The following is a 57,671-nucleotide window of genomic DNA, read 5'->3' on the forward strand; positions in this document are numbered from 1 at the left end:
ATACAAACCTCATTAAAGATGAAATTTACAACCTTGCACAGAAAGGAACCACCATCATCTTCAGTACACACCGAATGGAACAGGTGGAAGAAATCTGCGATCATATTGTACTGGTGAACAGGGGCAGCAAAATTCTTGACGGAACAGTGAAAGATATCAAGCAGCAGTTTAAACAAAATATTTTTACTGCGGAAGTGGATCATTTACCTGCCGTATTGCAACATGCTTCTTTCTCCATTGTAAAACAGAAGGCGAATAACCTTACTGTAAAAATTAATGAAGGTTACAAATCAAATGATGTGCTGATGCATTTCATTAACCAGCAAAGCGGCATCATTGCCTATCATGAAATACTTCCTTCACTCAATGAAATTTTCATAAGACTGGTGGAAGGAACACCCACTGCAAGACAATTTGAACACATTACTGCTTAATACCTCATTTACATGAATAAGATACTCATCATCATCAAAAGAGAATATGTTACAAGAGTCCGTAACAAAACATTTCTGCTTTCTACTTTCTTGTTTCCACTGCTCATGTTTGCACTCATTTTTGGCGGTGCATTCATTGGCGCCAATGGAACCGAACAACGCAAGATTGCCGTGAATGATCAAAGCGGAATGTATAAGAACAATTTCAAAACCGGTTCAGCTGTTGACTTTGGTTACCCTGACGGAGTTGACAGAAGCAATTATAAAGAAAAAGGCTTTGAAGGGGTATTGATTATTTATTCTGCTGATAAACAAAAAGCCGATTCAGTAAGATTGTATACTGAAAAGCAGCTGGGTCTTGGTACTGACGAATCAATCAAAAACCAGATACAGAAGATCAATGAAAACAAGATGCTGATGGAACGTGGCGTAACAAGAACCACACTTGATTCCATTCGCCAGCAAAGTGAAAGCAAAGAATCGCTCAACTACCGTTCTTACCAGGTAAAGGGAACTGAAATAAAGGAAGACAACAAGATGCTTGCACTGGCCATTGGTTATATCAGCGGTTTCATCATCTATATTGTTCTGTTTATTTATGGTGCAGCAGTAATGCGTGGTGTAATGGAAGAAAAAACAAATCGTATTGCAGAAGTAATGGTGAGCAGTGTAAAACCATTTCAACTGATGCTGGGTAAGATCATTGGTATTGCAGCTGTAGGATTAACACAGTTGTTTTTATGGATCATTCTCATTTTTGCACTGTCCTTCCTCAGTAGTTTGTTTATTTCACCAGAGATCCTGGAACAGGCAAAACATATGAACGAAGGAATGTCACCAATGTCCCAAGGCAGTTCCATTCAATTCATGATAGCAAATGTAACAACAACGTTATCAACTCCAAACTGGAGTTTAATTATTCCCTGCTTTATTTTCTATTTCTTATTTGGATATTTATTTTATGCAGCCTTATTTGCAGCAGTAGGAAGTGTAGTAAATGAAGATCCGCAGGAAGCACAGTCATTGATGATGCCGATTATGCTGCCAATTATCCTGGCCATTTTTATTATGATGAATGCTGTTCAAAATCCCGGTGGTTCACTTGCATTTTGGGGAAGTGTTATACCATTTACATCACCCATTGTTATGATGGCGAGAATTCCATTTGGAGTTCCGTGGTGGCAACTGGGTTTATCAATGATTTCACTCATTGGTGGGTTCCTGTGTACCACATGGCTGAGTGCAAAAATTTACAGAACCGGAATTTTATTGTACGGTAAAAAAGTAACCATGAAAGAAATGGCCAAATGGGCTTTCAAAAAATCATAAACGGAAACAACCGGAAACAAAAATGCCTCAGCAATTGCTGAGGCATTTTTTTATTTGATAATTACCTAAAAAGAATGAATCGTAATGGGTGCAATAAAAGGCTGATGTATTTCTTCTTCTGCTTCAATTACTTCAAAGTCAACTTTTAAAACTATTCCTTCCTTTATAATAATCCCGTCTTTCCTGGAAGCCTTATATCCTACTTTGTCAATTATAATTGATTGCTCACCTACGGGAACATTACTGATCTTAAAGTTTCCGTTGGCATCTGTCATAATCTCCTTCTGGAAAGATGCCTTTTTAATTGTTGCTGTAAAAGTTACATTGGCAACAGGCTTTTTGGTTTCTGCATCAAAGATGGTACCCTGAACAGAGCCTGTTTCATTTCTGTCGTCAACACCTGCACGACTAACAACTGAAAAGCCGGTCATTAAAACGGCAGCGAGAAGTATTTTCTTCATAACAATTGTTTTACGATGATAAGAGGTTTAAAGTTACAGAACTTAAAACATTTTTTTCGTCTTTTTATGACACATGAACCTGTTAAATTGTTCTGAAAGTATTGGAATTGTTAATCAACCTATTGGATTTGCCAATGCTTCCCGGAATTCACGCCAGATACTTTCCGTAATTACCGCAGCAGGTAAAATAGTATCGAGTAACGTACTTACCTGGCCAATCTCCAGTTCACCTTCTGCAAGATTGCCTTCAAACATTCCTTTCTTAGCCCTTGCCCTTCCCAGTAATTGTATCAGGTCCTGTTGAGTTGCGCCTTTTTGCTCAGCATCCTGTACTAATTTATAAAAATCGTTTTTTATCAACCGTACCGGCGTCAGTTGTTTTAATGTAAGTATTGTATCTCCTTCATTGCTGTTGATCACTGCCTGTTTAAAATTCAAATGGCTGCTTGCTTCTTCGCTGGCAACATACCTGCTTCCTATTTGAACGCCTTCTGCACCAAATACCATCGCTGCCAGCATTTGTCTTCCGGTAGCAATACCTCCTGCAGCAATCAATGGAATATCAATGGCTTTTTTCACTGCCGGAATCAATACCATACTGGTTGTTTCCTCTCTCCCGTTATGTCCACCTGCTTCAAAACCTTCTGCCACCACTGCATCACAACCTGCTTCCTGTGCTTTGAGTGCAAACTTGCTGCTGCTGATTACATGCACAACAGTAATTCCTTTTTCTTTTAAGATCGATGTCCATGTTTTTGGGTTACCGGCACTGGTAAAAACAATCTTTACTCCTTCTTCAATGATTATGGAAATATGTTTATCAATATCAGGATAAAGCAATGGAACATTTACTGCAAAAGGTTTTGAAGTTGCGGCTTTGCATTTTTGAATATGTTCTCTCAACACTTCGGGGTACATGCTTCCGCTGCCGATAATTCCTAAACCACCTGCATTGCTTACTGCACTTGCCAACCGCCATCCGCTGGCCCAGATCATTCCTGCCTGGATGATGGGTTTTTCAATACCAAAAAGTTGAGTGATTCTGTTACTGAACATGAAGGAGAGTTATAAGCCGTAAGTAATAAGTTTTAAGTAAAAGAAAGCAATAAACTACAAACTATAAACCACAAAATTCTGCTTATCCCAAATCAATCTCGGTGTTATCACCAATATTCAAACTTCGTGTTTCACCTTTTACTTCTGTATCGCTGCCAATGAGTGAATCTTCCAGCACAATATCAAACAGATCGGCATAGGAGCCAATGATGGAATCTTTAACAATGGAATAGTTGATGGTTGTATTATCACCTACAGCCACATTGGGACCGATGATGGAGTTTTTAATTTCACAGTTCTTGCCGATGCTTACCGGCTCAACTACAATTACATTTTCAAAACGGTGATCGGGTGAGATAGATGTGCCGAATTTCTTCAGCAATGTTGAATTTGATTCAAGCAGGGATTCTTTATTACCGCAATCGAACCAGTTTAAAACTTTGAACGATTTAAAATTCGAGCCCTTTTCAATCATACACTGCAATGCATCAGTCAAGCTGTATTCATCACGGTTCTTTACCCCATCCCTGTAATTCAGTTCCAGGCAATCGTACAACATATGTGTATCCCTGATTTTATAAATACCTACCAAAGCAAGATTGCTTTTTGGAATTTGCGGCTTTTCCACCACTTTTAAAATCTTTCCGTCTTCATCCACTTCAGCCACACCAAAACTTCTTGGGTCATCCACTTTCTTTACAGCCAGCATTGACTGCTCACTCTGCAGCACTTCTTTTACATCATATTCGCAAATCGTATCACCAAGTACAATGATGGCTTCGTCACCTGCAACATGTTCTTTCGACAGCATAATTGCATGCCCCAGCCCCTGCCGTTCATTCTGTGTAACAAATGTGCTGTGAATATGAGGAAAGGTTTCCTTAATGTAATCATGAATTTTATCGCCCAAATAGCCAACGATAAATACAAATTCATGAACACCGGCTTCATGCAGTTGATCTACAATGATGCTCAGCACCGTTTTTCCCGCAATGGGAATGAGGGCCTTGGGTTGTGTATATGTATGTGGCCGCAGTTTTGTTCCTGCACCTGCCACCGGAATTATTGCTTTCATTAATATAAGCTTCGTGTAATCGAAGCGGCAATGTAGGACTTTTTGAATAAACGGAGCGACCCATGTAAGAAGCTTGTTTATAAAAAAATGGCCATATTAACAGATCACTAAACCGCACGGCTTATTTTTGCGGCTCGAAAGCAGAAACAGGGGGATTTTGATAAACGGATCGAAAATCCAGCTTCTTTATAACCAAGCAACAAATAAACTCATCAATACTCATGCAAAGAGACACAGCCATCTTCAACCTCATTAACCAGGAATTAGAACGTCAGCGCCACGGAATTGAATTGATTGCCTCTGAAAACTTCACATCGTTACAGGTGATTCAGGCAATGGGCAGTGTGTTAACCAATAAATACGCTGAAGGCTACCCCGGCCGTCGTTATTATGGCGGTTGCGAAATTGTGGATCAAACTGAACAATTAGCCATCGATCGCTTAAAAGAGATTTTTGGTTGCGAATATGCCAATGTGCAGCCACATAGCGGCGCCCAGGCCAATGCAGCAGTAATGAGTGCCATTATTCAGCCGGGAGATGATATTCTTGGACTGGATCTGAGCATGGGCGGTCATTTAACACATGGATCAGCAGTTAACTTCAGCGGCAAATTATACAAACCGCATTTTTATGGGGTGGTAAAAGAAACCGGTCTTATTGATTATGAAATGCTGGAAACCAAAGCAAGGGAAGTAAAACCAAAGCTCATCATTTGTGGAGCCAGTGCTTACAGCCGTGACTGGGATTATGTACGCATTCGTAAAGTAGCTGATGAAATTGGCGCTTTTGTATGGTGCGATATGGCTCACCCTGCCGGATTGATTGCAAAAGGTTTATTGGGCTCTCCGTTTGAACATTGTCATTTCGTTACTTCAACAACACATAAAACTTTACGTGGGCCAAGAGGCGGCATTATTTTAATGCATAAAGATTTCGAAAATCCATTTGGATTGAAAGATGTAAAAGGCAATACAAGAATGATGAGCAACCTCATGGATATGGCCGTTTTCCCCGGACAGCAGGGAGGTCCTTTGGAACATGTAATTGCGGCCAAAGCAGTATCGTTTGGCGAAATTCTTACCGATGAATTTACAGCTTATGCCAAACAGGTTCAGCTCAATGCACAGGCAATGGCCAAAGCATTTGTAAGCAGGGAATACAAACTCATTTCTGATGGAACAGATAATCATTTAATGCTGATTGATCTCCGCAATAAAAACATCAGTGGAAAAAAAGCAGAACAGGTGTTGGGTAAAGCTGATGTTACCACCAATAAAAACATGGTTCCGTTTGATGATAAAAGTGCATTCGTAACAAGTGGCATCCGTACCGGTGTTGCAGCTATCACTACAAGAGGCATGAAAGAAGATCATATGGATTATGTGGTTGATGTAATTGACCGCAGCCTGATGAATGCAGACGACGAAATAATTTTAACAGCAATCAGAAAAGAAGTGAATGCTTTCATGGAACAGTTTCCATTGTATCCTGAATTGTGATGAAGTTTCATTGAATGACTATTAACTTAAAACATATTACCTGATACTTATAACTTATCAATGATACAACGCATACAATCTATCTGGCTTTTATTGGCAGGAGCCGGTTCACTGGCTACCTTAAAACTGTCGTTTTACAGTGGCAATAAAGACAACAATTTATTTGAAGAATTAAATGGCACATCACATTTTCTTTTGCTGATACTGGCTGTTGCTGTTGCATTGGCAGCATTTGCAGCTCTTTTCCTGTTTAAGAACCGTAAAGTGCAGACACAACTTTCTTTACTTGGATTATTATTACAGGTTGGAGCATTGGTTCTTTATTTTCTGCAAACCCAAAAATTTGTAGCAGGAAATTTCACTTTAACCTCTGCTGTTTCATTTGCTATTCCTGTTTTTTTTATTCTTGCAATCATTGGTATACGAAAAGATGAAAAGCTTATCAAAAGCATGGACCGGTTGAGATAATATCTAAAGCAGTCTCTCTAAAAGATTATTTCTTGGATATCTGCCGGTAAGACGGTAAGTAAAAAGGTTTGCTTTATTGGAAATTTTGTCACTGAATTATTGCTTAATGAATGTTTGTGAATAATTATCTCTGCCTTCAGTAAACCTGAGTACATAAGCTCCATTGTTAAGTGTGGTGGTATTGATTGATGAAATAACTGCATGCTTGCTCACAACTCCCTGCATCATAATTCTTCCCGATAAATCCACAATAGAATACTGTGCATTCACCGCTTCCGGATGACGGAAATTCAATTGATGCTGAACTGGGTTTTGCAGCAATACAATCTTTGTATCTTTCTTTCCACCAATTGAAACAACATGACTGTAGCTGACATTTCTCTGCCTGTCAGTTAATTTCAAACGATAGTATTTAGTTGCAGTAAACGATCCTGCATCAAGATATGAATAGCGTGAGGCTGAACCCGGTGCAACAGATGATTTATAGGTAAAGTCAATTCCATTTGTACTTTCTTGCAGGTCAAAAAATTGAAACTGATCTGCATTCTCCACTTCCCAGGTTAATTGGTTTCCACTGTTTGCTTTACTTGCTGAAAAAGATTTTAATGCAGATGGTAAAACCGAAACGTTTCCAACCAAATAAGGATAACCTGTTCCTGCTGTACCAAATGAACTCATAGCTGTTGATGCTGTTGCTGCATAATTGGCCGAGTTATCAATTGAGAGAACTGTTGGCGAAGGAATCAGCAACCAGTTCGATCCTGTATATCTCCAGACTCCGATTGCTGAATTTGCAAGACTGGTAAAAGTAGCGCCTTCAATGCTGTTTGTTGCCCAATCGAGCCTTATATGAGCATTGGAACTGCCACTGGCTCTGTCGATTTGCCAAATTGCATCAGCCTGGTGTGCTCTGCTGCCAAAAGCAGTCCCGGCTGGATCGCCATTGATTGTTGTGCCTCTGAATACAGAAATAGAAAAGTCAGACCCGGAACTGGATGGAGTTACCGTTGCAGGTAAATAGTTTGAAGCAGTGCCGATTGGAAATACTCTTGCAGATGCTGCTAAGTTGTTTTGACGAAGACGGCCATTCGTTACTGATGTTGGCGCAGTAACAATATACCGGCTTGCATTTGCTCCGGTAATACTTCCTCCCGATCCTATCGTAAGATTATTTGCTCCAATAGAAATCTTTCCATTAGAAGAAGAGGAAAGAGAAAGTGTATTACTGACTGTAACATCACGGCTTAAGGAAAGCCCCGCAGCATTTGTATTGCTGTTGGTTAAATTATAAAAGCTTGTATTTGCCGACCCCCCAATAGATTGAGCCTGTGTTGTACTGTTAAAGGTTACCGTTGCAGTACCCGGTAAAAAGCTGCCGTTATTGATCCAGTTACGGTTGATTGTAATATTTACATTGTTGGTGGCAGCATCTAATACACCTCCAATGGTAAGATCGTTCAAATAAGTGGTTGCCGTAAATAAAAGCAGCGATGGGTTATTGACTGAATTAACCTGCAGATTATAAAAGGCAGGTGTACTGCTCATATAAAAAAATGAACTGGCAGGAGTTGATGCATTTCCAAACTGAACAGTTCCGCCGGTTACGGAAGAAGTGGTTGCATTATTGATATAATCATCAAAGCTGGTTGCTGCATATTGAACAATAATCGAGCCTCCGCTCATAGTAAAATTTGAGCCAGCAGCCTGTAACCCGAATGAAGGAACACTGTAAGTATTTTCAACTGTGCAAACAGTTACTGTTCCATTAGATTGGCTGTAGGTAACCGTTGATGAAGTGCTGCTGCCAAACAATGCACCAGTTACATTTAATGCGCCACCATCTATTGTAATTATTGCTCCTGAATTGTAATTAAGCCACCAATCTGCAGATACACCCACATTATAAGTACCGGCTGAAATTCTTAAGAGACCTGATAATTGAGTATCTCCGTTTTGTCCGGTTACAGTAACATTCGGATTATTCAACCAGATCCCTTCATCAGAATTAATAGTTGGCCCGGCTGTTGAAAAGAATGTATTTGAAAAAGTATAAGTGCCGGACATCTTAATGATACCCCTTGTAAGTGTAAGAAATCCTGCTGCAGCCGTTAAGTTTGAAGGCATCAGTTCAATAATATTATTAGCTGCGGCTCCGGTATTATTGATAGTAATGTCATTGAAATCAGTTGTTGAACCGGTTCCGCTTACTGTTTGGTTCGATGATCCGTTAAACGTAACATCGGTTGTTGCTGCTCCAATCCGCAGATCAAATGTTCCATTATTGATAAGGTTTCCTGCAATATTCAAAGTATTTCCGCCATTGCCGGCCGAAATCAGAGTACCATTGTTGCTTACAGTTACATTACCGGTAACTCTTAAACTCCGGTTAGTATTATTATTTCCAATGGTTAATGAACCCGAAGTTCCGCCGCCGATTATGAGGGATCCGATATTTTGTGCCGGTGATACATTCAATGCAACTGAATGCCCATTCAGAATAGTAACTGTGCCTGTACCTGTATTTTGTCCCGGATAACCCTGTGATGGATTTGTAACCCATGTTGACCCATTCCATCTTTGCCAGTTAGAAGCAGCATTCCAGTTTAAACTCACTGCATTGGTTCTGTAATCTCCGGTTGACTGCCCAAACACTATGTAAGGAAAAAGAGAAATAAGAAGTAAAATAAACCCAATACAGGCAAGTGGCAGAATACGATTTATCTTAATCGCTTGAAAAAAAGATGAGTTGTTGCTGTAAAATGAGGGGAAACAGCCCAAAGGCGTTACACCATTACTGGTGATCGAAAAAGAGTTTTCGGTTCTCATTGGGTTTGGTTTCAAAAGGTATCGATTAGTAGTACGTAGACAAAGATATGGGGAAACACTTAGTTTTTGAAAAATAAATGAAAATCTGCTTTACTCCTTCCGTTTATACCTATATGACAATCAGTGATAATGTGTTTTTTGATAAAAAATGAGAGAGCCAATGCCCAAATTCCACAATCAGTTCATAATTGCTCTTTTTCATTCATTCACAGGAATACTTGAGGTGACTGCATAAAAAAGCGGGTTCATTAAATGAACCCGCTTTTATTTTATAAGGATGTAAGTTTTACTGTACGAATAGGCTTGTTACTGACTTTGTTCCTGCATTTTCAATCCTCAGCATATACATGCCGGGTTTAACACTGGAAGGCAATTCAATGCTCTGACTTACAGAACCAGCCTGGAAATTCATTGTTTTAGCAAATACCTGCTGTCCGTTTGAATTAACAATTGTTACAGAATATGCACCCGCAGCAATATTGTTTGCCTGCAATGTAACCACTTTATTCTGTACAGGGTTAGGGTAAACCACGAATGCATTTGCTGTTCTTTCACTGCTTACTTTAAGAATTACACTGCTTCTTGTGCTGTTACCAAACTCAACCGCTTTTACACGATAGTAGTTCGTACGGGCAGGGTTAGCATCAGTAAAGCTGTAATCCCATTTACCATAGTCATTTCCTTTTGGCTGAACTTTTCCAATTGCAGTAAAGTTTCTGCCGTCGGTGCTGCGTTCTACTTCATAGAAATTAACATCGCTTTCAGTTAAGTTGCTCCAGTTTACCAATACGCTGCCATTGGTTTCTTTAGCGTTAACATTCGAAAATGTTACCGGCAAACCTGTAGCTCCAATTGTTGAAACACCAATAGCAAAAAAAGTCATCGTAATTTGAAACAGCATTCCAGGTTACAGTCCCCGCTGTTGGGCCTCCTGTAAAAGCGCTTCTGGTTTGAGAGTTCCATTTACTTGCTGCAGTAGAATGTAATGCAACAGTTGAGTTTGCACCGTAAGGTAATAAGGAAGCATCATAGCTTGTTGGAGTCCAGTTAAGAGTAACATTAACATCCGAAGTTCCTGCAGGACGATCGAGCCTCCAGTAGTCAACTGTACTAAGTTGAGTTAAAGCTGAAATACGGTTAGCATGATCGGGAGGAAGACCACGGAAATATTCTGCAGTAAAGCCATCACCAGCTAAAGCAGGTGCTGAAATAGAAAGAGCTGCATAGATTCCTGAATTACCAACAGGGAAGGTATAAGCAGTATTTCCATTTTTTCTGATTGGACCCTGTACAAAAGAAGCGTTTGAAGCTCCGGGTGTAGTAGCACCAGCAGAAATTGTTAAAAGAGTACCTGTAGCTGTATAAAGATATCCATCAGTAAATGTGAGTGTGTTAGCGATTGTATAAGCTGTTGCAAGTGTAACACCTGTAGCACTTGTATTATTGATCCTGTAATTGATAGTATTACTTACAGTACCACCACCAGTAAGTGTCTGTGCTGCTGCTCCATCAAATACAGTTAATCCACTTCCTGTGCTTGATTCTGTAATCGTACCAGATGCATGTGAAAAGTTACCTGCTACATTCAATGTACCAATAAGACTGTTTCCACTCATAAAAAAAGTACCGGTTGTAATAGTGACATTACCGTTTACATCCAAAGTTGATGAACCAGTAGATGCACTTGTACCCATTACATAAAATTCTCCAGCGGATTGAACAAAATTGCCTGCAACATTTGTTACTAAAGCTGCTCCACCGGGACCGTTTACCAAACGAATACTTCCAGTACCTGTGCTGCTGACAGTAAAGTTGCCGTTAACAGTGGTTAATGCTCCTGCAAAGCTTTCATCGCCAGTTTGAGAAATTGAGTTCCATGTAAAGTTTCCAAATGCCTGTGTTAAACCGCCTGGTGCATTGGTTGTAATTCCAGTAATATTACAAGTAGATGCTGCATTCCATGTTGCAGTTGGTATAGTCCCTCCATCTATTGCATGGTTATAAGTGCCGCCAGATAAGAAATTCAAATTGGCTGCAGTTGAAGTTATTGTACCAATGGTCGCATCTTGTTTAATTAAACTGCCAGAAACGGTTGTTAAGCTATTTGTTGCATTATAAATTGCTCCATCACCAGTAGCATCTTCCAGTATTAAGGTACCTGCAATAGACATAGTTCGAGCAGCTCCTGTAAAAGCAATCCCCATTGATCTCGTTCCCATTCCAGCTGACCCCTGAATTGTTAAAGTACTGCCACTTCCAATTGAACTTGCTGTGTTGTCAATAGTTATTGTTCTTGACGCACCGTTAGAAGTAAAAGAAACAATTGCTGATCCGCTGATTGTTAAGCTATTGATAGTTGCGCTTGCATCAACCTGGATAGCTGCATTAATATTAATGACAACATCATGCGCATTAGTAGGTACAATACCTAATGACCAGTTAGCTCCAGTATTCCAGTTGTTACTGGATGAACCATCCCATGTGTTTGTTTGAGCAAAAGATACTGTAACCAGCATCAGCATAGTTAAAACAGAGAGTAAAGATTTTTTCATTGTTTTCGAGGTTTTTTTTATGAATCAATTGGATTCATAGAAAAATTGGAGGAGGCACATCAGAGGGAATTGGAAATACTATTCTAAAAGAGGTTAGTTAACCTGCAATTACTTGTTTCTTAAAAAAATGTGTTATTGCGTACGGATTTCAGGGGATAATGAGATAGGTATAAATACTTAGGACAAATGTATAGTACACTTATGAAACAACCAAGCTTTTCACTTAAAATCAGTAAAAATACGCAGGAACAAGCTAACAAAACAACCTGGTTCAGCTAAAAATCAGTTCGTTTTCGCCATCATATTTGTTTCCAAGATATTCATTATCAATGAACTATTTTTCACTTTATCAGTTTATAATATCCTTAAATCAGGCAGCATGCTGAACTATAAATGACATAAAAAAATTTGCATTACTAAAGGATAACTATATATTTGCTCTTAAGTGTAAATACGGAATTATGTTTTGTTAAACACTTACCTCTGACTGAATCCATCCTCCTCTCGAAAATTTCCACGACTATCTCTCTTATCCTTTTTGTTTTGAAAACCGTACCCAAGTCCAACATCTTATTTATTTATTTCAAAACATTAAACATTTTCAAAATGAAAAAGATTTTTACACTTTTCACAGCATTGCTTTCTTTTGCATTCAGCTTTTCTCAGTCAACTTATTATTTTCGTGGTAATGGCAATGCCACCCAGACAATTGGAAACACCTTCTTTACTGCAAGTAACTGGAGAGAAGAAGTGGCAGGTGTCATTTCAAACACTGCTCCGGCATCTTTAACTCCCGGTTCTTTTCTAAAAGTAGTTGGACTTCAATTAACCATTACCAGTACTACAACTACAACTACCAATTTTGTTGTAATGATATCTGGTGGAAGAAGACCGGGTTCTACAACCAATTTAAATGGTGAATTGATTTTAGATGATGTTGATTTCAATTTTAATTCATGTTCTCCTGTATCCCAAATGATACTACGCTCAAATAATATTGGCGGCACATTATACACAGGCAGAGTTACTTTAGTTGATGATGCAGATATATTTTTCAGAAGCTTAAGAGATGCTGCAATTTGGGCAGCAAACACAGCTATTGCAGATAATAGCTATGTTGTTAATGCAGGCAGGTTATACCAGGCGACAAATCCTATTGCTAACTCCGGAGTAACTCCCCCAACTCATACAAGCGGAACTGTTTCTAATCTTTCATATCAGGGATTATATGACTGTACAGATAACGACGCATATATTTCAGTTGCAAAAGCAAGAGGCACGGGCAGTGCATTTGGAACTAATTTCACATTTTCAAGTGCTGGTGGTACACTTGCAGCATCAACAGGAACTTCTAACTTCACAAATACTTTCGGAACAAGCACTGGTTTTATTTTAAATGGTCAGGCGACCCTTCCTCTTCAACTCGGTTCTTTCAGTGCACAAAAAGGTGCTGGTAAAGTTTCATTAAACTGGAGCACAGTACTGGAAGTAAACACTTCACATTTTGAAGTTGAACAAAGTAACAATGGAAGCAGCTGGAAAACAATTTCTATTGTTGCAGCAAAAGGAAATTCAAATTCTGCACAGAAATATACTGCAGATGATATTGCCAATTACAGCACTAAGGTTTACTATCGCCTGAAAATGGTGGATATTGATGGTAAATTTGAATACTCACCAATTGCAGTTGTAACATTCGGTGGTAAAGGCAAACTGTATACCTGTTGAAAATTAACCAGGGTGCTGAACTACTTGAAGTAATTAAAATTCAGAAAAACTGATTGGCTTTTTAAAAAGTGTATCAAATCTGATTTCAGGTTATAAGAAAAGGGAGCTGAAAAGCTCCCTTTTTATTTTACACTTATTTCCTCTTTATAAATATTTACTTGTTCTGCTGGCTGCACATTTCGCCAACCCGGCAGGAGTACCTGCAAATACAAGTGTACCGCCACCATCACCTGCTTCGGGACCAAGATCTATTACCCAATCAGCCCGTTTAATTACATCTGTATTGTGCTCAATCACCAATACAGAATGTCCTTTTTCAATCAACGCATGAAAGCTCTTGAGCAATTTGTTGATATCATTAAAATGCAGCCCGGTAGTTGGTTCATCAAAGATGAACAGGATATTTCCCTGTCCGTTTCCCCTACCGAGAAAAGAAGCCAGTTTAACACGCTGTGCTTCGCCACCACTTAAAGTATCACTGCTCTGGCCAAGTTTAATATAACCCAAACCAACATCAGCAAGCGGAGATAATTTTTTCACCAGGTCCTTCTCAAACCGAAAAAAATCAAGTGCTTCATCTACACTCATCTCCAGAATATCATAAATACTTTTGTCATTATACTTTACATCCAGCACTTCTTCTTTAAACCGTTTACCACCGCATACTTCGCAGGTTAAATGCACATCAGCAAGAAACTGCATTTCCACTACCTGTTCGCCTTCACCTTTACATGCATCACATCTGCCTCCATCAACATTAAACGAAAAATGCTTTGGCATAAAGCCCCTGATCTTACTCAATGGTTGCTGCGAAAACACATCCCTGATTTCATCATAGGCTTTGATGTATGTAACAGGATTACTCCGGCTGCTCTTTCCAATCGGATTCTGATCAACCATTTCTATCTGCCCAATCGATTCAATATCGCCGCTGAGTTGTTTGTGCATCCCTGCCCTGTCGCCGAATTCACCTTTCAGTTTATTCAACGCAGGATATAAAATATTTCTCACCAATGTTGTTTTACCACTGCCGCTAACACCGCTTACCACACACAATACATTCAATGGAAATTCAACCGTAATGTTTTTTAAATTATGCTGTCTTGCACCTTCCACTTTTATACTGCGGTTCCATTTGCGTGGCTTGCCAAAATCTTCAATGGTTAAAACACCGCTCAAATATTTACCTGTTAAACTTTTTTTATTGCTGATGATGGCATCATAATTTCCTTCAGCCACAACCTCACCTCCCAAATGACTGGCGAATGGACCCATATCAATAATATGATCTGCTTCACGCATCATCATTTCATCATGTTCCACTACCACAACTGTATTTCCGAGATTACGTAATTCTTTTAATACTGTTATCAAATTTGCAGTATCTCTCGGATGCAATCCAATAGAAGGTTCATCTAAAATATATAATGAATCGGTGAGATTACTTCCCAATGAACGTGTAAGCTGTATACGCTGGCTTTCACCGCCACTTAATGTATTGGCCAAACGGTTCAGTGTTAAATATCCCAAGCCAACATGCAGCAATGTTTGAATGCGGTTATTGATCTCAAGTAAAATACGTTTACCCACTTCCAGCTGATAAGCACTCAGCTTTAACTCATCAAACCAAACTTTTAATTCTTTTACCGGCATTTCACAAAGCTCACCAATATGTTTATCTGCAACTTTAATATACAGTGCTTCCTTGCGTAAGCGGTAACCACGACATTCGGTGCAACTTGTTCTTCCACGGTAACGGCTTAATAAAACACGATACTGTACTTTATATAAATTCTGTTCTACTTCTTTAAAAAAATCATCAATTCCCGATGCTGCTCCAACACCTTTCCAGAGCTGATCGTACTGCTCAGCAGTTAAATCAATGATTGCTTTGTGTACAGGAAAATTTGCTTTACCTGCAGCTTTTACAAAATGATCACGCCACAAACCCAGCTTCTCTCCTTTCCATGGAGCAACAGCACCTTCATATACACTTAAACTTTTATCAGGAATTACGAGGTCTTCATCAATACCCAGTATCTGGCTGAAGCCTTCACAAACGGGGCATGCACCATAAGGATTGTTAAAGGAGAATAAATTGGGAACAGGTTCTTCAAACTTAATTCCGTCCAATTCAAACCGATTGGAGAAATGAATCAGTTTACTTTCATCTACTTCAACAAATACTTCACCCTCACCTTCATAAAAAGCGGTACCTGTACTATCGCTGATGCGGTGCAGATCATCTTCATCAAATTGCTTTACCACCAAACGGTCAATCAGAACATATGTTTTAAGCTGCGGGTCCTTAGCTGTGAGTTTTGAACTTAATTCTTTATCGCTTAATTCTAATAAATCTTCGATATGTAATAATTCACCCGGTTCATTCACTTTCAATTTTCCTTTGGCCGCTTTTGGTTTTTCATTTGCAATTTCCAGCTTCGTATAAACTCTTGTAAAACCTTTCTGCAGTAAAATATTCAGTTCTTCTTTTACATTGCGTTTAGCATGGAAGGGGAACTTAACTAATAATAAAATTTTTTCGCCTTCTTTGCATTGCTGAATTGCTTTCACCACATCAGCCACATCATCTTTTTTCACTTCCCGTCCGCTTACCGGCGAAATTGTTTTACCTACTCTTGCAAACAGTAAACGCATGTAATCATAGATCTCCGTCATACTTCCAACTGTGCTGCGTGGAGTCCTGGTAATTACTTTTTGTTCAATGGCAATAGCCGGGCATAACCCTTTGATATAATCCACATCAGGTTTATTCATCCTGTTTAAGAACTGCCTTGCATAAGCACTTAAACTTTCAGCATAACGCCGCTGACCTTCAGCATATAATGTATCAATCGTAAGAGATGATTTACCGCTGCCGGAAACACCCGTTACAACAATCAGCTTGTTTCGTGGTATACGAACAGAAACATCCCTGAGGTTATGAACCCTTGCTCCTTTAATGAAGATGTCGTCCTTTTTTATTGCTGCTGAAAGATCGATCTGCTGATTTTTAACTGCTGTAGCCATAGAAAAACAAATGTAATTGATAAACAGATTGCTCACATTCGGGGTTGTGGGATTCTGCGTGCCAACGGCATAAATGTTCAACAACCCTTACTCAGCCTTCGGAAATTACCATTAGCGATTTAAGGGGTAATACGTTAAATTATTCAGAATGTTTGAGGTTTGAAATATTTCTGTTATTTTTATTCTGAAATTCATTATCCAAACAACAGAAATCTAAATTTACTTCAGCCTATAGCATCAACTTCTACACAGTAATTTCGAACATTTTTTGCTGAATCCATTTTTGAAAAACCATCAACTGTAGAAGTGTATGCGCCAGTATCAACAATTTACCGATCAACAACTCATTCATCTGTTTAAAGATGGAACTGCTGAAGCTATGGAAACATTAGTGTTGCGTCATAAAGACAAGCTCTATACTTCCATCTTCCTCCTTGTTAAAGACAAATACCTGGCAGAAGATCTGTTCCAGGATATGTTTATCAAGGTAATTGATACCTTCCGTAACAACCGTTACACAGAGGAAGGAAAGTTTTTACCCTGGGCAATGCGTATTGCTCACAATTTATGTGTGGATCATTTCCGCCGGGTAAAACGTACACCCACTATTAAAACAAGTGACAACCACGATATTTTTGAAGTACTGAATTTCAGCAATGAAAATGCTGAGGAAAAGATGATGAAAAACCAGAGTTACGACCGCATTCGCCGAATGCTGGACTTGCTGCCTGAAGAGCAGCGTGAAGTGATCGTTCTTCGTCATTACGCCGATTTGAGTTTTAAAGAAATTGCTACGCTTACCAATTGCAGCATTAATACTGCTTTGGGACGTATGCGCTACGGACTCATTAATATGCGTAAAATGATGATGGAAAAACAAATCGCTCTGTAAAATCATTCCTATAAGAGAACCTGACAAAACCCAACACCCTCCGCCTTTACCTGCGGGGGGATTTTTTGTAGAAATATCAGCCCCAAATTCACACGAAGAAGAAATTTGATGTTACCGGCAATTGATTTTCATCGCAGCATTTGTTGCGTCGCACCAGTTGAGAGTTGATTCTTTATTGAGCTTTTTTGGCAAAGGTTTCCAATCCGCATTCCAGCCATAATTTAAACTCAGCTGCAGTTGGAGTATATCCCTTCGTTTTTGTCAATGCTTTTTCATCTAACCCTATGATTGCATATTGAGGCTGTGCAACTGCATTGAAGTTTTCGCTTTGAAATGTTGCCCACTTATCGCCTACAGTTATAATTTGCTTTTCAACTCCTGTTTTTGTTTTGAAAGTTTGCTGCTGAGCTGCTGGCAATACTTTCCGTTCATCTACATACAATGAAACAACAACAAACTTATTCTTCATGAGATCAAGCACTTCAGGATTGGTCCATACATTCTCCTCCATACGTCGGCAATTGACACAGGCCCAGCCAGTAAAGTCGATCAGTAAAGGTTTGTTTTCTTTTTTAGCCAAAGCCAATGCTTCTTCATAGTCTCTTAATGGCTCTAAGGAAGTTTCGCAGTTAACAGGATGTTTATAGACACTGTAACAAAGCGGTGGTGGAAAGCCACTGATCAATTTCAGGTTGGCCCATTTTGTATTCGTTACACCCGGAGCAAGATAAATTGTAAATGCTGCGAATAAAGCAATAAAGGTCCAGCGGATGCGACCAATTTTTACTTTCTTATCATCATGCGGAAAACGAATGAAGCCCAGCAGATACATCACCAGTAAAATACCAATCAGCACCCAGATACCTAAGAAGATTTCTCTTGGTAAGAGATGCCATTGTTTTACGAGATCGGCATTGCTGATAAATTTCACCGCCATTGCCAGTTCCAGGAATCCAAGAACAACTTTTACTGTATTCAACCATCCTCCACTCTTTGGCAATGACTGCAGCCAGTTGGGGAACATCGCAAACAAAGCAAAAGGCAATGCCAATCCCAAACCAAATCCACCCATACCAAAGCTTAGCTGCATGGCACCGCCATCTTTGGTTAATGCACCTGCGAGTAATGAGCCAAGTATCGGACCCGTACAGGAGAAGGAAACAATGGCCAGCGTCAAAGCCATGAAAAAGATTCCCAGGAAACTTCCAACACTTGCTTTTGAATCAGCACGGTTGGCAATACCACCCGGCAATGTAATTTCAAAATATCCAAAGAAGGAAATGGCAAATACAACGAAGATGACAAAGAATGCAATGTTCAACCATACATTGGTTGAAATATTGTTGAGTATCTCAGGATCAGTTTGATCTAACAAATGAAACGGCAGACTCAGCAATATATAAATCAGGAAAATAAAAAAGCCATACAGTGTTGCATTACGAATTCCCTTACCCCTGCTTCAACTACGCTTTGTAAAGAAAGAAACCGTTAACGGAATCAACGGAAACACACAGGGAGTAAGTAATGCAATAAAACCGCCAACCAAACCTAACAGAAAAATACCCCACAAGCTTTTACCCTCTGTACCCTCGTCACCACAATTATTTACAGGATTATTAATATCAATTGAATCGATTTTGATTCTTGCAGTTTGTGCCACGCCTCCTTCCATTTCCACATCAAATGCTGCTTCCTGCGCCGGAAGAAATTCTTCTTTAGCTCCTGTTGCAAACACAATTGTTCCTTTCAACTTTGCAGGAACAGTTCCATTAATTTGTATTTGCTGAACAAGTTTTACTTCATCATCAGCAATTACAACCGATTTGTTTTCAAAAGTTGGATCGGTAAAAGACTTGCTGCCCATCTTAACCTGTATGGAGCCATCCTTTACAATGGCGCTATCAGTAAAATTGACTGTAATTGAATCAAGTCCTTCTGCATCCTTACTGAAGAGGTATAAAAATTTTCCTTTTTTTATTTTTCCGCTGAACTGCAGTTCGTATGTATTGCTGCTGACTTTATTGCTGCTTACCTTCCATTGAACAAGCGATGAATCCTGCGCAACAGATGAAACAGAAACACCTAACCCACCTATAAATAATAATGCAGACAGTAAAAATAATCTCATTCCAAATTGATTTTAAAAAATCCCGTCTTTTGAATGACGGGATTTAACTTCTTATCCTTCTAACTTAACGGAGAATTTTGTTTTATCAGGAGGCAAACATTGGCGGTCGTCGCACACCATAAATTCCACATCACCCACAATGGATGTTTTAATATTATTTTTTAACGTAACAATCTGCACAAACTCTACTTTATTTGAGTAGAAACGTGACCGGGATTGAGTGGCTTTATCAAATGCATCTGTTACCTTACCAACTTCTTTTGCTGAACCGCTTACTGTAATTAATGGATTCTTAGCGAAAGATATTTTCGTAGGCAGGGCAATTGCATCAGCACTTTGTGTCTGGCTGTATAAATGCCATCCCGGCTGAATGGTTGCAATCATCCGCACTTCATACTTTTTATCGCTGATCTTTTTTACAGAATAATCCCATTTTACCTTCGTACCGCTTTGCGCAAAAGAAAGTAGAGAAACAAGAAGAAATGTAACTGATGCTAAAAGTTGTTTCATTCGTTTGATTTATTTGAACTCTACTGCAAAGTTGCCTCCAAATTCCTTACAAAAATGTCAGTTTGGTCACAAAGGAAAACTTTACCAATTCATTTACGAATCTGCGGGAAGATCAGATTGTTACGGCTGCATTAATCAGCAATGTATTGAGAATTTTACGGCCATCGGTATTGCCTAAAATAGAAGCTGTTGCCCTTTCCGGATGTGGCATCATGCCAAAAACATTTCCGGCTGCATTACAGATACCTGCAATATTCCGGATAGCACCGTTGGGGTTTGCCTCGGCTGTTTCGTTTCCATTTTCATCGCAATAGCGGTAAAGCACCTGGCCATTAGTCTCTAATGCATCCAATGTTTTCTCATCCGCAAAATATCTTCCCTCGCCATGGGCAATTGGAATTTTCAGGGCAGTTCCGCCCGGACCATTCATATAAATATTTTTACAGATGAATTTCTGGTTGGCATTCCGCAGTAAAGCTCCCGGAAGAAGATGACTTTCGCACAAAATCTGGAACCCGTTACAAACTCCCAGCACTCTGCCACCTTTATTGGCAAATTCAATTACACTTTCCATCATGGGGCTAAAACGGGCAATGGCACCGCAACGGAGATAATCGCCATAAGAAAAACCGCCGGGCAAAACGATGCAATCTTCAGTTAAAAACATGCTCAGATCCTTATCCTTATGCCAGAGCATGGTTACATCCTGGTTCAAATCATTTTGCAGGGCATCCTGCATGTCTCTGTCGCAATTACTGCCGGGGAAAACAACGATTCCAAATTTCATAGTAAAAAGGGAAAGTGCAAATGTAAGGATTGATGCCGATTAGCTATTCAGGACGGCATAATTTGCTACGATCCAGAGAAGGCTCAGCCAGAAAATAAGCTCAGGAAAGGTCTTCTTTTTGGGATAAAAATAAAAAGCAGCAAAGAATAAGCTCATGGGTACAACCGCAAGCACCCAGTGTGTAAGACCTGCAAAACTGTTGATAAATGGAATAAACAGGGCAATGATGAGATAGAACACCATAAAATTCCAGCTGGTTCGGATTTGTACAAGCATCCTGGCAGAGTACCGGGCGCTCATTATTAATCCAATGGTTAAGGGGAACGTAATAAGGCCGAATTCAACCCAGAATTTCCAGTCAAAGGTTACTGCTGGCAGTCGAAGAATCTGTTTGGGAACAACCCGTGCAATCATTTCCCAATGATCCCATACAAAAAAGTAAACAAGCAAAAAGTAGAATGGAGTAAGAATACCTAATACTGCCACCAACCATTCAGTTAAGCGGAATGGGCGAAATAAAACGAGGGCTACAATCAATAACAGTAACAGATAAGCAGAAGGAAAATAGAAGAAAGACGTAATTCCAAAGCCAAATCCGATATTAAATAAAACGGTTTTTGGTTTTGGGTGATTGTACAATCCTACCATTCTTGGCCATGTCCATACTAAAATAGTGTTGATAATTAAAACCGGCGAAAGCACATTCCATTCAGGAACAATACTGGTTATAAGCAGGTATGATAAAGCCAGTAAGTAATTGGATGATGGGAACAGTTTCTGATCATTGATCAATCCATTGAACGTTATTGCCTGTGTAAACAGAAGTATGAATGCAAGTATGGGATACAGAACAGGAAAGGCTGCTCCTGTAACCTTCAATGCTTTCAGCAATTCAATATAAAGAAAACTATCAGTTGAAGCAGGCACCGGAATAACAGGCGTAATGAAATTAGGCAACTTAATGAGGATGCCTATAAAGAACAGAATAATTACATTAAGCGGATTGTTACCTGAAAAAAAACGAATCACAGTTATAATTGATTTCGGGCACAAACATTCCGAAAGAAATTCATTTAACCAAATAAATTACCCAACAATGTGATTTAAAATTCAATCCGTGCAAAACTGAAATCATTTCTGTACAGACAGGGTACTATCATTTCCCTTGCACTTACCTGTTTTCCAAAACGGATCAGGAACTCAAACCCTTTGTCAAGGCTTTTTAATGGTGGCTGTTTATTCACTCTTCCCCCTGATTCAAGAGATTGAGCATTCAGCATTGGTGTACGTTTGTTCCACTCATTGTACAGGAATAATAATTCGCTGCCGCTGTTCATGATCTGGTAACTGAGCATATTATCTGTGTTATCATCAAACTGTGATTTGGCAATAATGTTATCCCACTGCAGGTTGCCATCTTTATCCAGCGATAAAATCATTACGTTATCAGTATAGTAGCGTGTCTGCTGATTGTTATTCCAGTTATAGGGCGAACCCCATCCATACATACCCATTCCTCTCATTCCCCAGTTGTTCCATGAGTTCCAGCCATAATAACTGCCGGGGCCATATGTATTACCCCACATCCACGGATTATCCCAGCGGTTATAAGTAGAGCCTCTGCTGTTTCCGTAAGTGCATTCGCCTGTAATCAAAATACCACCATCTTTTTTAACAATAAGGTGCTTGAGAAAATAATCATTGAACGCCATTTTTGTTGAATTATCTCCTTTCGCCAATGCACGGAAATCATCATTAAATTCAACTGTCTTTTCAATATCAGTACCTGTCATGCTTTTGTTCACAATTGCTGTAAATAGTCCGTCAATATTTCCTCTTTTTGATTTAGAGTAAAGGGAAGTTAACACATATCGTCCGTTAAGATTATCTACTTTGATCCTTAATTCATCCAGGAATACTTTGTCCAGTGTAAGATCGAAAACTTTGATGCTGTCTGCATACACAGGCAATACTACGAGTTTTGCATGCTGAATGTATTCCCGCTGTCCCGGCCTTACTACATGACTGAACAGAAAGTTTCCTTCATTATCAAGATAAAAATCTGCTATGGATTCTTTTGTATTCTCCAGTGTATAATTAAATCCTGATTTACGTATCGGTATCAGGTTATTACTTAACAGAAGAGTCTGAATACTGAAATTATCACGCTCTTTATTTTTCATTTTAAAGATCATCAGCTTCTGCTTATCATCGCTGATGATGGTGCTGTAAATTTTATTATCACTGAAAATACTCAGTTGAGTAGTATCGAGTTGAAGTGGCTCTCCAATTTTTTTTCCGTTTCCATCAATCTTTACGCCCATGCAGTACACAATACTTTTTTTCTGGTACTGATAAATTACCATGGAGTGCTCAGGAGTGGAAAAAAGATCAACATTAATTGCACGGTCGGGAATAAAATCGAGTTCAACTTTATCTTTTTGCTTCATTTCAGCATCATACACTGCAATAACGTGACGGCTGCGGTTGTTTTTATAAACGAGATAATTATTGTTGTACTTACCCAGTATTTCAAAATTCAGCTGCCGGATATCGTCCCGATCGGGTTCTGAATAATAAATACGCTGTGCTTTTACGGTTACAGCAGAGGCAAGCAACAGAAGCAAACATCCAAAAGCTTTGATCGTCTTCATATTTCGTTGATTATTCTTTCTTAAAATTACGTTGAAAGCAGACATTTCGTATGAAAGATGCCGTTAAAAATTATATTGCACACGAATTATAAAAATAAACCCATTATTAATGGCAACTATTTGCATTACAGGCGGAACAGGTTTAATTGGAACAGCTCTTTCACAATATCTTTCTGCCAAAGGTCATGCCATTATCATTCTTTCCCGAACTGCAAAGCCGTCTTCAACAAAAGGGATCAGCTATGCAGCCTGGAATGTGGAAGCAGGAACAATCGACAGGGAAGCTATTGCTTCAAGCGATTATATCATTCATCTTGCCGGTGCCGGGGTTGCCGACAAGCGCTGGACAAAAAAAAGAAAAGCAGAAATTACCAACAGCCGGGTGCAGGGTGGTCAACTTTTGGTAAAAGCATTAACTGAAATTCCCAACAATGTAAAAGCTGTCATCTGTTCTTCAGCTATTGGCTGGTACGGACCAGATAACGGCAAACCGTTTGTTGAAACCGATCCTGTTAATACTGATTTTTTGGGTGAGACATGCAGAGTATGGGAAGAAGCAACTGAGGCAGTTAAAACACTTGGTAAACGCCTGGTGAAACTGAGAACAGGAATTGTATTGAGTAATGATGGCGGTGCATTAAAAGAATTTAAAAACACATTGCGTTTTGGCCTGGCAACAATTCTTGGCAGTGGTAAACAAATGATCAGCTGGATACATGTTGATGACCTTTGCCGCATGTACGAAGAGGCAATTCAAAATGAGCAACTGAATGGAATTTATAATGCAGTAGCTCCAAATCCTGTTTCAAATAAAGACCTCATTATTGCACTTGCAAAAAAGATGAGGGGCAATACGTTTATTACAGTGCCGGTTCCTTCCTTCGTTTTAAAAATTGTGCTGGGCGAACTGAGTATTGAAGTACTGAAGAGTGCAACAGTAAGTTCATCAAAAATACAGAATGCCGGGTTTCCATTTCTTTATCCAACTATTGATGCAGCATTCAATGAACTGATCAGTTAGTTTTCTTTGTCTCCGCCTGAATGATCTTTGCTTGTTTCATGGGAGGTATCACCAGTTCCGGACTCAGCTCAGGTAATTTTGCTTTTGTTTCTTTATTCCTGTACATCACTGCATCAACAAAATACCATTTCTTACCATCGTTCGATAAGCCAATCAAAGTTGTTTCTGTTTCCATTGATCCCATAAATGCTTCTATCGTCATGGTTTGCGGCAATGTACATTGCTGAACACCTTTATAGGTTACAACTGCAGAAGGGTTTCCCAGCAAAACAGATTTTACTTTTACCCCAAATTGTTCACGGTACTTTTGAATTGAATCAACTCCCTGTTTTATTTTTTCTTTGCCATCTTTATCAGTTACCAGGGTTGGATAAGTATATGTTGCATACGTTTCCAGGTCAAGAGCTGCTAAAGCCTTCGCCATTTTTAATGCTTCTGTTTTAATTACAGTTGCCTGGTTTTGTGCAAATGCAGTATGTGCCGTAAAAAAGAAAATTAAAACAACAGGGATGATATTATTTTTCTTCATTTCTTTAAAAATTAAAGGTCACGCTTTTTATAGATCCAGAAAACCAATCCCCAAAAAACAAACAGATACCCAATTGTGATAAACACCTGTTGATTGATGAGACTGAGAGCATGATCATATACTTTCGGATCAAGCCTGCCAAGAAATGCAGGTACAGGTGTCAACAGATCAGATGATTCTGTGGGCAAAAACCGACCTGTATCAGCGTGTACATATCTGTTCAGCAATTGGGCCCCGATATTTTCAACAATAACTTTATAAAAGATAAATACCCCCAGGGCAATGAACGCTCTTTTAATAACGAGGCCAAGGAGGAATGCAAATGATAATTGAGCAAATACCTGAAGACTATAAAGTGCAGTATAATGTGCCAGCTGGAATTTATCTTTACATCAGGCCCGGTTGTGCTGAAACCAATTGAAAGCGTTACAATGACATAAAGTGCAATTACAATCATTGAAATAATTACTACGTTCAAAAACTTGGCAATCAAAAATTCATTCCTGCTCCAGCCATCGATTACATTTTGGCGGTTTGTTTTGTAGGTATATTCATTGGTAATGAGCATAATCACAAGAATGGCAGGTATTAATACAAACAGGGAAGAAGCAAACGCTGTTGTTCGGAATACTTCCGGAAATTCAAACGGATTCCCAAGAAGCATCTTCAGCATTTGTGCTGCGTTTTTGTATTAGCTGTATTTTCTTTGTAAATGAAATAAAACATGCCGTTGATACCGGGATACGATAAAACTGTAATTCCCATGATCCACCAAAAGCCGGGATATTTTTTTATTTTAAGCCACTCTGTTCTGAATAAATTAAGCATAGATATAATAATTGATGGACAAGTTTAATTATTGGTCAGTTCAAAAAATCTTTCTTCCAACCTTTTTTTCTTAATGGAGAGATACTGCAATGCAATACCATGATTAAAACAATAACGATTCACCTCTTCTGCACTGGCTGTGCCTTTTGGAAAATGCAGCTGCATTGTTTGTGCGTTAATGGTGGTTGATGTTTTGCCGGGGTAGTTGCTGAGTGCTGCTTTCAATTGCTCCATATCTGCAGCACCTAATTCCACTACATCCTCATCCACTAATACATCATCAACAGATCCGGAAGTAACTAATGTTCCTGTTTTTAAAATGGCCACATGTGTGCAAACTTTTTCCACTTCATCGAGCAGGTGACTGGCCATAATAATTGTGTGGCCTTTCTTACTCAACTCAATGATCAGTTCACGTATTTCCATAATACCTACCGGGTCAAGGCCATTGGTTGGTTCATCCAGTACCAGTATCTGCGGATCGCCCAGCAAAGCAGCTGCAATAGCAAGGCGTTGTTTCATTCCTAAACTATAAGAACTGAACTTGCTGTTACGACGCTCATACAATTTTACTTTCTGCAATACCGCATCAATGGCAGCTCTGTCGCCACGGCCGCTGATGCTGTTGGTGATTTTTAGATTATTTACTGCTGATAAATAATGATAGAAGTTGGGTGTTTCAAGTAAAGAACCAATCTGTTTACGCAGATCCGGTGAAGCCGGTTGTCCAAACCAGGAATAGTTGCCACTGTCAGCATTCAACACATCAAGGATAATACTGAGCATGGTTGTCTTACCGCTGCCATTTGGACCTAATACGCCGAATACAGAACCTTTCGGCACATTGAAAGAAATACCATTCAGTGCCTGGATTTTTCCGTATCGCTTCTTTAAATCATGTACTTCTAAAATACTCATAGTAATAATTGTGAACTTATGAAAGCTAAATTTAATGGTTTATTCTTCGGGAAGGTAATGCGAATGATAAATGCTTGTAAAATCTCCAAGAGCGGCAAAACCCTTTTCATCAAAACGGAGTTTATGCAAATTCAACGCTTCAATATCGCCGATGAGCACTTTGCGATGCTGCGGATCAAGTGTTCCTCCTGTCTCTCCGGGAGCAGCGGCAGAATCATATTGGTAATGCGGATCACAGATCGTTCCTCTTGGATACATGATGCCGGGAGTTCCCTGCCCTCTTATATCCAATTCATCGGGATGATGAAGCCCGAGCATATGCCCGTACTCATGTGCTGCAGTTGTTGAAGTTTGCAACAAATTCGCCAACTTAAAATAACCGGTATTGCAGCCCAACCCATCAACAAAAGAAACATGCATGGGTGAATATTCCTCAATACGGAAGTAAAACATTTTGGGATCGGTATTATACCAAACTGTTTCCGGTTCCAATTGCGGTTCATAGAATCCTTTGATATCAAATACCACATCGTACCTCTTGCCTTTCAGCTGAATACTTGCTTTGGGCTCATTCCAGTGCTGATCAATATCAGTCGCAATTTGTTTAGCAAGCTCTTCGCTTGCTGCATCACCATAAAAATAAAAATGGGAATGAATGATGAGTTGATTGGAGGTGTGGACAAGTTGAGCAAGCGCCATAGAAAAAAGTGAATTAAACAAAAAGGAATTTGTGAAAGAACGCTACACATTAAATAAAGGAACTTTATTCAACAATCTCTATTTTCCAATTAGTAGTAAAATCCTTCACCATTAATATATTTATATCCATATATTTTTTAGTTCCTTTTACGACAAAATACAGATCTGCCTGACCTGCATCTCCTTCTGAAGAAGAAGACATTGCCATTGAACCTTGTTGCTGGAGAAATATACTTTTTACCTGACCCACTTTTGAAATTGTCTTTTCATCCGCTTTTATAAATTCTACTGCTGCTTGATAAGCAGATGTGCGGGGAATAACAGTCAACAAGATTATTTTAAGCAACATAACGAACAATGAAAATCCTATAAAGATTTTCTCCACCACAGCTTTTTTATTTGCTTGTTTTTTAAAGAGCATTAAATCCCTTAATAATGCAACTATAAAAGCAAAAAACAGAAACCATCCGATTGATTTACTTTCCCAAAAAAATAAATGCTGGCAATCCTGCACAGATAGCCATAAATGAGTAAGCCTACGGTAATCCAGAATAAGGATTTAGTAACTACTGATATTTGATTGAGGTAATTTTTCATGCAAAAAATATTTATTAATCAGAGTAGAATACCCTGCATACGGGTCTTCCACTTTGATTTAATTCCTCACCGGCTTACCACCCTTCAACACACTCTGTATTCTTTCAAGTGATTTCTTTTCTCCGCAAAGTGATAAGAATGCTTCACGTTCCAGATCAAGTAAATATTGTTCAGTTACAAAAGTTGGCTCACTTAAATCACCACCGCACATTACATAGGCCAGTTTGGTTGCAACCACACTGTCATGTTCAGTTGCATAACCTGCTGTTTTCATTCCGTTGATACCGGCAAGCAAAGCGCCCAGTGCAGAACGGCCCAATACTTTTACATCGCTTCGTTGTGTTGGTGCTACATATCCACTCTCGTAAATTTCAATCACTGATTTTTTTGCTTCTGCAATTCTGCGGCCCTGGTTCATCACCACTTCATCCAATCCTTTCCTGAATACACCCATTTCAAAACCTTCCCTTGCTGATGTTGCAACCTTTGCAGTTGCAATGGAAAGGAATCGGTTTTTTAACGTGATAGTCTCCGGTTCATCTTCATGCATTTCATCGGAGGCGCGCAATACAAATTCTTTGGTGCCCCCGCCACCGGGAATTAAACCAACACCTAATTCAACCAAACCAATATATGTTTCTGCCGCTGCACAAACTTTATCGCTATGCAAACTCAATTCACATGCACCACCTAAGGTTAATCCATGTGGCGCAACAACAACAGGGATTGATGAATAACGTGCACGCATCATGGTATTCTGGAACATTCGGATGGCCATATCGAGTTCATCATATTCCTGTTCAATGGCCAGCATAAAGATCATACCCACATTCGCTCCTGCACTGAACTGTGCTGCATCATTTGCAATCACCAATCCTTTATACTTGTCTTCTGCTAATGAAATTGATTTCTGAATTCCTTCCAGTACTTCACCACCAATGCTGCCCATCTTCGTATACCATTCCAATCCCAATACGTCATCACCTAAATGATAGGTACGGCAGGCTGCATTTTTCCAAACCGTCTGGTTCTCGAAATTCTTCATCACAATAAATGCATCACCACCGGGAATTACTTTGTACGATTTACTTGCAGGATCGTAACAAACCCGTTTATTGTTTTCAACTTTATAAAAACTGGTAAAGCCGCCTGCAATCATTTCATCAATCCATGGAGCTAATTTGTATCCGGCAGCTTTCATCGCTTCGGTTGTCTTTACAACACCCAACACATCCCAGCTTTCAAATGCACCAATTTCCCAGCCAAAGCCGGCCATCATTGCATCATCTACACGATATACTTCATCGCTGATTTCAGGAATACGATGAGAAATATAAGAAAACAAACTGTAATGAAACTGTTTGTAAAACTCTCCTGCTTTATCACTGCCGCTGCACAACATCTTCAATCTTGTTTTCAGATCGTCAATAGGTTTCGCTGCTTCTACAGTTCCAAATTTTGGTTTTACTCTTGCACCATACTCCATCGTCTGGAGATTAAGTGTAAGAATTTCTTTTTCACCACCTGCTCCTTTACTTTTCTTAAAGAAACCCTGACCGGTTTTATCGCCCAGCCAGTTGTTCTCAATCATTTTATTTAACCAGGATGGAATCGCAAATATTTCTTTCGCTTCATCATTAGGACAATTCTCAGCAACACCTTTAGCTACTTTCACCAATGTATCTAAACCGACTACATCACCCGTACGGAAAGTTGCTGATTTTGGACGACCAATGATCGGACCGGTCAATGCATCAATTTCATCAACAGTCAACTTCATCTTATCCATTGCATTCATAATAGCCATCATCCCAAACACACCAACACGGTTGGCAATAAATGCAGGTGTGTCTTTACATAACACCGTTGTTTTGCCAAGATAGAGATCACCATAGTTCATTAAAAAATCAACTATATCCGGATCAGTATATTTTGTTGGAATAATTTCAAGCAACCGCAGATACCGTGGCGGATTAAAAAAGTGTGTACCGCAGAAATGCTTTTTAAAATCATCGCTTCTTCCTTCTGCCATCATGCTGATGGGAATACCGGAAGTATTGGATGTAATGAGTGTTCCGGGCTTACGCAATTTTTCTACCTGTTCAAAAATGAGTTGCTTGATATCTAAACGTTCCACCACTACTTCTATCACCCAATCGCAGGAAGCAATGTCTTTCATATTATCGGTGAAGTTGCCAGTTGTAATTTTTTTCACCACATCTTTCGTGTACACAGGCGAAGGATTGCTTTTAATGGCGGCAGTTAATGCATCGTTCACCAATTTATTACGTTCAGCAGGTTTGGTACTTTCTTCTGATCCTTTTGGAACCATATCCAGCAGCAACGTCTGCAAACCGATTCCTCCAAAATGACAGGCAATGCGTGAACCCATTACACCGCTTCCCAGAACGGCCACTTTTTTGATTGTACGTTTCATAATAACAAGCGTTTTAAAAATAGTTAGCTATGCAACTATTTAAATCGAAGATAGCATTATTTGAGATTTGACAAAAACTCCCGGCAGAAATTAACAGCAAAATTTATTGCGAACAGGAAGGATCAACTCACTTTACCCAATACCATCATCTGGCCTTCAGGAGTTGGATTGCCACCTTCCTTTTCAAGTGTAATGGCAAAAGCCTGTGCGCCTTTACATTCTTTCATTTTCTGAATGAATGCTGCATCAGTTTGACTGATCATTCCTGCATCAACAGGTTTTCCATCCAAAATAAACCAAAGCTGGTACTGTTTACCTGCAGGAGTTGCAGGCAGTAATGATGGATCAATAAATAATTCTCCGGTTGTTTTATTCCAGAATACTTCAGCCTGTTGTTTTACACCTTCTTTTACAGTAGCAAGCGCAACAGTTGTAACAGATGCATCGGTTTTTAAACGTCGGTATGTTTCGTAAGAAGAAAGTTTTTTATTCAATACAATCATCTGTTCTTCATAACCGGCTGTATTCTTCTGCAGATTGACAACATCGGTTTTCAGTTGATTGTTATTGCTGAACAGGTAAATGGATAATGCACCTAACAGAATCAACAGTCCCCATGAAGCAGCTATTGCTACTTTGCCGAATGATGATTTTGATTCTGCAGCAGGCTTCATTGACACAACCTTTGCAGAAGTTTCGTTAACAGTTGTTTGATTTTTTGAAGGAAGCGAAGACATCATTCTTTCTTTCACAGAAGATGATGGAGTTACAGCCATTTGCATTGCACCAGCCTCAAATGTTGCAGCTATTGCATCCAGCTCCTGCTGAATTTCCGGAAACAATTGAGCAAGCACTTCCACTTTGCCTGCCTCTTCGGGAGGAAGCATACCCATCACATAAAGTTCAAGGTCGCCGGATTGTATGATACAACTAAGATCCACGTCAGGTTACATTCAGTTTTTTTCTTAATAAAATCAGGCTGTTCCTGATTTTTGTTTTTACAGTTCCCAAAGGCATATTTAACTCTTTGCTGATTTCCTCCTGCGTATACCCCATGAAATAGGCCAACCTCATCAGTTGTCTGTTTTCTTCGGGCAGGTGTAATAACCAGTTCTTTACATCCATTGTATCGGCACTGGCACCGGCAGCGGGAATTGACTCGTTCAGATATACGGAATCTTCGACAGAAGAGTTTTTTGATTGCTGTTTAAATCCTTTCGACCTCGTTTTATCAATTGACTGGTTACGGGCAATATTGATCATCCATGTAAACAGTCTTCCTTTTGCCGAATCGAAACTACCAATATTGTTCCAGATCTTAATCATGGTTTCCTGCAATACATCTTCTGCTGTAGCCTGGTCGGTAATCACTTTCATGATGATACCCAGTAATGCAGCCGAGAATCTATCGTACAGTTCAGACATCGCCTGCTGATCGCCGCTATTTAAACGGGACACCAATTCAGTTTCATTATATGTTGCAGCTGTGTACAAGTAGTAGCTTAATGAACAAATATAGACAAAGAGTTGAGAAAAAATAAGCTTAAACAAAAAGCGGTTAACAGCAGTTTAACACCTATACAGTTGTGGTTCATTAAACCTCAATCTGATGAAAAGGTCATAGCTGTAAATAAATTATTTATACCCTAAAATTAAAAGTTATGAAAACGAAACTGGTTAAAAAATCGCTCAACATTATTTATGTACTGGCAGCTGCATCTTTATTTCATGCAACTATCTGGGTCATCAATTACATTGTGTACAACCATCAATTTTAAGCAGATGAAAATCCGATTATCCAATCAATTCACCGGGGCCCCGGGATTGACAGCATCGTTCGGATTAACAAAATGAAGTTTTCCTGTATTATCTTCTGCCATTAAGATCATACCATTGCTTTCAATACCACGCATTTTTCGTGGAGCTAAATTGGCAACAACCACAACCTGTTTTCCAATAATATCTTCGGGCTTAAAATGTAAAGCGATGCCGCTTACAATAGTTCTTGTTTCAAAACCAAGATCAATTGAAAGCTTCAGCAGTTTATCTGCTTTCTCTACTTTTTCAGCAGTAAGTATCGTTCCTACTTTGAGATCAATTTTTGCAAAATCATCAAATACAATTTCAGGTTTCAGGTTAACCGTTTCCTGTTGCTTGTCAGCAACTGCAGATTGTTCTTTTCCTGTAACTGGTAGCTGGGAACCAGTGCCCTCTTGCAGTCCTGCTTTTAGTTTCTCCACTTGTAATTTAATTTCATCGTCCTCAATTTTTCTGAACAGCAATTCAGGTGCACGCATTGCATAACCAACACTCAGTAATTTCAATTTACCTGCGTTTTCCCAATCAAGTATTTTCTCAACCACCTTCATCATACCAATCATCTTCTTAGCAGTGTTAGGCAAAAATGGATTGATGAGGATCGCAAGATTGGCAGATAACTGCAAACACAAATGCATGGTATTATCAATGCTCTTTTGCGCTTCGGGATTTTCAGCCAACTGTTTTGCAACAATCCACGGCTCTTTCTTCTGCATGTATTGATTCCCCTTGCGGCTGAGATCAATCACTTCATACAATGCCTCACGGAATTTATATTCTTCCAGTAAACTTTCAACTTTTTGTTTGGAACTTTCAATATCGTTGATCACTTTCCTGTCGTCGTCATCCAGTATATCAATATGCAGTTTGGGAACTTTGCCTCCGCATAATTTGTGCATCAGCACCCATGTACGGTTAATGAAGTTGCCGAAGATGCTTACCAGTTCACTGTTCACTGCATCCTGGAACCCTTTCCATGTAAACTCACTGTCTTTTTGTTTCAGGTGCTATCTGTGTTAAATAATAACGAAGCATATCCACGCACTGTCCGCCACCATTTTCTTTCTTCACAAAATCAGTGATAAAATCTCTCATCTCTAATTTCCAGTTGCGGCTGGTGCTCATCTTATCACCCTCGAGATTTAAAAATTCATTGGCCGGAACATTCGTTGGTAAAATATTTCCATGCAGTTTTAACATGATCGGAAAGATGATGCAATGAAAAACAATATTATCCTTACCAATAAAATGAACAAGCTTTGTATCCTTATCGTACCAGTAAGGTTCCCAATCTTTTTTATTATCAATCGCCCATTGTTTGGTTGCACTTACATAGCCAATCGGAGCATCAAACCAAACATAAAGCACTTTACCATCTGCACCTTTCACCGGAACTTTAATCCCCCACTCCAGATCTCTTGTTACAGCTCTTGACTGCAAGCCACCTTCAATCCAGCTTTTACATTGACCAACAACTGTTGCACGCCAATCATCTTTATGCTCTTTCATAATCCATTCACGCAAAAATTCTTCATGCTTGCCCAATGGCAAATACCAATGTGTTGTTTTTTTCTTGATGGGGGTTTTACCGCTGAGAGTACTAACAGGGTTGATCAGCTCATCGGGGCTTAATGTACGTCCGCAATTTTCACACTGATCTCCAAATGCTCTGTCGCTGCCGCAATTCGGACAGGTTCCTTTTATATAACGGTCGGCCAGGAACGAATTGGCTTCTTCATCAAAATACTGTTCGGTTTCTTTTGTTTCCAGTTCACCCCTGTCGTTCAGGTACGTAAAAAATTCCTGCGCTGTTTCATGATGCAATTGAGAACTGGTTCGGTGATAAATATCAAAGCTGATATTGAGGTCATCAAAATCTTCCTTCATTGCCTGGTGATACTTATCAATAATCGCCTGTGCTGTTGTTCCTTCCTTTGTTGCCTGTATAGGAATGGCCGTCCCATGCTCATCACTGCCACATACAAACACCACATCTCTTTTCTGTAAACGGAGGTAACGCACATAAATATCAGCCGGAATATATGCACCTGCCAAATGCCCCACATGTTTCAAACCATTGGCATAAGGAAGAGCAGATGTAATCAGGTATCTTTTTGGTAAACTCATTTTGTTATCGTCTTTAGTAGTTCTGTTCATCGCCTGTTGCGTCGCACTCTTGTGCGTTCTTTAATTCTATTGTACAGCTCCGGGCGAATGAGTGTGCAAAAGTACCATAAACAGCTCCATTACCCAAACCCGCAAAAAAATGCCAGCCTTTGATTGGCTGGCATCCTTTATTCAGACAAATTTGGCTTTATTTTTTTCGTTTCTGTGAAAACATCCAGCTCAAGTAAGTCGGTTCTGCAAAAGCATTATCCCAACTGTTATGGTTTACGCCGGGATATTCAGAATAAGCAACTTTTACTTTTAATGTTTTCAACTTCTCTACCATTATTCTGGAAAGGTTCACATCAACTACGGCATCAACAGCACCATGAAACACCCAGAAGGTTGTATTCTTCACCCTTTGATCATATAGATCGGTATTGCCTCCGCCACAAATGGGCAATGCAGCAGCATACAATTCAGGATACCTGTAAACCGATTCAAACGTTCCCATACCACCCATGGAAAGCCCAGTTATATAAATGCGCTTCGAATCAACCGCTTCTTCTTTTGCCAGTTTTTTCACCAGCTCATTAGCGGCAACCAATGGCCATTTAGGTTCTCCGGCATAATCAAATTCAAACTTCACCGGTTGCTTGGTTCTGTCAGCCTTTGTTGATGCCCAGGAAGATTCAAGTGGACATTGCGGAATCACTACAATGGCAGGGAAATTTTTTCTGTTTTCTGCATTAATAAAAAGTTTTGCTCCATGTGTTAACTGCAGTTCATTATCCCTTCCTCTGTCACCAGAACCATGTAAGAAAAGAATGACTGGGTATTTTTTGTGCGGTCATAATTTTCAGGATAAAGAATCCGGTAAGGCAATACTTTCCCTTCGCCCAAAACAAATTCCTTCTTTTCATACACATTCAGCGCAGGATCATACTTGCTTTTTGCAAGAAGGCCTTTTGTATTTAACCATTCGCCAAAAAGTTCAATCCATTTATCTGAAGGTAAATTCTGTACACGCATTCCAAAGCCATGTCCTCCTTTTGAATACATATGCAGTTCAGCTTCATGTTTGGTTGTAAGCCATTGATTGTATAAATCAACGCTGTGAGGAGCAAGCCCCAACGCATCATCACTTGCAGCAAGTATAAATGCAGGCGGCGCATCAGCCGCAACTGTTCCCCACATTTCTCTTGGAAAGAATGCATAAACCGGAGCAATAAAGTTTGGCTTATTTTCACTGTTATATTTAAAAGCAGTTGATGCAGTTACTGTACCCCCTGCTGAAAAACCCATGATACCGATCCGGTTTGGATCAAGCTTCATTTCATCAGCATGTTTACGTACATAAGCAATTGCTGCACGTCCATCTGCAACAGCTAATGGAATTACTGCCGCATTTTCTTCATCAAACAATTTTGTTCCCCAGATAGCACTCATTTCTGCAACAGGATCGGTTGTTTTGCTGTGAGCTACTCTGTACTTCAATACAAAACAGGTAACCCCTTTTTTCACTAACCATTTCGCTACATCAAAGCCTTCGCTGTTAATAGATAATGCATGAAACCCTCCTCCCGGACAAATAATAACTGAAGTGCCATTTGCCTTACCTTCTTCAGGTTTGAATACTGTTAGCGTTGGATGGCTGACATTATAAACTGCCTTTGTCCGCCAGGCATTGTTGTCATTCTCTGCTTCGTTCCATGTCCAGCTTTCAGAACCGGGAGCTGCACCCTGATATAATTGAATGACTGTTTGCTGAGCAGTTGCAATTGTATTCACTATGAAAGTGAAAGTAATAAGGTAGAAAATCCTTTTCATCTTATAAGTTTTATTTTATTTACAAAGTATCGACGTAAGAAGTAATTTAAGACAGAAGACATCAGTCTTGGTGTGATTACTGTTTTTCAATACCGAATATAATAAACCCTCAGCATTTGCCAAGGGTTCGATTAAACTAATACCAAAAACTAACACTATTTTTTCAACTCATGATCTCAACTTTTGGAACAAGTACTTTAAAACATTTTTCGATTACCAGTTCTTTGGTAAGATCAGATGTTGCCGATTTTTTCCCATGAGAAAATGATCTTTGGCCACAGTCCATTGTTCCCATACAGAAAGGAAAGCCCTGTTGCTTTCGGGAGAAAGAAGATAAATAAGACTGATAGCTTTTTGAAATGACTGCACGTACAGAAATTGAAAAAGAAAGGTAAAGATTTCAATTCGAGTTTACATGAAGTTATGATCAACTGATCTTACTTAATAAGACAGATATTCCTGATAAACTGTTTGCAAATAAGCCTGTCCGCAACGGATAAGTGAGCTATCCGGTCCGTTTGAATATCGTCTGTAATTCACTTTTTTACTGTTACTGTCGAAACCAATCTGCTGTTTCTTCCCCATCCATACAAACCCGTTATTATAACTGTTAAATGCAAACTCTTTTGAAAAGGGGTTCATTAAATTCTTACTCCAGTAAAATTCATTGTGCTGAATCCCCAGCTGTGCAAGTAATGTTGCAGGCAAATCAGTTTGTGAACCCACTTTGTTTAATACTTTACCTCTGAAAGATGACTGCAATGCATTCCCGAAAAAAAGCATTGGTATATGAGATCGCTGCGGCATATAAATTTCATTTTCATTTTTTGGCAGGCGGTGACCATGATCTGCCACTACTATGAACAAGGTGCTGTCGTACCATTTTTCTTTTGAAGCCGCTGTAAAAAACTCTTTCAGACTCTGATCAGTATAAAAAGCTGCACTTCTGAATTTATTAGCAAGGTCATTACCTGGAAATTTACTTTCACTTGGCAACTCGAAAGGCTCGTGGTTACTTAGTGTCATGATTGTTGAGAAGAAAGGCTGAGGCTCGTTTCTTAAATCTTTTATCATCCGTTGCAGAACCACTCCATCATGAGCACCCCATTTTGAATTGATATCCTTTTTTTCAAAATCCCGTATATCTGTCAGGCGCTGATAATCCTTTTTTAGGATAAATGCCCGGAAGTTGAAAAAATCCGATTCCCCACCATAATAAAAAGATGTTGCATACCCGTTTTTGTAAAGTGCAGAAGAAACAGAAGGAAGCTTCTCTGCTTTTGACGGAATACTTAAAATACTCTGCAGTGGTTGCGAAGGAAATCCCGTATGCAAACTCACAAAACCTATATCGGTTCTGAACCCGGTTGCGTAAAAATTTGAAAAGAATAATCCCTTATCAATAAGGCTGTCTAAAAAAGGGGTCACTTCTTTTTCACCTCCAAGTTTTGAAATAATATCAGCAGTAAAACTTTCCAGAATGATAAGAACAATATTTGGGCGCTTAACTGTAAGAATTTGCTGTGTGGAATCAGGAACATTCAATAAACTGTCGCAAACCTGTTTTGCTTCCTGTTTACTCATGTACTTATAGGGATTATCAACTGTGTTTCTGCTATCCAGATAATCCCTGAACAGGTTCCATTCTGTATTTACAGCAGCATGATTCAATGCCTGGTTGTTGGAATAATAGGCTGACGAAATGGTTAACGGTGAGGTAGAAATTCCTCCCCTGATCATGATTACTTCGGCGGTTAAAACAAAAAGAACAAATACAATTCTTGCAAATAAACCCGGGTAATTTGTTATGTAAAATTTTGGCTTATATTTTCTATACAGAAAAATTCCTGAAGCTATTAACAGCAATCCTGAAAGTAATGACAGCAAAACCGGTGATGAACCCGAACTGATCATCACTTCGTAAGGTGATTTAAAAAAAACATGAATAGCCCTGTAGTTCAACTTGGTTCCCCATTCACGGTAAATATTAAAATCAACAACTGCAAGTACACTAACAAGACAAATTAGAGTGATTGTGTAAACCTGAAGGAGTTTGTTTGAACTAGGATTTTTTTTGAACAAAAACAATACAGTCCATAGAAGCAGTGGTATTATTCCGAAATAGGCAGCAGCTGATAAATCCATTGGAAATCCGTGAAAGAAAGAAAGAAGCATTGCTGAAAAATCATGCTCTTTCCACTTGGAAATGATGGACAGCAGAAACACAACTCTGCAGGCTGCAAAAAAGAGAAGCCAGAACAGGATAAAAAAAACAAAATTCTTTAAAGACTCTTTCATTTGTTCATTTTTATTGGATTTTTTGGTTACAAAGTATATTCACAAAAATTATCACCGGTGTTTGTAAAGATTAGCCCGATAATTTTTATGGATATTTCATAACTTTTCAAAAAAAACGGGTAGCGGAAAAAATCAAAATTAACAGTTTTAAAAATGAATACTGCATGAAGCGTAAGCACTTTTTACAATCCATTCTGCCTGCAGCAACATTGCTTCATACAAATGCAATTGATTTTGCATCAAAAGCTGAAGAAGAACCGGCCGGACCTCTTCTGGTTCCTCATTATCTGAAAGATGGAGACACTATTGGTATTACTTCACCTGCAGGATATATTACTGAAAAAGATATTCAGCCGGCAGTATTACAATTGCAAAGCTGGGGCTTAAAGGTAAAGGTTGGCCAAACAATCGGTAAACGTGAATTTACTTTTGGCGGAACAGACGCAGAACGTACTGCTGATTTTCAGCAAATGATTAACGATCCGGCAATCAAAGCGATTATGTGTGCAAGAGGCGGTTATGGTCTTGTAAGAATAATTGACCATCTCAATTTTTCCAAACTCAAATTACACCCAAAGTGGATTGTTGGCTTCAGCGACATTACTGTACTTCACAGTCATCTTAACAGGAATGTTGGCATTGCTTCTATTCATTCTAAAATGTGCAATAGTTTTCCTGAAGACTGGAGCAAAGCAGAACCCATCCAGATAGAAACAATTCTTTCCATCCGAGATGCACTGAAAGGAGTAAAAATGAAATACGAAACTACACCCAATGATAAAAACAGAAAAGGTTCAACAGAAGGAATCCTGATTGGCGGCAATTTAAAAACGCTGGAATCACTGGCGGGTAGCAAAAGTGATATCAAAACTGCCGGCAAAATTCTGTTTGTCGAAGATACAGGTGAATATTTATACAGCATAGATCGTATGTTCTGGAATTTAAAACGAAGCGGAAAACTCGACCACCTTGCCGGGTTGATTATCGGTGGATTTAAAATTAAACAAAGTGAAGACCCCAATGAAGAGTTTGGCAAAACGTTACACGATATTGTATGGGAAAAAGTAAAAGGCTATCACTATCCGGTTTGTTTTGATTTCCCGGTTGGTCATCAGAAAAATAATTTTGCTTTGAAATGCGGCGTTAAACATCAGCTCAGGATCACTGAGACTTCAGTGATCCTTACTGAAAACAAATAGCCCGGCTATTTAAGATAACCGGGGCTATTGCATCAATTGCTGAGTTTTTCAGGATTAATCTTTTCTTGATTTATTCAATCACAAACTTTCTGACTGCTTTGTATTCAAATGTTTCCATTTTCAAATAATACATACCGGCTGAAAGTCCTTTCCGGTCAAATCGCATAGTATAAGTACCCTTCTGTCTTGTTTCATTCATCAATGTTTGAATCAGTCTTCCTTTAATATCATAGATCCCGATTAAAACATTTTGCCTGGTTGGAATTGTAAATTCAATAACAGTGGATTGATTAAATGGATTGGGATAATTCTGCTTCAGGTCAAAATCAAGCTGCCCGTTTAATGTTATTGATTTAATTGCCGAAATTGATTTTTTATCATTGAAATCAATCTGTATCAACCGATAGAAGTAACGGCCAGCTTGCAACCCTTTATCTCTGTACTGGTAGTGATTAACTGCTGAAGATTGTCCAGCACCTTTCACAAACCCAATTGTTTCCCAGTTGGCGGCATCTTTACTTCTTTGCACATCAAATCCCTTATTGTTGACTTCTGTTGAAGTTGACCAATCAAGTAAAGCATCACTTTGTCTGGCCGCAACATTAAAGGCAATTAATTCAACAGGGAGCGGCCCGCAACTGCCAACGTTTAATGTAACCGGTGTTTCTTTAGTGATCGAGCAACCGCCATTATCAGTAACAGTGGTTAATGAAAGAGTAGTAGATAAAGTAGCTGTGATTCCTGTACTGAACGCAACCCCACTTTGTACGTTGTTATACACATTACCATTAACCGTTAACTGGAAAGGACCCGTACCTGAATTGGCCGATGTATAAATCAGCCTGATATTTGAACCTGAACAAACACCGGGTGTCTCAGTAGCAATTGTTCCCTTTGGCAAAGGCTTTAACGACAATGTTGCTGTACTTAAATTGGCTCCTGTATTTGTACAACCATTGAGATCAGTAATACCGGTTAAGATATAATCGATATTTTGGTTTGTATTAATATCCGGAATAAAGAGCACATCCACCCAATAGTTACGTGACTGGAATGTTTGATCAGGAAAACCACTTCCATATCCGCCTAATCCATTAGGGCCATCTGTTCCATCCTGCAATGCAGTTAATGGCCCTTTAGTGAAAGCATTTGTAAAATAGAAATCAGAATAGGCATAATATCCGCTCGGTGTATAATAGGTTACAACATAAGTAGTATTTGGCTGTATAAAGACTGGCTGGCTGAACCGTGCCTGTTTCCAGCCAACGCTTGCATCATTGGCATTTGTAAACGTAACACTTGCAAGCAAAACGCCGGCACTGCTGTATAGCTTGCCTACCTGAGATCCTGTATTTAATCCTCCTTTATAAAACTGTACACCGGTTACATAACCTGCAACAGAAGAACGGAATTTCATTCCTAATTCTACAGGTTGCCCGTCAGTTTCATTTGGCACTGCAAATACCGGGGCCGTATTCCAAAGGCTTACTTCGTTTGTGGTAGAAGTTGTAAAAGCTGAACCTACTGTTACATTATCATATGTAGTACCGTTTACAACAATACTGAATGGCGAAGTTCCTGTTGCAGCCGATAATTGCAGTGAAACGGGGCTGTTTAAACAACTTGCTGTTGGTACTGTTACTAACGTTGCAGTTGGCGCAGCACAAACGAAAGAAGCATAAGTTGCTACATAATTGCCGGTAATACCATTAAAGAAAGCATATTGATACCCTTTGATTGTTTGAATTGAAAACGAAACAGGGTTTCCATTCAACGTTATACTTTGTAAACTCAAATTATTAGTGCTGCCGGTAAATTTAGGCAACATAGCCCTAAGGTTTTTTGATCCGCTGGCAGCCGTGATTGTAAAGCTTAGCTGATTACTGCTCCAGTTAAAAGCACCAAAGGATGAATTGTTTCTTCCATCCAGCCATGTAAGCATCTGTTTGGCTGAAATAACCGGAATATTTCTTGTTTGTGCTGCTTTAATAATATCATCTGATTCGGTTGAGAAAGCATAATCTGTATGCATCTGAGTACCAAACACACCGTAATATCCATTAACCCCAATTGCATTATCCAGTAATGTATTGATATGAGTGGAAACAGTTATACCAGATTCGTCTGTTATTTGAGTTGGAAGTTGATAATTGTCAAAAATTGCACCGTTTGTGTTGGCTAAGCGCATCGGCAAACCTGACCCTGTAAATAAACCCGGTCTGTTTTGCACCCATGTGTCGGGCCAATAATAATAATCCCCGTTTAAGCGAACCCCCTTTGAAACTTCAACAGTTGGTTTGCTTGCCCAATCACTCCAAACAGCACAATGTGTACGGTTGGTAGAAGGGGCATTCAACCCCGGATATGCAGCCGCAAATTGCGATAGTTGTGCAGTATAATCAGCAAGTAATGATGCAGCTGAATAGTCATTACAATTTGTATTTAAATGCATGGATATTTCAAATCCATCAGACTGGAAAGCCACAGCTTCGGTATTGGTTAAAAATCCCGGATAAATATTAGAAGTTGAACGAATAGCGATCCAATCATCTACAGCCTCCTGTGTATTAGATACACTCAACTTTTTATAGTGGTTAAATCTTTCGGCTGTTCCGCCTATTGCATGATCATCTCCCGACATTACAACTGCAGCTTTCAGATCCCTTGGTAAATACCAAAAACGGGGCAAAGGCTTTTTATGCTGATTACTTTGAATAATGATATTTGCCAGTAAACGCTGCTGCTCATCTGCCTGTGGAATCTGAATTTTATTAAAATTCAACCACTCTGGCTGAACATCACCAACTTTAGCACCATAGTACATATCAATTGCCCGGATTACTCCGTTTCCATCCCTGTCATCGCCTGCCCAGGCCGGGTTGCCCTGTCGGGTATAAACAATAGACCGGCATAAATCATAGGTAAACGCAATTGTTTTTCCCCCATTTGCACCAACATTTCTGGTTGTAACTGCGGGTCTTGTTGTAGCAGTGGTAGCATTTGAATACAAGGTAGCTATTGATGAAGTTCCTGCATTTAAAGTATATAAATCAGCAGTGCCGTGAAACTGTATTGTTTGGTTAACAAGTCCCTTACCAGGGCCATTTGCAGTAGCAATCAGCAGGTACTGGTTTGACAGGGTTGGAGAGCCTCCAACAACGGTAATTCCCATTAGTGTTCTGATATTTGCACTGGGCCTGAATGCTATAAGAACACCTCCTGCGTTAACCCAGGTAGTGAACATTGTAGCCTGTGCAGCAGATACTGTCATTTCACCCAAAACAACAACATCATAATTATTCAAAACTGCTGCCGTAACAGCTGTAATATCCTGAACTGCAAATTCATTCAATCCCTCTGCCCGTAAAATTTCAGCTGTATAGCGACTGAAAGGGTTCGACGCTGTATGAATCACAAGGACTGGGCCACCCGGGCCTGTGTTGGGGTCAGCTTGTGCAAATAGCATCGATAGGGATATCATAAATGCTATAACCGTTGAGAATGAGCATTTAAGTGTCAGCAGAGCATAGGTATGCTTTCTGAAATGGTTGGGAATGTGATTCATAAACCAGTAAAATATTTAATGTTTGATTCAGCTTTAAAAAGGAGAATGGATTGAAAAATGAATAAGCTGGAAAACGGGTTAAGCGGATTGGAAGTTAAGGGACGGTTGATCGGGGATATGAATCAAAAAACAGGTGTTACCTGCGTCAAATATATAATAATTCATTAACAAATTATAAAAACATTTTTGCTGATGGATTGCCCATGGAAATCCGGAAAGACATCCACAAAAATTCAATTATTTTTACTTTATGACCAAAGTTCCTCCTTACCTCAAAAAAGGCGATACAATTGCCCTAACCTGCCCTGCCGGGTATATGCTGCAGGAAAAAGCCCAAACCTGTATAGAAACTTTTCAGAAATGGGGCTACGAAGTGCTGGTGGGCAAAACCCTGGGCAGTAAATCAAAAACATGCTTCAGCGGAACGGATGAAGAACGGCTGATTGAATTCCAGGCAATGCTGGATGAACCCAGTATAAAAGCCATCCTTTGCGGACGTGGCGGCTACGGAGTTGGAAAAATCATTGATCAGCTGGACTTTACAGCTTTCAAAAAAAATCCCAAATGGATTATAGGCTTCAGTGACATTACTGTTCTGCATGCACATATAAACCGTAATTACAAAATTGCAACACTTCATGCGCCTATGGCTGCAGCATTTAATGATGGTGGCTATAAAAACAAATATGTACAATCACTGAAAAATGCATTAGAAGGGAAAAAAGCAAACTATTCCTGCAAGCCGAACCGGTATAATCATGCCGGAAAAGTAACTGCTGAATTAGTTGGCGGCAACCTTGCATTGGTAACACATTTAATAGGGACCAAAAGTGATCTTCAAACAAAAGGAAAGATGTTGTTTCTGGAAGATGTTGGCGAACAGCATTACAATATTGACCGTATGATGCATCAAATGAAACGCAGCGGTAAGTTCAATGATCTTGCCGGGTTAATCATTGGCGGATTTACAGATATGCAGGATACTGAACGGCCTTTCGGAAAAAAAGTGTACGATATTATTCACGATTTAGTGAAAGATTACAACTATCCCATCTGTTTTGGTTTCCCAGTAAGTCATGATAAAGAAAACTTTGCAATAAAAGAAGGTTGCCAGTACCAGCTAACTGTTACAGACAACCTTTGTGTATTAAAAGAGTAACAACACTGCCTAACTGCTTTTATCAAACAGTTGTTTCTTAAACATCAGCATATGCTTCTTCATCTGTTTTTTCAAGTACCTTAACAACAATTGTTGGCTTTTCTTCTTTTAAATCATAAACATTTTCCTGTGATATCCGCATTTTGTAAAAAGAACGCCAAACAAATACCAGTGCAATAGCAAGGAATGCCAATCCTGCAAACGGAGCCACATCTCTGAATGATTCAGAAATTGCAATTTCCATTGCAAGCAATCCAAACAGTGTTGTGAATTTTATGATCGGGTTCAGTGCAACTGATGAGGTATCCTTAAATGGATCGCCAACTGTATCGCCAATAACTGTTGCATCGTGCAATTCTGTTCCCTTCATTTTCAATTCAACCTCAACAACTTTCTTGGCATTATCCCATGCACCACCTGCATTAGCCATAAATACCGCCTGGAACAAACCAAATACGGCAATAGCAATGAGGTAACTTACAAATAAGGCTACTGCATTATTGCCGCCAATACCTGATGGTGATGATAAACTTGCAAATGCAAGAGCAAAGAAAAAGATGGCAACGAAAATATTAAACATTCCTTTCTGTGCATATTGTGTACAGATCTTTACCACTTCATTGGATGCTTCAATATTTGCTTTTTTCGGTGCATCAGGATCAAGATTGATATGATCCTTGATGTATTTAACAGCTTTGTATGCACCTGATGTAACAGCCTGTGTAGAAGCACCGGTAAACCAGTAAACAACTGCACCGCCTAAAATAAATCCAAGTATTGTATATGGATTAAGCAGGTTTAAAATAAGTTCGGGCTGTACACCCAGTGTTTTCTGAATCATCAGAATCAGTGAAAAAATCATTGTGGTAGCACCTACTACTGCCGTACCAATTAATACTGGTTTAGCAGTAGCTTTAAATGTATTACCTGCACTGTCGTTTGCTTCAAGATAATATTTGCTTTTTTCCCAGTCGGGTTTAAATCCAAAGTCTTTTTTTATTTCAGCATTGATGCCGGGTATTTCTTCAATCAAAGAAAGTTCATAAATAGATTGTGCATTATCTGTAACAGGTCCGTAACTGTCAACAGCAATTGTAACGGGGCCCATTCCGAGTAAACCAAATGCAACAAGACCAAAAGCAAACACAGAAGGATAGATCATAATTGAATCCAATCCGAATGTACTTGCGAAGTAGGCTGCAAACATCAGCACGAAAAAACCAGCCCATTCCAGAATGCACTGAAGTTACCTGCAACAAAACCAGATAAGATAACCAAGGAAGCTCCACCTTCTTTTCCTGAGTTTACAATTTCACTTACATGTGAAGATTTGGGTGAAGTAAATATTTTTGTGAATTCTGGAATCAATGCACCACCTAATGTACCGCAACTGATAATGGTTGATAAGATCCACCAGAGATTTGTATTTCCACCGAGATCATAAATCAGGAAATAACTTGCCACAAATGTAACAATGATTGATAACCCGGAAGTAATCCAGACTAAAGAAGTTAAAGGAGTTTCGAAATCAAAGTCAATTGAATGTCCAAATCTTGCCTGGCTGATAAAACCATTAACCCAGAAAGCAACTAATGATGTGGCAATCATCAAAATTCTCATCATAAAGATCCACACTAAAAGTTCTGTCTGTATTCCTTCACCGCCTGTAACAGCAAGAAGAATAAATGAAATCAGCGCAACACCTGTTACACCGTATGTTTCAAATCCATCAGCTGTAGGTCCTACACTGTCACCTGCATTATCACCGGTACAATCAGCAATAACGCCTGGGTTTCTCGGATCATCTTCACCAATTTTAAACACAACCTTCATTAAATCAGAACCGATGTCTGCAATCTTGGTAAAGATACCGCCGGCAATACGCAAAGCAGATGCACCTAAAGATTCACCAATAGCAAAACCAATAAAACAAGCGCCTGCAAGCTCACCGGGCATAAACAATAAAATCACCAGCATTAATAATAATTCAACACAGATGAGAACCACGCCGATACTCATTCCTGCATTCAATGGAATCTTTAATAAGTTAAACGGCTTTCGCTGTAATGATGCAAACGCCATTCTTGAATTAGCCAGTGTGTTCATTCTTATACCGAATGCTGCAACAGCATATGAACCGATAATACCAACCACTGTCCATCCTAATATCAGTAACACACCACCAATACCAAATAATTTCTGTCCATCTTCACCTTTTGCAAGAAATCCAAAATATCCTGCAACAGCGGCTCCTATAAACAGGAACAGGATGGCCAGAAATTTTCCCTGCTGTTTTAAATAAGTAACACAGGTTTTAAAAATAACATCTGAAATTTCGAGCATGGACCGGTGTGAAGGAAGTTTTTTCACACGAAAGAACTGATACAATCCAAATGCTAAGCCGAAAGCGATAATGAAAAATCCCCAATACAATCTGGTTTCATTTTTAATTGCATCGGGGATTCTTAAATCTGCTTCGCCTGCACGAAGCAGAAAGGGTGCAACAAGTGTTGCAGCTAAAATGCCTGTCTTTTTCATTTTGTGTAAAGTTTATTTCGAGAGAGAGAGAGTATGGCAACAGATAGGAACACTGTATCTCGTTTATGCTGAAAAGGATTTATTTCAGCGATATCAAAATTAAGAACTAATGCAATTGAATGTTTAATTTTTTACGCAAACGTTCTCTTACACACAAAAAAAAATCAGGAAAAAATATTGAAAATTATTGTCATCATTTTATGACATGCCCTGAAACCTTTGCCAGCAAAGGGTTCCAACCGCAGACAGGCTGATTCCTGATTTCGGTCATTTAAAACTGTGATTAATGTCACTAAAAATTCTGTGCCTGATCATTTCGCAGCAATGTCAATGTTCCAACTTTTGTGTTATCAAATTATCAATAAACAATCAAAATAGTTTTTATGTTTTACAAACTTTCAATCGCACTTCTACTTCCTGTTCTGTTGATGACAGGTGTACTAAATGCACAAACAAAATTTTCAACAAAATCTTATCAGATAACAGTAGCAGGAACATCAACCATGCACGACTGGACATCAAAAGCAACTGCCGTAACTGTTACCGGTGACTTTACTATTTCTAATGGAACAGTTGAAAAAATAAATGCTGCTGCTGTAAAAATTGATGCAAAATCACTGAAGAGTACAAAAAACTCCGACCTGATGGATGAGCGTACACACAGCACCATCAAAGCTGATAAAAACCCAAGCATTACTTATGTATTTACAAAAATTGTTTCAACTCAGCAAAGCGGAAGCGAAACAACAGTAACGGTCAATGGTAACCTTACAATTGCAGGTGTTACAAAACCTACTGACCTGGTATTGAAATTCAAATCACTTCCGAACGGAGATGTAGAAGTAAAAGGAAGCCGTAAGATTCTGATGTCAAATCATGGAATTAAACCACCCAGCTTTATGCTCGGAGCTATGAAAGTAGGTGATGAAATCACTATTACGTATGATGTAATTCTTAAAAAAATATAAATCAGTAAACAACTTTTTAAATCGAAAAATTCATAAAACATGAAACAGTTATCAAACTATCTGAAAAAAGCAGTAATTGCTGCACTTGTTCTGTCTCCATTAGCAACATTTGCACAACAACCAAAAATCCAGAACCTGAGAGCTTATGATCAGAGTGGGATTAATGTATTTGAAACTCCAAAAGAAACGGCTGTGCCTTTTGACGGTGTTAAAGTCCGCTTTGGTGCAGGATTTAATCAACCCTTTCAGAGCCTGAAACATTCAAACACTGCAGGCAGCCCGGCTCTCTATCCAAGATTAGCTCCGGGATTTGCAGTAGCACAGGCAAATCTTTATACTGATGTTCAGTTGGCCGATGGCATCCGTTTAAACCTAACTACCTATCTTTCTTCACGTCACCATAATGAAGCATGGGTAAAAGGTGGTTATATGCAATTCGATAAGCTTCCGTTTAAAGGTGAGATATGGAATAAAATCACGAATGTTACAACTGTTAAAGTTGGACATATGGAAATCAACTATGGAGATCAGCACTATCGCCGTACAGATGGAGGTCATTCAGTTTACAATCCCTTCATTGAAAACTATATCATGGATGCTTTTGCAACTGAAGTTGCCGGTGAAGTTTATGTACAGAAAAATGGACTGTTAGGTATGGTTGCCCTTTCCAATGGTTTAATTAATGGTGGACATCAGGAACCCATTTATACCGGAACAACAACTTTCAAACGCAAAGCTTCTGTGTATGCTAAACTCGCATACGATAAGCAAATAGAGGAAAAAGTAAGAGTAAGAGTTGCCGGTTCAATTTATCATAACAACAGTGATGGCCGCAGTACTTTATTTGGTGGAGATCGTACAGGCAGCAACTACTTCTTTGTAATGGAACCCGCTGCAGCTACTGCTTCTGCAAATGCTTTTTCAGGCCGCATAAACCCAAGTTTCACCAACCAGATCACAACCATGCAGTTTAATCTCTTTGCAAAAGCCTATGTGTTTGAACTCTTTGGGACTTTTGAAAATGCACGAGGAAGAACCAATACTGAAAAACTTGCAAATTTTGATAAAAGATCAGTGAATCAAATTGCTGTAGATGGTGTTTTAAGACTTGGAGCAAAAGAACAAATTTTCCTTGGTGTACGTTATAACCAGTTAAAAGGTCAGATGCTTACAAGCAATGCTGCAAAGCAAACAGTTAATCGTTTTGCAGTTGGAGGCGGATGGTTTGTAACTAAAAACATCTTAATGAAAGCTGAATATGTAAACCAGGATTATAAAGATTTCCCAACCGGAAATCCCTATAACGGTGGTAATTTCAAAGGCATTGTGATAAATGCAGCGGTAGGATTCTAATCAATTAAAAACGAGAAACCAATAAATAATACAAAGCCCTGCACCAATAATGCAGGGCTTTTTTAACTTTGGATTTCATGTATAAACTTCTGTTCATATTATCCCTGTTTTTTCTTCATGCAGATAATGCAAGCCCCATCAAACTATCTTACCAGATTGATGAAAAAAGCCAATTGTACCTGTTGGGCTCAACCAATGTAAATAACTTCAAATGCGCCTGTACAGATAAATTTCCGGCTGCAGTGCTTGAGGCAGAAGTGAATGAACAGTCACGGAACATTCAGTTTAAAAACACAAGCATCCGGATTAAAACTACCCTGCTCAACTGCAAAAACAATGTCATGAACAGGGATATGCATAAGGCATTGAAAGCAGAAAAATATCCCTACATTCTTGTTGAGCTGATCAATGCACAGCCTCTTCATGATGAAAAACAATTACAGAACAGCAAAGTTTATAAATATAATGTGAACGCTGTTATTACAATAGCCGGCATCAGCAAACAGCATTTAATGACTGTTCAAATGGTGAAACTCAGTAACCACCTGTACAGGCTCAATGCAGCTAAAGATCTGCTGATGAGTGATTATGAAATTAAACCACGCACTCCCTTCAACATTATTAAAATTGATGACCTCGTAACCATTCACTTCGACATGGTAGTAGTAGCAGCTAATTAATCATCAGTAAAGAATCGAGCTTTTGATGAAAGAATGGAAATTCATTGAGGTTATTGTGTTTCCCCTTCTCAATAATAATATATTCATCCCCTGCTTTCAATAATTTTTTTAATTTTCTGCTGTTACGGTAAGGAATAATTTCATCTTTTGTGCCATGAAAAACTGTTACAGGTGCTTTCACCATCTGTATATATTCAAACACTGGAAATTTAAAATGAATCATCCGTTCGGTTGGATAAATGGGAAAATGAGAAGCGGCCAAAGACGGAAAGCTGTAATACGGTGTTTCAAGAATTAGCCGTTTACATTTATTATGACTTGCCAGTTCACTCGCAACACCGGTGCCCAACGATCTTCCATAAAGAATAACACTATCAGCAGCGAATCGTTTGCCCGCCATTTTATACAACAGGTTTGCATCGCTGTACAAGCGTTCTTCTGTAAACACTCCTGTTGATTTTCCAAAGCCGGGATAATCGGGCATCCACACTTCATAACCATGCTTAGTGAAATTGTCAGCATAGGCAGCATAACGGTTAATATTATCCCTGTTGCCATGAAAATAAAGTACAATGCCTTTGATATGGATGGTATCTGCAGGAAAGAACTGCATCAAAAACAACTGCTCATTTTCATTGAGATGCAGTGTTACAGCTTTATGTGGCGCAGCAATATCAAACACATACCCGGCATGTAAAGCTTTTGGGTGCAGCAGAATTTTATCCTGTAATTCCCACAGGGCAATTCCACCCAGGCAATAAACAGCAATAACAATTTTGACTATATTAAAAATTCGCTTTCTTACTTTGGTTTGCATATTACAGTTTCAGAATGTCACGTATAAAATTATGATAGTCGTGGAATGACGGAAGATTATTATGTCCTCCTCCATAAATGCGGATCAATGTAATACGGCCGGGATTTAGTTTTTGAAGCTTTTCACTATGCTGAATTGGAATAAGTTTATCTTTTGTACCATGTATAATATAGGTATGGCATTTTACATTCCCAATCCATTTATCTGTTCGTAAGTGAAAACGTAATACAAAACGCATGGGAAAAAATGGGAGAAAACGTTCCACTACTTTCAGAAAACTGTAATAAGGCGCATCTAAAATTAAATAGCGTGGATGATTTTCTGCAGCCAGTTTAGTGGCAAAACCACTGCCCATACTTCGTCCGTAAACAATGATATGATCTTCCGGGAACTGGATGCAGAGTTCATCGTATACAAACTGCATGTCTCTGATCATGGCTGTTTCGCTTCGCTTGCCAATACTTTTTCCAAAGCCACGGTAATCAACAAGTACCACATCATAACCAAAACGGTAGAAATCTTTCGCATATTTACCCCAGCCTTTTATGCTTCTTGTATTGCCGTGAAAATAAAGGATAAGCCCGTGAGGGTTCTTTACATGAAAATGAATGCCGCTGATGGTTACACCCGGCTCAGGAAGAAAACTGATTTCTTTAAACGGGGCATCATACTTAAACTCAAAATCAGCAGCTAATTTTTCAGGTTTAAAAATGAGCCTTTCCTGTACGAAGTAAGCAATCAGCATCACCAGAAGATACCCGATAATTATATAAATGATGGTTGGCGACAAACAGTTTCTGCATCGCAGTTTAAATTATTCTGATGCGATGCGTTATTTAAAGTAATGAGAAAATCGCACATAACAAATTATAACCATTTGCCTGCTGATCAGTATCCTTCGTCTTCGTTCTGGTAAATCCGTTTCAGCTTTAAGCTGCTGATGGGAGCAACAATCAACGGGAACTTTTCAACTGATACATTGCTCTGATCGAGACCAAAACCTTTTTCCTCGCTCAACGCCATTTTCTTAATATTAAAATACAAGCGCATAATTACCCGCTCGAAGAAAGGCAGTTCATTATCCTGGCTCAGGAATTTTTCCAATACCACAAACTGAAAATCGCCTACTACATTATTACGTTGCAAACTTTCATAACGGCTGGTAATGTTTACTTCTTTATTCGCCACCATATCTTCCACCACCTTACGGAACATAAGATTAATACGTGGCTGCATACGGAATCCTAACCTGAACTCAACCCTGATCACTTCATTGGGAATAATGGTGGTAACTTCAAATTCGCAGGTATAAGGGTCATCTAATGTATCCACATGAACAAACCAGTAAATATCAGCCCGCTTGGGTTTGCGGTTGAGGATAGAGTAAATGATTTTATGTTCAATTTCGTTGGGGTTATTTGCACTGGTAAGGTAAACCAGATGTGTTGCATGCTTTGTTACCGTCATATCATTACTGAGTTCCTGTAACATAGGTAGGTAATGTTCAAGCCGTACAAATTCAACATAACGGTTTTTGATTTTTCTTGAACGGTACCATGTATACATAATGAGGAACATGATAAACCCGATAACAAGAGTGATATAACCACCATGTATAAATTTTTCCAGTAAGGCAATCAGGTAAGCAATTTCAATGATGAGGTAACCTGCCAGAAAAATATAGATAAATACCGATTTAGCCCGGTGAAGAACAAGATAATTTGCAAAGAGCAGTGTTGTCATGATCATAGTAACAATGATTGCCAAACCATAAGCTGCTTCCATTCTTGAAGACTCCCTGAAATAAAGAACAACAAATGTGCATCCTAAAAACATGAACAGGTTCATGCCCGGAATAAACAACTGTCCTCTTTCTTCGGAAGGGTAATTAACTTTTAAACGTGGCCACAGATTTAAACGCATGGCTTCACTGATGAGTGTAAATGCCCCTGCAATCATTGCCTGGCTGGCAATAACTGCTGCGCTGGTTGCAATAATAACACCCGGAATAATGAACCAATGCGGCATCAGATCATAAAATGCATGAATACCGGATTGCGCTTTAAACGCAGTCGTTATGTGCTGACCGTTATGATGAGCCAGAAGAGGAGCACCTTGTCCGAAATAATTGAGTAATAAGCAAGCCTTCACATATACCCACGTTACCCGTATGTTTTCCCGGCCGCAATGACCAAGATCGCTGTATAGTGCTTCCGCACCCGTTGTACAGAGAAAGACTGCTCCAAGCAACCAGAATCCCTCCGGATATGTTCTTAAAAAGTCGAACGCATAATATGGACTCAGGGCTTTAAAAATAGAGAGATCGTCTGTGACATGTGTTATTCCAAGAATCGCCAGCATGGTAAACCACAACATCATAATAGGGCCAAACATTTTACCAATAGACCCTGTACCAAACTGCTGCATAAAAAAGAAAAGTGCAAGGATAGTAAGTACAATTATTACAATGGTATTTACAGGCAAATCACGCAACTGCGGCAATACCTTTAACCCTTCAATGGCAGATGTAATAGAAATAGGAGGTGTAATAATTCCATCAGCAAGCAAAGCAGCTCCGCCAACCATTGCAGGCAACACCAGCCATTTTTTACGGCGGCGTACCAACGCATATAAAGCAAATGTGCCACCCTCACCCCTGTTATCTGCCCTCAATACCATCACCACGTACTTGATAGTTGTTTGCAGAGTGAGCGTCCAGATAATACAGGATAATGTTCCAACAATCAATGTTTCGGAAACAACCCTCCCACCAATAATGGCATTAAAAACGTACAGCGGAGATGTTCCAATGTCGCCATAAATGATTCCTAATGCAATTAATAAACCTGCTCCGGTAATTTTTGAAGTGTGCTTTCCCACAAATAGTATTTAATTGAGGATACGAACCAATGTTGATAATGGTTTTGGCATAACCTGTCAAAGGTAAGTTTTGGGGAGAAATGTGCAATAAAATGTTGGCAATAGAAAACAGTCGTTAGTAGTTACTCTTTAGCCGATAGTTACCAACAGACAGACTGCACACTCCTAACTATCGGCTAAAGACTATCGGCTTTCTCGCCCAATCCATAACAAACTCCCATCACCATAGCTCAGGAAACGGAAATCATGTTCAAGGGCATAGTCATAAATCTTTTGCCAGCCGTTAGCCATCGGGCCATTACCAACAAGTGCCGCTACCAGTAATAATAAGGTAGAATTGGGCTGATGAAAATTAGTGATGAGCGCATCAGCAATTCTTACAGTATAGCCAGGTGCAATCAGAATTTGTGTATGACAGATCAATTCATCCTGTTCATGTTTCTGCATCCAGCTGAGAAGTGACTGCAGTGCAGTATCAACAGAAACTGTTTGCTGTGGCAGATCATAAACATCCCATTGCTGAATTTCCAGTTCATTGATTGTTGCAGATGGATGGCTGTGTGCCTTCACTCCCATCCAGTATAATGTTTCCAGTGTACGCAATGAAGTAGTACCAACCGGAATAATTGTTTTTCCCCCATAGCTGAGAATAGTTTCAATGGTTGACTGTTTAACCTGTATCCATTCCCTGTGCATATCATGTTCAAGCATGGTATCACTTTTCACCGGGCGGAAAGTACCTGCACCTACATGCAGTGTAACATGTTCTTCTGCTATTCCTTTTTCCTGTAACTCTTTCAGTAATGCATCAGTAAAATGTAAACCTGCTGTTGGTGCTGCCACACTTCCTTCATGTTTGGCATATACAGTTTGGTAACGTTCATAATCTGCCTTTTCTGTTTGGCGCTGCAGGTATGGCGGCAAAGGAAGAACCCCGGCATAATGTAAAATTTCAGCAAAGCTGATCTCATTATTCTGCCAGGAAAATTCAATTAGAAAATTATTTGCGTTTCGTTCAATCAATTCCGCATATAGTGTAAGCTCTCCATTTTTTGTATGCAGTTTTTTTTCAAGCAGTGATTGTTTCCACTTACTTGCTCCACCAACCAAACAGTTCCACCGAATCTTTCCTTTAGCGATCATCGCCTGTGTGAGCTCAAGATCATCGGCAGGTTCTAAACAAAAAATTTCGATGATGCTGCCACTTGCTTTTTCAAAGAGCATTCTTGCTTCAATAACACGGGTGTTATTGAAGAGCAGCAAAGTATCTTTTGGAAGATGTGAACAGATGTTACGGTAAACATCCTCACTGATTTCCCCATTTTGATAAATGAGCAGTTTGCTCAGATCTCTTTCTGCCAGTGGATAACGGGCAATCCGTTCATCGGAAAGCTGATAGGTAAAATCTTTGATCTGCAATTGCGATGGGTGCATGCTGCGAAGATCGGTGATTGGGAGAAATGAATAAACGACTTTATACAAATGTCTTACTTCCCCAATTTATTTCAACAGCCAGAGCTATACTTTAAAATATACGGGTACAAAAGCAAGCTGTGAACAATGCCGTTCACACTCTCTCAATTCACCATCCTCATCCAGTTAAGAGAAACATCCATAAACAGCATCCGGTCGATGGTAAGAATAATGCGGTTTGAATTCTTATCTGCAAACCTGATTTTCACAAAAGCGGGCTGCCCGTCGGATACAGCATAGATGACACCTTCATAGCGTTTTTTCTTTGCATTAAAGGAAAGATGCTTTACAACTTCATAACCCACACTGTCTTCTGCACGGACAGAAGATTTGATAACGGCAGCAAACTCATCAGCACTTACCTGCTTAATTTCATACTGCCTCGTACTGTCGGCAGAATACCAGGTACCGGTTAAGCTTTGTGCCTGTAAACCACTGATGCAGACAGCCAGTAAAAATAATACACACAGTTTTTTCATGTTATTTGTATTAATTATACCTCCCGAATTTTCTTGTTCCATACCAGAGATCTTTTAAAGTGATGCCGATTGAATACTGCAGGTAATTTTCCATGATCTGGTTACGGGATGGCTGTCCACGTTTTCCAAATTCCATACTTGCATTGATGCCGATGAGCGGGGAAATATTTTTGCCTGCTCCAAGTGTAAAGGCATATTCTCTCAATGCTGAATGATTGATGACGATGTATGACTGTTCCATCCGCACACCGCAGGCGAGGTAAAATTTTTCAATGCTGTAACCGGCCACATCCATTTTTTTACTGTACTCAATTCCTGCATTCAGTCCGTATGCATCTTTCACAGTTGCTGTGCGGTAACTTAATTTCTGCGCAGGCCACTGATGATAACTGCCCTGCACATGCAGCGACAATCCACTCTTCTTGGCAATGCTGTAACCCGCAACAAATGAAACCGGCAGCTTCATCGAAATATTTTCCGGCTCCAGTGATTTAATGATGGAATCATTCTCCACATAATCGGTTGTATTCTGCCCTTTCAGTTTTGTGAACAGTGAAGCAGTTACTCCAACCGTATGCTGCCATTTTTTTCCGGGCTTTGAATAATACTGCAACCCAGTTTGCAAACCGGCAGCATTGTAAAATTTATATTCCTTTTTTGTTACATCCAGTCCTATTAACGGATTGTAATACTCTGTGCTGTTCTTTAAGGACCCAAAAAGCCAGGAAGTTGTAACACCCACAGACAGTCCACGTTTAATTTCTTTGGCAATGGAAAAATAGGTTTTATAAATTCCCCCGCTCCCATCTACATAGCGTATATAATCAACACCTTCATTTTTAATGGCAGCCATTCCTGTGTATTGATAATTAACACTGCTGAATGGTTTTAATCCAACAGCAAAAGCAACAGTTGGTGTTACTTTAAACGAAAGTGCTACACGTTTCACCACAAAATCTTTCGATGGATTTGTAAACGTATCTGTACCCGTTAATTTAAAAATGCCCGATCTTCCTCTTGTTGTAAAATCAAGGTTCACCGATTTATAAGGAATTACTGTAAGCGAAGCCGGGTTGGAAAAATTATAGAAACCAATTTCCCTTCTTGAAACACCTGCATTACCGGAAGCACTGAAGCGTCCATAATCATTGTTTTCAATGTCACCAATTCCCAAAATGGAATAAGGAGAAGATACATTTTGTGCCGTCGCTTTTACTGAACTGAAAACGATTATACAGCATATTAAAAAACAGTTTTTGTTCATACGCATCATTTATAAACCAAGTACATAAAGTTTCAGCTGCACACTGTGGCCCGCTGTTTCATCATTTACAATTAAGCGCTGCGGACCTGCATCGAGACTGTTTACAGAAGGAGACAGCAGCAGGGCCGATTTCGAAAACTGTCCTTCTTCCAGTTTTGTATTGATAAACGATGTGATATCGTAACTGTAAGAAGTGTTTTCACCATAGAGTGCATCAATATACAGGCTGCCGGTTTGCAGTGCAGGCGTGGTATTACCATCATACATACCACTAATGAGAACATTGGTTTCATCGGTTGTATACAGGTTCAGTTCTGTCGGTAACAGGTATGGAAAAACAGATGACCGGCTGTCGGGCTTTACCAGCAGCACTGCTTTCATGATTTTTATATACGGATGTAATTCTTTCAGGGTTAACAGATCAGGGAATGAAATTTTTATCATTGAACCTGCTGCTGTATTTAAAAAAGATTTATTTCCCGATGCAGTGCTTGCAATCAGTTGTGTTTTGTTACTGATAAAGGAAGAGAAGTTTGCATTGCCGGGTGTAAACAAAATCTGGCTAAACTGCCTCACAGCCGCAAAACTGAAGTTGAGATATTTTTTCCCGGGATCAAGTCCGGGTTCATGATAGGTTAAACGGATAAGCATTGAATCGGAAGCAGCAGTAAAGTAAGCCAGTGAAGCTGTTTGCACTGAATCGGTGGTAATACAGATGCCTTTAAAATATTCGATGAATGCATCATAGCTTGAAACTTCTGTATTATTGGCTTTTAATTTTTCCAG

Annotated in this window: 42 protein-coding genes and 4 pseudogenes (2 of these 46 cut by a window edge); 12 read left to right on the plus strand and 34 right to left on the minus strand. The window is 39.3% G+C overall.

Annotated elements, in window-relative coordinates:
- Together IPK31_21305 and IPK31_21310 are read left to right on the plus strand one after the other, a co-directional pair.
- On the plus strand, positions 1-434 hold the 3' end of the coding sequence (locus IPK31_21305; GenBank protein ID MBK8090228.1) for an ATP-binding cassette domain-containing protein. Its footprint begins 502 nt before the window's first position; only the last 434 of its 936 coding nucleotides appear in the window; the start codon falls outside the window, past its left edge; its stop codon occupies positions 432-434.
- Positions 435-446: 12 nt separating this feature from the next.
- Positions 447-1,763, plus strand: a complete 1,317-nt coding sequence (locus IPK31_21310) for an ABC transporter permease (GenBank protein MBK8090229.1) — start codon at positions 447-449, stop codon at positions 1,761-1,763.
- 65 nt (positions 1,764-1,828) lie between these two features.
- Here the strand turns inward: IPK31_21310 and IPK31_21315 are convergent, their stop codons facing one another.
- From IPK31_21315 to IPK31_21325, 3 genes are all read right to left on the minus strand, one after another.
- Positions 1,829-2,224, minus strand: a complete 396-nt coding sequence (locus IPK31_21315; protein MBK8090230.1) for a carboxypeptidase regulatory-like domain-containing protein — start codon at positions 2,222-2,224, stop codon at positions 1,829-1,831.
- Between the two features lie 114 nt (positions 2,225-2,338).
- Positions 2,339-3,280, minus strand: coding sequence for a nitronate monooxygenase (locus IPK31_21320; protein MBK8090231.1), 942 nt, complete (start codon positions 3,278-3,280; stop codon positions 2,339-2,341).
- Between the two features lie 82 nt (positions 3,281-3,362).
- Positions 3,363-4,355 (minus strand): NTP transferase domain-containing protein, encoded by a 993-nt coding sequence (locus IPK31_21325; GenBank protein ID MBK8090232.1) that lies wholly within the window; start codon positions 4,353-4,355, stop codon positions 3,363-3,365.
- A gap of 221 nt (positions 4,356-4,576) precedes the next feature.
- Between IPK31_21325 and IPK31_21330 the strand changes: the two genes are divergently transcribed.
- Both IPK31_21330 and IPK31_21335 read left to right on the plus strand, forming a co-directional pair.
- Positions 4,577-5,854 (plus strand): serine hydroxymethyltransferase, encoded by a 1,278-nt coding sequence (locus tag IPK31_21330; GenBank protein ID MBK8090233.1) that lies wholly within the window; start codon positions 4,577-4,579, stop codon positions 5,852-5,854.
- A 60-nt stretch (positions 5,855-5,914) separates the two neighbouring features.
- A complete protein-coding gene (locus tag IPK31_21335; protein MBK8090234.1) occupies positions 5,915-6,322 on the plus strand; it encodes a DUF4293 family protein in 408 nt (135 codons plus the stop codon).
- Between the two features lie 96 nt (positions 6,323-6,418).
- On the opposite strand, the gene IPK31_21340 is transcribed toward IPK31_21335, so the two are convergent.
- The 3 genes from IPK31_21340 to IPK31_21350 all read right to left on the minus strand — a co-directional run bounded on the left by IPK31_21340 (position 6,419) and on the right by IPK31_21350 (position 11,700).
- Positions 6,419-9,148, minus strand: coding sequence for a T9SS type A sorting domain-containing protein (locus IPK31_21340; GenBank protein ID MBK8090235.1), 2,730 nt, complete (start codon positions 9,146-9,148; stop codon positions 6,419-6,421).
- Positions 9,149-9,434: 286 nt separating this feature from the next.
- The gene (locus tag IPK31_21345; GenBank protein ID MBK8090236.1) at positions 9,435-10,031 is read right to left on the minus strand and encodes a T9SS type A sorting domain-containing protein; all 597 of its coding nucleotides are present in this window, start codon (positions 10,029-10,031) and stop codon (positions 9,435-9,437) included.
- The gene (locus tag IPK31_21350; protein ID MBK8090237.1) at positions 9,961-11,700 is read right to left on the minus strand and encodes a hypothetical protein; all 1,740 of its coding nucleotides are present in this window, start codon (positions 11,698-11,700) and stop codon (positions 9,961-9,963) included. The genes IPK31_21345 and IPK31_21350 overlap by 71 nt, the downstream gene beginning before the upstream one ends.
- Positions 11,701-12,306: 606 nt before the next feature.
- Between IPK31_21350 and IPK31_21355 the strand changes: the two genes are divergently transcribed.
- Positions 12,307-13,428: a hypothetical protein gene (locus IPK31_21355; GenBank protein MBK8090238.1), complete on the plus strand. Its 1,122-nt coding sequence runs from the start codon at positions 12,307-12,309 to the stop codon at positions 13,426-13,428.
- A gap of 144 nt (positions 13,429-13,572) precedes the next feature.
- On the opposite strand, the gene uvrA is transcribed toward IPK31_21355, so the two are convergent.
- Positions 13,573-16,458, minus strand: coding sequence for an excinuclease ABC subunit UvrA (gene uvrA / locus IPK31_21360; GenBank protein ID MBK8090239.1), 2,886 nt, complete (start codon positions 16,456-16,458; stop codon positions 13,573-13,575).
- Positions 16,459-16,768: 310 nt separating this feature from the next.
- Between uvrA and IPK31_21365 the strand changes: the two genes are divergently transcribed.
- The gene (locus tag IPK31_21365) at positions 16,769-17,350 is read left to right on the plus strand and encodes a sigma-70 family RNA polymerase sigma factor (GenBank protein ID MBK8090240.1); all 582 of its coding nucleotides are present in this window, start codon (positions 16,769-16,771) and stop codon (positions 17,348-17,350) included.
- A gap of 172 nt (positions 17,351-17,522) precedes the next feature.
- Here the strand turns inward: IPK31_21365 and IPK31_21370 are convergent.
- The 5 genes and pseudogenes from IPK31_21370 to IPK31_21390 form a co-directional block, all read right to left on the minus strand.
- A pseudogene (locus IPK31_21370) lies at positions 17,523-19,478 on the minus strand (thioredoxin family protein).
- A 51-nt stretch (positions 19,479-19,529) separates the two neighbouring features.
- On the minus strand, positions 19,530-19,988 hold the full coding sequence (locus IPK31_21375) for a hypothetical protein (protein ID MBK8090241.1): 459 nt from the start codon (positions 19,986-19,988) through the stop codon (positions 19,530-19,532).
- A gap of 112 nt (positions 19,989-20,100) precedes the next feature.
- Positions 20,101-20,775: a phosphoribosylformylglycinamidine synthase subunit PurQ gene (gene purQ, locus IPK31_21380; protein ID MBK8090242.1), complete on the minus strand. Its 675-nt coding sequence runs from the start codon at positions 20,773-20,775 to the stop codon at positions 20,101-20,103.
- A 39-nt stretch (positions 20,776-20,814) separates the two neighbouring features.
- A complete protein-coding gene (locus IPK31_21385; protein ID MBK8090243.1) occupies positions 20,815-21,804 on the minus strand; it encodes a hypothetical protein in 990 nt (329 codons plus the stop codon).
- A 74-nt stretch (positions 21,805-21,878) separates the two neighbouring features.
- Entirely contained in the window at positions 21,879-23,429 is a 1,551-nt protein-coding gene (locus IPK31_21390) for a sulfur globule family protein (protein MBK8090244.1), read from the minus strand.
- Positions 23,430-23,538: 109 nt separating this feature from the next.
- On the opposite strand from IPK31_21390, the gene IPK31_21395 reads away from it, so the two are divergent.
- The gene (locus tag IPK31_21395; protein ID MBK8090245.1) at positions 23,539-24,450 is read left to right on the plus strand and encodes a TIGR01777 family protein; all 912 of its coding nucleotides are present in this window, start codon (positions 23,539-23,541) and stop codon (positions 24,448-24,450) included.
- Here IPK31_21395 and IPK31_21400 read toward each other — a convergent pair.
- The 13 genes and pseudogenes from IPK31_21400 to IPK31_21460 form a co-directional block, all read right to left on the minus strand.
- Positions 24,443-24,979, minus strand: a complete 537-nt coding sequence (locus IPK31_21400; GenBank protein ID MBK8090246.1) for a hypothetical protein — start codon at positions 24,977-24,979, stop codon at positions 24,443-24,445. The two genes, IPK31_21395 and IPK31_21400, sit on opposite strands and share 8 nt — an antisense overlap.
- A gap of 11 nt (positions 24,980-24,990) precedes the next feature.
- On the minus strand, positions 24,991-25,167 hold the full coding sequence (locus IPK31_21405; GenBank protein MBK8090247.1) for a hypothetical protein: 177 nt from the start codon (positions 25,165-25,167) through the stop codon (positions 24,991-24,993).
- 32 nt (positions 25,168-25,199) lie between these two features.
- A complete protein-coding gene (locus tag IPK31_21410) occupies positions 25,200-25,652 on the minus strand; it encodes an ABC transporter permease subunit (GenBank protein ID MBK8090248.1) in 453 nt (150 codons plus the stop codon).
- Between the two features lie 179 nt (positions 25,653-25,831).
- A complete protein-coding gene (locus IPK31_21415) occupies positions 25,832-26,725 on the minus strand; it encodes an ABC transporter ATP-binding protein (GenBank protein ID MBK8090249.1) in 894 nt (297 codons plus the stop codon).
- A 39-nt stretch (positions 26,726-26,764) separates the two neighbouring features.
- Positions 26,765-27,424, minus strand: a complete 660-nt coding sequence (locus tag IPK31_21420) for a peptidase M10 (GenBank protein MBK8090250.1) — start codon at positions 27,422-27,424, stop codon at positions 26,765-26,767.
- Positions 27,425-27,488: 64 nt separating this feature from the next.
- A complete protein-coding gene (locus tag IPK31_21425; protein MBK8090251.1) occupies positions 27,489-27,938 on the minus strand; it encodes a hypothetical protein in 450 nt (149 codons plus the stop codon).
- A gap of 141 nt (positions 27,939-28,079) precedes the next feature.
- Positions 28,080-30,458: a 3-hydroxyacyl-CoA dehydrogenase/enoyl-CoA hydratase family protein gene (locus tag IPK31_21430; GenBank protein MBK8090252.1), complete on the minus strand. Its 2,379-nt coding sequence runs from the start codon at positions 30,456-30,458 to the stop codon at positions 28,080-28,082.
- A gap of 122 nt (positions 30,459-30,580) precedes the next feature.
- The gene (locus IPK31_21435; protein ID MBK8090253.1) at positions 30,581-31,399 is read right to left on the minus strand and encodes an anti-sigma factor; all 819 of its coding nucleotides are present in this window, start codon (positions 31,397-31,399) and stop codon (positions 30,581-30,583) included.
- Position 31,400: 1 nt separating this feature from the next.
- Positions 31,401-31,916, minus strand: coding sequence for a sigma-70 family RNA polymerase sigma factor (locus IPK31_21440; protein MBK8090254.1), 516 nt, complete (start codon positions 31,914-31,916; stop codon positions 31,401-31,403).
- A gap of 344 nt (positions 31,917-32,260) precedes the next feature.
- Positions 32,261-34,403 (minus strand): annotated as a pseudogene (metG, locus tag IPK31_21445) (methionine--tRNA ligase).
- Positions 34,404-34,590: 187 nt separating this feature from the next.
- The gene (locus IPK31_21450) at positions 34,591-35,211 is read right to left on the minus strand and encodes a prolyl oligopeptidase family serine peptidase (protein MBK8090255.1); all 621 of its coding nucleotides are present in this window, start codon (positions 35,209-35,211) and stop codon (positions 34,591-34,593) included.
- A 146-nt stretch (positions 35,212-35,357) separates the two neighbouring features.
- Positions 35,358-36,212, minus strand: a pseudogene (locus IPK31_21455) (alpha/beta hydrolase).
- Between the two features lie 441 nt (positions 36,213-36,653).
- Positions 36,654-38,510, minus strand: a complete 1,857-nt coding sequence (locus tag IPK31_21460) for an LTA synthase family protein (protein MBK8090256.1) — start codon at positions 38,508-38,510, stop codon at positions 36,654-36,656.
- A 164-nt stretch (positions 38,511-38,674) separates the two neighbouring features.
- On the opposite strand from IPK31_21460, the gene IPK31_21465 reads away from it, so the two are divergent.
- Positions 38,675-39,709, plus strand: a complete 1,035-nt coding sequence (locus IPK31_21465) for an LD-carboxypeptidase (GenBank protein ID MBK8090257.1) — start codon at positions 38,675-38,677, stop codon at positions 39,707-39,709.
- Positions 39,710-39,779: 70 nt separating this feature from the next.
- Here IPK31_21465 and IPK31_21470 read toward each other — a convergent pair whose 3' ends face one another.
- Positions 39,780-43,175: a DUF4082 domain-containing protein gene (locus tag IPK31_21470; protein ID MBK8090258.1), complete on the minus strand. Its 3,396-nt coding sequence runs from the start codon at positions 43,173-43,175 to the stop codon at positions 39,780-39,782.
- A gap of 349 nt (positions 43,176-43,524) precedes the next feature.
- Here IPK31_21470 and IPK31_21475 point away from each other — a divergent pair, with 349 nt between their 5' ends.
- Positions 43,525-44,433: an LD-carboxypeptidase gene (locus IPK31_21475; protein ID MBK8090259.1), complete on the plus strand. Its 909-nt coding sequence runs from the start codon at positions 43,525-43,527 to the stop codon at positions 44,431-44,433.
- A gap of 37 nt (positions 44,434-44,470) precedes the next feature.
- On the opposite strand, the pseudogene IPK31_21480 reads toward IPK31_21475, so the two are convergent.
- A pseudogene (locus tag IPK31_21480) lies at positions 44,471-46,971 on the minus strand (sodium-translocating pyrophosphatase).
- A 383-nt stretch (positions 46,972-47,354) separates the two neighbouring features.
- Here IPK31_21480 and IPK31_21485 point away from each other — a divergent pair.
- From IPK31_21485 to IPK31_21495, 3 genes are all read left to right on the plus strand, one after another.
- The gene (locus IPK31_21485; protein MBK8090260.1) at positions 47,355-47,939 is read left to right on the plus strand and encodes a YceI family protein; all 585 of its coding nucleotides are present in this window, start codon (positions 47,355-47,357) and stop codon (positions 47,937-47,939) included.
- Positions 47,940-47,978: 39 nt separating this feature from the next.
- On the plus strand, positions 47,979-49,292 hold the full coding sequence (locus IPK31_21490; protein ID MBK8090261.1) for a hypothetical protein: 1,314 nt from the start codon (positions 47,979-47,981) through the stop codon (positions 49,290-49,292).
- Positions 49,293-49,369: 77 nt separating this feature from the next.
- Positions 49,370-49,972, plus strand: coding sequence for a YceI family protein (locus tag IPK31_21495; protein ID MBK8090262.1), 603 nt, complete (start codon positions 49,370-49,372; stop codon positions 49,970-49,972).
- On the opposite strand, the gene IPK31_21500 is transcribed toward IPK31_21495, so the two are convergent.
- The 7 genes from IPK31_21500 to IPK31_21530 all read right to left on the minus strand — a co-directional run.
- Positions 49,965-50,789, minus strand: coding sequence for an alpha/beta fold hydrolase (locus tag IPK31_21500; GenBank protein ID MBK8090263.1), 825 nt, complete (start codon positions 50,787-50,789; stop codon positions 49,965-49,967). The genes IPK31_21495 and IPK31_21500 overlap by 8 nt on opposite strands.
- Position 50,790: 1 nt before the next feature.
- Positions 50,791-51,534 (minus strand): alpha/beta fold hydrolase, encoded by a 744-nt coding sequence (locus tag IPK31_21505; GenBank protein MBK8090264.1) that lies wholly within the window; start codon positions 51,532-51,534, stop codon positions 50,791-50,793.
- 143 nt (positions 51,535-51,677) lie between these two features.
- Entirely contained in the window at positions 51,678-53,669 is a 1,992-nt protein-coding gene (locus tag IPK31_21510) for a KUP/HAK/KT family potassium transporter (GenBank protein MBK8090265.1), read from the minus strand.
- Between the two features lie 183 nt (positions 53,670-53,852).
- The gene (locus IPK31_21515) at positions 53,853-55,103 is read right to left on the minus strand and encodes an S-adenosylmethionine:tRNA ribosyltransferase-isomerase (GenBank protein MBK8090266.1); all 1,251 of its coding nucleotides are present in this window, start codon (positions 55,101-55,103) and stop codon (positions 53,853-53,855) included.
- Positions 55,104-55,246: 143 nt separating this feature from the next.
- Positions 55,247-55,621, minus strand: coding sequence for a hypothetical protein (locus IPK31_21520; protein MBK8090267.1), 375 nt, complete (start codon positions 55,619-55,621; stop codon positions 55,247-55,249).
- Positions 55,622-55,631: 10 nt separating this feature from the next.
- Positions 55,632-56,885, minus strand: a complete 1,254-nt coding sequence (locus IPK31_21525; GenBank protein MBK8090268.1) for a hypothetical protein — start codon at positions 56,883-56,885, stop codon at positions 55,632-55,634.
- Between the two features lie 9 nt (positions 56,886-56,894).
- Positions 56,895-57,671: the 3' portion of a DUF4270 family protein gene (locus tag IPK31_21530; GenBank protein MBK8090269.1), read on the minus strand. Its footprint extends 552 nt past the window's final position; the window shows 777 of its 1,329 coding nt (coding positions 553-1,329); its start codon lies beyond the right edge, outside the window; the stop codon is at positions 56,895-56,897.

Source organism: Chitinophagaceae bacterium (assembly GCA_016713085.1).
GTDB lineage: Bacteria > Bacteroidota > Bacteroidia > Chitinophagales > Chitinophagaceae > Lacibacter.

Bases quoted from the DNA above. Each gene is read 5' to 3' on its own strand.
- IPK31_21310 (MBK8090229.1), top strand. From the start codon at position 447: ATGAATAAGATACTCATCATCATCAAAAGAGAATATGTTACAAGAGTC.
- IPK31_21315 (MBK8090230.1), bottom strand. From the start codon at position 2,224: ATGAAGAAAATACTTCTCGCTGCCGTTTTAATGACCGGCTTTTCAGTT.
- IPK31_21320 (MBK8090231.1), bottom strand. From the start codon at position 3,280: ATGTTCAGTAACAGAATCACTCAACTTTTTGGTATTGAAAAACCCATC.
- IPK31_21325 (MBK8090232.1), bottom strand. From the start codon at position 4,355: ATGAAAGCAATAATTCCGGTGGCAGGTGCAGGAACAAAACTGCGGCCA.
- IPK31_21330 (MBK8090233.1), top strand. From the start codon at position 4,577: ATGCAAAGAGACACAGCCATCTTCAACCTCATTAACCAGGAATTAGAA.
- IPK31_21335 (MBK8090234.1), top strand. From the start codon at position 5,915: ATGATACAACGCATACAATCTATCTGGCTTTTATTGGCAGGAGCCGGT.
- IPK31_21340 (MBK8090235.1), bottom strand. From the start codon at position 9,148: ATGAGAACCGAAAACTCTTTTTCGATCACCAGTAATGGTGTAACGCCT.
- IPK31_21345 (MBK8090236.1), bottom strand. From the start codon at position 10,031: ATGACTTTTTTTGCTATTGGTGTTTCAACAATTGGAGCTACAGGTTTG.
- IPK31_21350 (MBK8090237.1), bottom strand. From the start codon at position 11,700: ATGAAAAAATCTTTACTCTCTGTTTTAACTATGCTGATGCTGGTTACA.
- IPK31_21355 (MBK8090238.1), top strand. From the start codon at position 12,307: ATGAAAAAGATTTTTACACTTTTCACAGCATTGCTTTCTTTTGCATTC.
- uvrA (MBK8090239.1), bottom strand. From the start codon at position 16,458: ATGGCTACAGCAGTTAAAAATCAGCAGATCGATCTTTCAGCAGCAATA.
- IPK31_21365 (MBK8090240.1), top strand. From the start codon at position 16,769: ATGCGCCAGTATCAACAATTTACCGATCAACAACTCATTCATCTGTTT.
- IPK31_21375 (MBK8090241.1), bottom strand. From the start codon at position 19,988: ATGAAACAACTTTTAGCATCAGTTACATTTCTTCTTGTTTCTCTACTT.
- purQ (MBK8090242.1), bottom strand. From the start codon at position 20,775: ATGAAATTTGGAATCGTTGTTTTCCCCGGCAGTAATTGCGACAGAGAC.
- IPK31_21390 (MBK8090244.1), bottom strand. From the start codon at position 23,429: ATGAAGACGATCAAAGCTTTTGGATGTTTGCTTCTGTTGCTTGCCTCT.
- IPK31_21395 (MBK8090245.1), top strand. From the start codon at position 23,539: ATGGCAACTATTTGCATTACAGGCGGAACAGGTTTAATTGGAACAGCT.
- IPK31_21400 (MBK8090246.1), bottom strand. From the start codon at position 24,979: ATGAAGAAAAATAATATCATCCCTGTTGTTTTAATTTTCTTTTTTACG.
- IPK31_21410 (MBK8090248.1), bottom strand. From the start codon at position 25,652: ATGCTGAAGATGCTTCTTGGGAATCCGTTTGAATTTCCGGAAGTATTC.
- IPK31_21415 (MBK8090249.1), bottom strand. From the start codon at position 26,725: ATGAGTATTTTAGAAGTACATGATTTAAAGAAGCGATACGGAAAAATC.
- IPK31_21420 (MBK8090250.1), bottom strand. From the start codon at position 27,424: ATGGCGCTTGCTCAACTTGTCCACACCTCCAATCAACTCATCATTCAT.
- IPK31_21430 (MBK8090252.1), bottom strand. From the start codon at position 30,458: ATGAAACGTACAATCAAAAAAGTGGCCGTTCTGGGAAGCGGTGTAATG.
- IPK31_21460 (MBK8090256.1), bottom strand. From the start codon at position 38,510: ATGAAAGAGTCTTTAAAGAATTTTGTTTTTTTTATCCTGTTCTGGCTT.
- IPK31_21465 (MBK8090257.1), top strand. From the start codon at position 38,675: ATGAAGCGTAAGCACTTTTTACAATCCATTCTGCCTGCAGCAACATTG.
- IPK31_21470 (MBK8090258.1), bottom strand. From the start codon at position 43,175: ATGCTATTTGCACAAGCTGACCCCAACACAGGCCCGGGTGGCCCAGTC.
- IPK31_21475 (MBK8090259.1), top strand. From the start codon at position 43,525: ATGACCAAAGTTCCTCCTTACCTCAAAAAAGGCGATACAATTGCCCTA.
- IPK31_21485 (MBK8090260.1), top strand. From the start codon at position 47,355: ATGTTTTACAAACTTTCAATCGCACTTCTACTTCCTGTTCTGTTGATG.
- IPK31_21490 (MBK8090261.1), top strand. From the start codon at position 47,979: ATGAAACAGTTATCAAACTATCTGAAAAAAGCAGTAATTGCTGCACTT.
- IPK31_21495 (MBK8090262.1), top strand. From the start codon at position 49,370: ATGTATAAACTTCTGTTCATATTATCCCTGTTTTTTCTTCATGCAGAT.
- IPK31_21500 (MBK8090263.1), bottom strand. From the start codon at position 50,789: ATGCAAACCAAAGTAAGAAAGCGAATTTTTAATATAGTCAAAATTGTT.
- IPK31_21505 (MBK8090264.1), bottom strand. From the start codon at position 51,534: ATGCTGATTGCTTACTTCGTACAGGAAAGGCTCATTTTTAAACCTGAA.
- IPK31_21515 (MBK8090266.1), bottom strand. From the start codon at position 55,103: ATGCACCCATCGCAATTGCAGATCAAAGATTTTACCTATCAGCTTTCC.
- IPK31_21520 (MBK8090267.1), bottom strand. From the start codon at position 55,621: ATGAAAAAACTGTGTGTATTATTTTTACTGGCTGTCTGCATCAGTGGT.
- IPK31_21525 (MBK8090268.1), bottom strand. From the start codon at position 56,885: ATGAACAAAAACTGTTTTTTAATATGCTGTATAATCGTTTTCAGTTCA.